The organism is Streptomyces sp. NPDC002324, assembly GCF_053593335.1.
On record NZ_JBSFCF010000039.1, the window covers coordinates 1 to 54,748 of the forward strand.

A 54,748-nucleotide genomic window follows, 5' to 3' on the forward strand; every position below is an offset into this window, starting at 1 on the left:
TGAGTTGCGTACGTGTCACACCCAGCGTCCTACCAGGTCCCACCCCCGCACGGGACCAGAACCCGAGAATGATCACGACCTCACACAGGCCCTAGTGGCCGCGATGAGTGCGCCGACCGTCCCTGGTGTCAGGCCGACGCTCCGGACCAGGAAGACCACCTGGATCGACTGGTATCCCATGAGGGCCAGGTTGGAGGCGGCTCCGAAGAGTGTGAGCGTGCGAAACCAGGGGTCGACGGCGATCAGCCGCAGGCCTTCGCGGACTTCACTGACCAGTGACTTGGGGCGATGTTCGGTTCTGGCGACGCGTGGCTCGCGATGCCGGATGCCTGCGAGGCAGAGGAGGGAGACGAGGAATGTCGCGGCGTTGGCGAACATCCCGTTCACCGCACCTGCCAACTGTGCGATCAGGCCGCCGGAGCCGAGCCCGGCAATCTGCGCGGCGGACGCGCTGCCGTGCAGTTTGGCGTTGCCCTCGGGCTGGTCATCGGGTTCGAGAATGCTGGGGAGATAGGCGCTGTAAGCGGTCTGGAAGAACACCGCTGCCGTGCCCGTCAGCAGGGCGACGGCCAGCAGGAGTTCGATACTCAACCAGCCGGACCACGCGGCGACCGGGACGCTGGCGAAGAGCAAGAGGGAGATCGTGGCGGCGGCCAGCATGATCGGTCTACGCCGCAGCCGGTCCACCCAGACGCCGGCCGGGAGACCAATGATCATCCAGGGGGCCCAGGCAGCGGCGCTCAGCAGGCCGACCTCGAACGTGCTGGCGTGCAAGGTGGAGACGGCAACCAGCGGCATCGCCACCCCGGTGACCGACGCGCCGAACTTGCCCGCGGTCTCGCCGCACCACAGCAGACGGAAATCGCGGTGGCGGTGCAGGAGGCCACCACGTATGCCATGGCTCATGCGGAGCCACGCTCCTTGCGGGGGAAAGACTGGAGCTGCACGACGACAGGGAGCGCGTCCGGGGCGGGTTCGGCGTTCGGCGCAGGGGTATGGCGGGCGATGACAGCCATCAGTTCCGCGTTGAGCGCCTCCAGCTGAATCGGGGTCATCCGCAGGTCACTCCAGTCCGAGACCGTGCCGGCGCTCCGCCACCTGTCGTCCCAGTCCTCGCTGATGTAGTTCACGACCCGGCTGAAGCACTGCTGCACCAGTTCGTGCAGGTAGACCGAGAGCGCGCCCCGGATGTCGGGATCGTCGCGGAAATCGGCAGTGTTCAGCTCGTTCGTGACGTCGACTCTTCTCCACCAGCGCTCGCGTTTCGTGCCCCGTCCGGTTTCCTCCTCGATGAAGCCGTGCTCGGCGAGGTGGCGCAAGTGCCAACTGATGGTGCCGGTGTTCTCCCCGAGGCGCTCAGCGAGCCTGGTGGAGGTGGCGGGGCCGTCCAGGCTGAGCAGTTCGAAGATGTTCATCCGCAGCGGATGAGCCAGCCCTCGCAGGCTACGTGCATCAAGGCGCCGGGCGGGCTTGGCGGGCTGTTGTGTGGGGTCGGGCTCGTCGGACATGCCTACAGCGTGGGATGCAGAGTCTTCTCTGCATAGGAGTCTATGCAGAGAAGACTCTGCAAAGATGCACCGCAGCTTGACGTGGGCTCGGTGGATCGTCTCGGGCGAGCCAGGAGCGAGGAAGCGACGGCGTCCTCGGTGACCGGGCCGCCCCGCTCGCGCAGGTTGCGCACCTCGTGGTCCCAGGCGAGTTCCCCGAAGGGCGTGGCGGTGGTCGACAGCAACCGCCAGGGGAAGGTGATCCAGCGGCCCTCGTGGTGATCGCGCAGCCAGAGAAGCCGGATGTCGTAGGTGTCATGGCGGACTCCCACCGGTTCTTCCGCTCGGTGACCCCGGACTTCACCTGGCGCAGTCCGTTCAGATCGTCGCAGTCGTAGACTCGGTGATTTACCTTGATGCCGTAGGAGTAGACGGCCTGCCAGGGTCGGCGGCAGTTCCGGACAGTCCTCCGCGCTCAGTGCGAGCGGCAGGTAGCCGGCCGTCTCCACCAGCGCCGCGTACTTCTCGTTCGGGGAGAACATCCGTCCCAGCGCCACCGGGTTTCGGAGCCTGTCATGGGCCCTGGTCTGTCAGCTCGATTTACCGACCGCGGGAGTCCATGGATGGCCTTCGACCTGCGGTGATACGTGGCGTACATGTAGTCGACGGGAGATCAAGAGAGGTCGGGAAGTCTGCCTCCCGGGCAGCGGACAGGCCGGGCGATCGGAGCCGCATTGATCGGAACGGCTTCACTCTGGGAGGATGTCGTCCATGACGAACCAACGAAAGGCCTATGGCGCGTAGACGGCCAGGCCAGGTGCGCGCCAAGTTGTCGCGCAGGCTCCGCCCGGAGCACGGTAGGAAGATCGTTTCTGGGGTCTCGGCGCGCGCACAGAGCGAGATTGCCGCGTTCGAGGATTCACACCTGTGGCCAGGAGCCATCGCCGACGCGATGGCTCGGTGGGTCGGCACCGTTCACGGCCCGGCCCGTAGGCTGACGGATCCACAGGCCCGTGGCTGCGGAGTCGAAGCGTGCTGTCCCTCTGACGCTCATCCACGACAGATGCTGGAGCAGGCGCTGTGCGGGCTGCCGTCAGGTGCATCGCGGGAGCTCCGGCTGCTGGTGCATCCGCTTGACGGGGTCTACTGCTCCCGCACGATCGTGGACTCCCATGGCGATCCGTCTCAGCCGTGGTGGATGCGGAGATGCTGAACCTCAGTCAGGGGGATGCCTCGTAAGCGCCCCTCCGCCATCCGGCCGGAGTCCGGATCATGCCTGCGGTGCGGCGCCAGGCAGGACTACTGCGAACGGTTCGACGCAGCGCTGTGCGTGGTGTGCGACGAATGGCGTGAAGACGTCTGTAGTGATCCTGACTGCGCGTATTGCCGACGACGGCCCGAACGGCCGAGCCTTGCCTGGGAACCCGCCCGCGCAGAAGCCGTCTTGCGTCGCGCGGCCCGGCTTGCCAACCGTCGATCGCTCTGGTCCCGGCCGGGGGCCCAAGTCACCTGATGGTGACCGTACCCCTCGGCCGGACGGTCTACTTTCCGACGAGTGGGTCAAGGAACTTTCCGAGGAGTTCGCCGATGCGGGTGCGCTGGGCGAGGATCGATCTCCGGGCTGCTGGGCGCGGTCAGGCCTCTTCGGCAATCGGTGCGGGCGTCCTTCGCGTGGGTCGCCGAAGGATCAGAAACACGCACTCGCCGGCCGCCGGCCAGGGGTGATTCATTACGGTAGAGGCCCACCGCACACGCAGGTCGTGTCGGTGGCGCAGCGGCGGGGCACACCGCGCGGCGGCCCACGACGCATCGGGTCCCGTTCCCGCGCGGCCTGCCGGGAAAGGAGTAGCCTCGCAGGCACGCGGAGGTCGGTTCCCGGGAGCCCATCAGCGCGAGGCTCCCTCTGTTCGACCGATGAGCCGAGGGAGCCACCCCGTGGGCCCCACGGCCGGACGGCACCCCGATCGGACCTTCACCGTCGGTCCGGTGCGCCCAGATCCCTCCGCATGAGGACGCACATCGTCTCGTGGCGGCGGACGGACCCGTCGGCTGTTTCCTCGTCCCAGGCGTCGGCCTCACGGCCGTACGCGACGTAGCCGAGGCGCTCGTACAGGGCGCGAGCCCGCACGTTGCCCTCCTCCACGGCGAGTTCGGCCGTGCGCAGACGGCGGTCCCTGATCCTCTGCTCGGCGGCACGGACCAACAGCGTTCCCAGGCCGCGGGACTGGAGTGCCGGGAGGACGGCGAGCTGCCAGAGGGTTCCGGCCCCCTCGGAGACCGTGTAGTCGACTCCGCCGATCGCCACCGGCAGGTCTACCGGCGTGCATACAGCCAGGTAGTCCACCTCGCCGGCCGCAGCACGCGCCAGCTCCCGCTCCACATGGCGCAGATGGGTGGCCGAACCCGACCAGGCGCAGGCCGGCAGGTCTCCCGGAAGCAGGTCGCGCACGCCGAGAGGTACGACGACGACGGCATCGGTGGAGCCGCATGCAGTGATCACGCCCGTGAGGATGCCCGGCAACGCGGTGTCACTGCAACGCGTTTCCCGCGCCGGCCGATCGGGTCGAGTCGCGGCCGCAGAGGAACGGCCCGGTCGAATCCGCGGCCGAAGGCGAACTGGCCCGGTCGAAACTCTTGACCTCCTCCCTCGTCAGACACTACCGTCGCGCAGAATTTCGAACAGTGTTCGCAATATCGAACATCTCGAACCGCCGCATGAGTGCCCAACGGAGGACACCTCGATGCGTTTCCGCCCCAGACGCAGCAGTCGCGCGCTGGCCGCCCTGTGCGGCTCCGTGATGACCATCAGCCTCCTGTCGGCAGGACCCGGCGCGCCCGCGGCCCAGGCCGCCGACGACCCCGACGCGGTCGCACTGGACAAGGACGCCATCCTCGCCGCCAACCAGCTCGACGAGCGGCAGTGGTACAAGGACAACATCCCGTTCCTCGACACCCCCGACAACGACATCGACGAGGTCTACTACTACCGCTGGAGCACCTTCAAGCGGGCGCTGCGCTACACGGTGCCGGGCACCGGGTACGTGTCGACCGAGTACGACGTGCCGATCGGGTACGCCGGGAACCCGTACACCGCGCTCCCGGACGCGACCGGATACCACCTGCTGGACGGGCGCTGGCTGCACAACCGCGACTACGCGGGCGACTACCTCGACTTCTGGCTGCGCGGCGCGGGCAACTCCGGCGCCCGGAACTTCAGCGAATGGATCACGAGCGCCGCGTACCAGCGCTTCCTGGTCACCGGGGACGCCGCCGAGATCAAGGCCGATCTCCCCCACCTCATCGCGCTGTACAAGCGATGGGACTCGAACTTCGACGCCGACGTCACGGTGAACGGTACGCAGTCCTCCAGCGATCTGTTCCACCAGACCCCGCTGTCCGACGCCACGGAGTACACCGAGACGTCGATGCACAGCAGCGACTGGTTCGGCGGTGGCCGGGGCTACCGGCCCACGATCAACGCGTACATGTTCAGCGCCGCCCAGGCGATCAGCAAGATCGCCACGATGAACGGCGACACGGCGACCGCGACCGAGTACGACGGCAAGGCCGCCTCGCTCAAGGCCGCCGTGCAGAACTCGCTGTGGGATCCGCAGCGCGAGTTCTTCATGCAGGTCTACAACACGGACAACACCAACGGGACCCTCAAGCAGACCAGGACGACCTGGCGTGAGGCGATGGGCTTCGCCCCCTGGGCGTTCAACCTGCCCGACGCGCAGTACTCGTCGGCGTGGAAGTACCTGACGGATGCCAAACGGTTCAAGGCGCCGTTCGGGCCCACGACGCTGGAGCGGGTGCACGACTTCGAGGCCGAGCAGGCCGCCGTCACCCACGCGAACATTCACAGTGCGACGACCGCCTCCAACGGCAAGTACGTGGGGCAGATCGACTTCGACGACAGCGCGGTCGGGTTCACCGTGGCCGCGCCGGGCAACGGCACGTACCCCGTGACGGTCCACTACGCCAACGGCACTGCCGACACCTCGACGCACAAGATCATCGTCAACGGCGACACCGCGAACCCGGTCACCGTCAGCTACGCGCCCACCGGCGGCTGGGGCAGTTTCTCGGAGTCGAAGTCCGTCACCGTGCAGGTCCCGATGAAGACCGGGGCCAACACCCTGAAGTTCACCAAGGGAACCGGCTTCGCCGAGCTCGACCGGATCGCGACGAACCCCTACTTCAACTACCAGGCCATACCCGCCGAGCAGAAGCGCGATGACGCCAACTGCTGCCACTGGAACGGTCCGAGCTGGCCGTACCAGACCAGCCAGATCCTGACCGGCCTCGCGAACCTGCTGCAGGACTACCCCGCGCAGAGCTTCGTCACCAAGGCCGACTACCAGACGATGCTGGCCCAGTTCGCCGACCTCCAGCACAAGGACGGCAAGCCCTACGTCGCCGAGGCCGCCAACGGTGACACCGGCGCATGGATCTACGACGGGTTCAACTTCAGCGAGCACTACAACCACTCCAGCTTCAACGACCTGGTGCTGAACGGCCTGTTGGGCATCAAGCCGCAGGCGAACAACACGCTGGTGCTCAAGCCGCTGGTGCCTTCCGGGTGGGACTACTTCGCGGTGGAGAGCCTGCCGTATCACGGGCACACATACTCGATCCGCTGGGACCGGGACGGCTCGCACTACGGCAAGGGCAGCGGCCTGCAGATCTTCGAGGACGGCCGGCGCATCCATCAGTCGTCCACGGTCGGCAACACCACGGTGGACGTGGCCGCTCCCGTGACTCCGGCGCAGCCCGTGCGCATGATGAACGTGGCGGCCAACCCGCTGACGGCCGAGCAGGACTGGCTGGGCCGGACCGTCACCCAGCCGTACCCGAAGGCGTTCGCCTCCTACACCAACACCGTCTCCAACGGCCCGCACTGCCACAGCGGCCAGACCTGCAAGCCGACCACCTTCGACGCCCCGCTTCGGGCCACCGACGGATGGATCCGCTACGACAAGATCCCCGACAACAGGTGGACCAACTCCGGCTCCCCCAACGCAACCGACCACCTCGGCGTCGACTTCGGCGCGCCGCGCAAGATCAACGAGGTGAAGTTCTACACGTACGACGACGGCGCGAACATCCGCGTCCCGGCGAGCTACTCCGTCCAGTACCTCAAGGACGGTGCGTGGGTGAGCGTGCCGAGCCAGACGAAGAGCCCGGCCGCGCCGGTCGCGAACAACGCCAACGAGGTGACCTTCCCGACGATCACGACCTCGCAGTTCCGGGTCGTCCTCACCCCACAGGCAGGCAAGTTCGTCGGTGTCACCGAGCTGGAGTCCTGGTACCCGGAGACTCCGTCCGTCAAGATCACCAACAAGAACAGCAACCTGGAGCTAGGTATCTCCGGCTCCTCGATCGCGGCCGGAGGCGCCGTCCAGCAGCAGACCGCCGGTAGCACCGCCAACCACTGGTGGAAGATCGTCCCCGCCGAGAACGGCTACTACAAGATCTTCAACACCAACAGCGGCCAGGTCCTCGGCATCAAGGACGCCTCCAAGACGGCCGGCGCCACCGCGCTGCAGTGGGGCGACACCCTGACCGCCGACCATCTCTGGTCGATCGTCGACGCCGGCGGCGGCTACGCCAAGATCGTCAACAAGAACAGCGGCATGGTCCTCGGCATCCAGAACATGTCCACATCGTCCGGAGCCCAGGCCCTGCAATGGGACGACACCGGCACCGCCGACCACCTGTGGAGACTCGTCGCCGAGGACGGCTCCACACCGTTCACCTCCTGACCGGACGTCCGCCGCGGCTCCTGGCCGCGGCGGACCTCCCCCAGCTGCCCGGGCAGCGCGGTCAGGGTCTGTTCGGGGTCGCCTGCGACGGTCGCGCAGCAAGTTCCTCCGTGCCCGGGCCGCGCGAGGGCCGCGTGCCCATGGCTCACCCGCCGCGACAGGAAACAGGGCCCCTCGGCAGCCGGACGTCACGAACCGATCCGGGTGCCGGCAGGCCCTGTCTGCCGTCGCGCCGAACACACTCCGCTACATATTGATCATGTGGCCTGCAAGGCCGTGGACGGCTTCCTTGACCGCTTCCCCGAGGGTGGGGTGGGCATGGACGTTGCGGGCGATCTCGTGGACGGTGAGGTCCCACTGCTGGGCCAGGGTCAGCTCGGGCAGGAGTTCGGTGACATCGGGGCCGATGAGGTGGGCGCCGAGGAGCTCGCCGTACTTGGCGTCGCTGATCAGCTTCACGAAGCCGGTCGCGTCGCCCAGACCGTGGGCCTTGGCGTTCGCGGTGAAGGGGAACTTCGCGACCTGGACGTCGAAGCCCTTCTCCCTCGCCTGTGCCTCGGTGTAGCCGAAGCTGGCGATCTGCGGCTGGCAGAACGTGGACCGCGGGATCATCACGTAGTCCAGCTCCATGGTCTCCGCGTCCGCAATCGTCTCGGCGGCAACCACGCCCATCGCCTCGGCGGCGTGCGCGAGCATCAGCTTCGCGGTGACATCCCCGATGGCGTAGATGTGCGGGACCGAGGTACGGCAACGGCCGTCGACGTCGATCGCGCCGCGCTCGGTGACGCGCACGCCGGTCTGCTCCAGGCCGTAGCCGGTGACGTTCGGCGCGAAGCCGATCGCCTGCAGGACCTTGTCCGCCTCCAGGACCTGCTGGGCGCCGTCCTTGCCCGTGACCGTGACCCGGACCTGCGGGCCGGACTCGTCGATCGACTCGACACGGGTCGAGGTGAGCACGTCGATGCCCAACCTCCGGTACTGCTTGGCCAGTTCGGCGGAGACCTCGGCGTCCTCCAGCGGGGCGATCCGGTCCAGGAACTCGACGACGGTGACCTTCACGCCGTAGTTGTGCAGCACGTAGGCGAACTCGACGCCGATGGCCCCGGCGCCCGCGATGACGATCGACCGCGGCAGGTCCTCGGCGAGGATCTGCTCCTCGTACGTCACCACGCGCGAGGTAAGGCGGGTGCCGGGCAGCAGCTTGGGGCTGGCCCCGGCGGCGATGACGCAGTGATCGAAGCCGACGGTGCGGGTGTTGCCTTCGTAGTCGGCCACCTGGAGTGTGTGCGGGTCGAGGAAGGTGCCGCGACCGCTGATCTCCGTGATCTTGTTCTTCTTCATCAGGTAGTGGACGCCCTTGACCCGGCCGTCCGCGACCTTCCGGCTGCGCCGAAAAGCCTCCCCGTAGTCGAAGGAGACCTCACCCTCGACCTTGATGCCGAAGGTCTTCGCCTCGCGCGTGAAGAGGTGCGCCAGCTCGGCGTTGCGCAGCAGCGCCTTGGTGGGGATACAGCCCACGTTCAGGCAGACACCGCCCCAGTACTTCTCCTCGACGACCGCGACGCGCTTGCCCAGTTGGGCGGCCCGGATGGCGGCAACGTATCCGCCGGGGCCCGCGCCGAGTACGACGACGTCGAAGCGCTCACTCTGCTCGTCCATGGACGGCTTCCTTTCCGCTGGCGCGGCCGCCCCCCCCACGAGGGGCCGGCTCGCTCCCGATCGAAGAACCTGTTCGTCAATACTCGACGGCGGCCGTGCCGACCGCCGCGTAACGCCTGGGTGTCGGTGGAGGACGAGGAGGTGACCTGTGGTTCACCACCACGGCAGCGATGCCCGGGACGTGGACTACAGCGCCCTGGCGGCTTCCTGTATGCCCGCGCCGTTCAGGAGGCGTGTTTCGGCGGGGCAGCCGCGCACCCGGTCTTCGCCGGGGCATCGGATGCGACCACTGACCGGGCTGGTCCCACCACCCCCACCACGTCGGCGGGCTCATGGACCTCTCCACCAGCACCGCCCTCGTCACCGGAGCCGACCGAGGCTTCGGCCGGGCTCTCGCGGCCGAGCTGCTCGGCCGGGGCGCCATCATCCACGCCGGCGCCCGCGATCCCGGGCAGGTCGACCTGCCCGCCGCGAAACCGAGCACGCTCGACGTCGCCGACCCCACCTCCGCCGCAGCCGCCGCAGCGGCCAGCGGCGACGTGACCGTGCCGGTGAACAACGCGAGGTCGTCCCCGGGGGCCGACCTGCTCGCCGCCGACCCGCACGACATCCGCCGGGAGATGGACACCCTCTGCTCCGGCACCCTTTCGGTGACCCATGCGTTCGCTGCTCGGATATCGGCGAACGGGCTTGGCACGATCCCGAACATCTCGTCCGGCCTGTGCCTGGGTCAGCTTCCCGCAGTTGGGGGCCTACTGCGCCGCCATGTCCGCCCAGTGGTCGCTCACCAGCAGCCTGCGCATGCATCTCGCCGACCGGGGCATCCGAGTGGCGGGCCTGCATGTCGGCTACACGGACACCGACATGGTCCAGGCCGTCGACGCGCCCAAGTCCCACCTGCCGACATCGCGCGCATCGCCGTGGACGGTATCGCCGCCGGTACCTACGAGATCCTCGCCGACGACACCGCCCGCCAGGCGCAGGCCGCCCTGTCCCGGAGGCGTCCGGGCGCGCTACCCGCAGCTCCCCTGAGAGGCACGCGCATCCGGAGCACTCTGAGCCGGGGCGGGTGCGGTCGATCCCGCGCTGCCGACGTCCCACCCGGGAGGGGTCCGAACTTGTGGGCACATGCGACGCCCGGCGAGCGAGGGCGCCGTCGGCGGGAGGGCACGAGAGGGCACCGGACACCGCGCAGACCCGCCTCGGCAGCGGGCAGGGCCCGGCGTCACCGGTCGCCGTCGCGGCTCACGCCTCCGAGGAAGGCATGCCCTACGAGGAAGGCACCGCGAAGAGCATGCAGCTGCTGGTGGCATGGGCGAGCAGCCGGTCCGAGCCGTCGACCAACTGCGCTTGGGCGAGGGCGGTTTGCCGCCCCTTGCTGACCACCGTGCCGATGGCCCGCACCGTGCCCGTGTCCACGGTGATCCGCCGCAGGAACTTCACCGACAGGTCGAGCGAGGTGTACGCCATGCCCTGTGGGAGGACGGACTGGACGGCGCAGCCCGCCGCCGAGTCGAGCAGGGTGGCGAAGATACCGCCGTGCACGCTGCCGATCGGGTTGTAGTGCTCCTCCCCCGGCGTCAGTGAGAACACCGCGCGGCCGGGCTCCACCTCGTCCAGGGTGAAGTCGATGGCGTGGTTGATGGGCGGCGCCGGCAGCCGCCCCGCCTGCAGCTCGCGCAGGAAGTCGATGCCGGCCATGCCACCGGCCGCCTCCGCCAGTGCCGCGGGATCTTCCCATTGATACGTACGTGTGCGTCCCACGACCGAGCACCCTTTCCTCTGACTTTTCCAAGTGAAGCTAGCTGCGGCCTCACCTGACTGTCAATGACGAAGCCAGCCGTCTACGATGACGGGATGGAGTGGCTTGAGGCGAGCACCGACAACTGCCCCGTCCAGCGCACGCTCGACGTGGTCGGCGAGAAGTGGACGTTGCTGATCCTTCGTGACGCCGTCAACGGAGTCCGGCGCTTCGACGACTTCCACCGCCACATCGGCCTGTCCGAGGCGGTCCTCAGCGATCGCCTGAGGAAGCTGATCTCGTCCGGCGTGCTCAAGACCGTCCCTTACCGCGAGCCGGGCAGTCGGTCCCGCAACGAGTACCGCCTGACCCGCAAGGGCTGGGACCTGTGGCCGGTCCTCATGGCACTGAGCCAGTGGGGCGAACTGCACGCCGTGGGCCCCGACGGGCCGGTACTGGACGTCCGCCACACCGCCTGCGACGCCCCGGTCCGCGTCGTCGTCGAGTGCAGCGCGGACCACTCCACCCTCACCCCCGGAGACGTCACCGCCCGGTTGGGACCTGGCGCCCGCCCGCGGTCGTGAGCGTCAGGCCCGCGCGGACGACAGCGACGACTGGACCTGCACTGCACCTGCACCTGCACCTGCACCTGCACCTGCACCTGTCGATCGTCATATTACGTATGACGGGCCACTCTCTCAGACTGGGACGCAGGGCAACGGCAACGGCCTCACCGAAATCACCGGAGGAAACTCGCGGCGCGCCACGCCAAGGAGCACAAGCAGGCCACCCGGCAACGGATCATCGAAAAGGCCGGCCACCGGTCTTGAGGACCTCGTGCGTGAGTATCTGTCGCCCAGGCACCGAGACCATCCCAGCACCGGGTACCCCTCCGCCGCCCTCCTCGACGAGGTGGGCCGCTGCGGGGACGAGACGAAGCAGGCCTACACCGACGGCGCGCGGGCCATCCTGGAGGAGATCTCCGCCCGCCTGACACCCGAGGACCCGCAGTCCGCTCGCGGCAGGGCGGTCGGGCTCTACACCATGCTGGTGGGAACGCCGCAACCGTCCCGCGCCCTCTCCGACCGAAAGCTCGCCGACGAGGTTCTGGAGCAGGGAATCGAGAACGCCCTCGTCCTCATGGGCTGACGAACGCGGCCCGTGCCGGTGGGGCCGCGCCGGGGCGACGGAGGCCGTGATGCCGGTTCGGCCGTCTGCCGATGCCCGGTCGGGCAGAGGATCAGCCGTCCAGTGAGAGTGCGTTCTTGGCGCGGGCGACGGACTCCTCCGCGGCGGGTCCGCCGGGGTTCTCGATCGCCAGGGCCTGGTTGAGGGTGACGAAGGGGCGCATCCGCCGCTCATAGCGGGCATACGCGATGCGGTGGTCGCCGCCCGCTCGGGCAAGGCAGTCGGCCAGCACGTACGCTCCGACGAGGGCCAGGCTGGTGCCCTGCCCCGAGAGGGGGGAGGGGCAGTAGCCCGCGTCTCCGAGGAGGGCGACCCGGCCCAGCGACCAGGAGTCCATACGGATCTGGGCCATGGCGTCGCAGTAGAAGTCGGGTGCCTTGCGGGCTGCCTCGGCCAGGCGGGGCCCTTCCCACCGCATCGACGACAGCCTGTCCACGACGAGTCGCCGTAGGGTGCCGCCGTCGCGGAGGTCGTGGGCCAGCGGGGCGGACTCGAAGCCGAAGGCGATCCTCAGTTCGGTGTTGCCGCGTACGGGCATGATGCCGAAGCCGATGTCGCCGTCCCGCAGCCACATCTGCCAGTCGTCAAGGGCGAGGAAGTTGTCCGCGCTGAACACCGAGAGGTAGCTGCCCAGATGGTGGGCGAATCGCTCCTCCGGGCCGAAGGCCAGGCGTCGCACGGTGGAGTGGAGACCGTCGGCCCCGACCACGAGATCGAAGGTGCGCGAGGGCCCGTGCGCGAAGTCGACGCGCACGCCGGTCGCGTCCTCGTCGAGCGCGGTGACGCTGTCGCCGAAGAGGTACTCCACATCGGCACGCGTGTGCTCATACACCATCCCCACCAGGTCCTCGCGCAGCACCTCGATGTCGTCGCTGTCCAGCCGACCGCTGCTGAAGGTCGCCTCGGTGGAGCGGTCGACCTCGTGGCCGTCGGGGTCGAGGATCGACATGCCGCGCATCCGGGTCCGCACGCGGCTCGCCCGCTCCAGCAGGCCCATCCGCCGCACGACTTCGAGCGCGACACCGCGGATGTCCACCGCCTGGCCGCCGGGGCGTGGGCCGGGAGCGCGTTCGACGACCGTGGGTGCGAAGCCGTGGCGGCGCAGCCAGTGGGCGAGGACGGGCCCGGCGATTCCGCCGCCGGAGACGAGTACGGTCCGCATGGGAAGCTCCTTGAGTGGTTCGTACGCTGTACGCCCACTGAACGTACGTCGTACGCACACCCCCTTCAACTGGTGAAATGGAGTGCCTGTACTAGGTCAGAGGGCTCCCATCGACGGCGCTGCTGCTAGCCTCTGCACTAGTACAGGACAGAAGGGTGGCAAGGTGTGACGAAGGCCACAGGCGCAGCCGGTGATCCGCCCTATCTGCGCATCGTCGCCGCGATCCGGCAGCGCATCGCGGACGGTGAACTCGCCCCCGGGGACCGGATTCCCTCGACACGGCAGATCGCCCGGGAGTGGGGCGTCGCGCTCGCCACCGCCACCAAGGTTCTGACCACCTTGCGTCTGGAAGGACTCGTCCGGACCCGGCCCCGGGTCGGTACGGTCGTCGCCGGACCGGCCCCCGCCGCGCCGCCCCGCAGACACCCCGCGCCCGCCTCGCCCGTCCCGGACCCGGAGAGGGAGCTGAGCCTCGACCGGATCGTCCGTACGGCCGTCGACATCGCCGATACCGAAGGGCTGTCGGCGCTCTCGATGCGCGGTGTCGCGGCACGGCTGGGCGTCGCCGCCATGTCGCCGTACCGATACGTCCCCAGCAAGGACGAACTCATCCTGCTCATGGCCGACACGGCCTTCGGCGAGGAGTCCTACCCCGCGGACGCTCCAGGAGAGTGGCGTGCCCGCGTCGAACTGAGTGCTCGGACACTCTGGACCCTCTACCGCAAGCACCCGTGGCTGGCCCAGATCGGCTCTCTCACCCGTCCTCTCCTCGTGCCCAACCTGATGGTCCACGGCGAGTGGGTGCTGCGCGCCCTCGACGGCCACGGACTCGATCCCACCAGGCTGTTCGACATCCATGTCCTGCTCTACAGCCATGTCCAGGGCCTGGCTGTGCACCTGGAGATGGAAGCGCACGCCCAGGCGGCCACGGGTCAGTCGGAGGACCAGTGGATGGACAGCCGTACCCCCGCGCTCCAGGAACTGGTGGAATCCGGCCGCTTCCCCACCTTCAGCAAGGTGGTCGGAGCCTTCGAGGACGGCTACGACCTGCGGCTCGACGCACTCTTCGAGTTCGGCCTCAAGGCGCTCCTCGACGGCCTGACTTCGCTCGTCGAGGGAGAGCAAGCGGATACGTAGACACAGGAACGCCGTTCGGGTCGGAGGTGGCGTAGCCGCCCATCGGCCGGCTGCCCCGGCCGCGCGCAACCGGTCGCGCGGAACGCCCGGTGCCGCTGTCGACGTGGCCGAGCACAGGGTCCGGCACGACAGGGAAAGTGCTCACGCGCCGCCGGACGCCTCCCCTCGCGTCCCCTGCTCGGCAGCGGGTGCCGTCCCCGCGACGGTCCATGCCGCCGTGGCCCACAGGGAGAGCGCGGACGCGAGGCCCACGACGAGCCGCACGGTCTCGTCCGGACCGTCCGTGAGCCAGACGGTCACGCCCGCTGCCCCGGAGGCGACCAACAGGGCGGCCGGCACGCGCAGTCGAGGCTGCTCGAACACCACGGCCAGTGGCAGGAAATGGAGCCCGACGACCACCGCGACCAGCGCGGGAACGAGCACCGGCGCCCCGGCCTGACGGCAGACCACGGCGATGACGATGATCAGCAGCCACTGCAGCCCGTTGATCTGGTTGAACCGCCGACGCCGGTCGGCGGGGAACGGTCCCCCGGCCGAGGCCGGAAGAAAGCGCCGCGCGGCCAGCATCAGCGCCACCGCGACGACACAGCCGACGACCATCAGAACCAGCCGCACCGGCCCCCCGAACGCACTCGCCCCCAGCAACCACCAGCCGAGCCCGAACAACGCGAGAAACCCCACCCCTGACTTGAACATGATCAAGACCCTAGGCGCAGAGCGGCCCGCCGGTCCATGGAGTCACCACACGGCGGGGGCTTCTCTGCCGAGCCACAGCCGAAGCGGTGAACGGGTCCGCTGCGGCCGAGCCGGCGGAAGACCGGGTTCCGGCGTGGAGAGCATCGCGGCGGTGCCGGTCTACTGTGTGCTCAGCGAGCGACACCCGGTCCCGAGGAACCCCATGCCCCCAAGTGCCGCCCCGGCCGAGTCGGCGGGAACCAGCCGCAGTACCTCGGCGACCATTCCGCCGAACATCCTGCGCTGCCTGATCCCGGTCGCCGACGGATACGGGGTCGATCTGCGCCCCGAACTGAACCGGGTCGGACTGGACGAGCAGATGATGCGCTCGGCGGCGCTGCGGGTCTCCTACCGGCAGGGCAGTGCCGTCATCCGGCGTGCGCTGGAGCTCACCGGTGACGCGCATCTGGGGCTGCGGGTCGGTGCCGCGCAGCATCTGACCTCCTGGGGGCTGCTGGGGTTCGCCCAGATGGCCGCCGACACGCTGCGGGAGGCCATCGAGACCGGCGTGCGTTTCCAGAACCTGTCCGGGGCGATGGTGGTCTGGTCGGCCGGAGCGGAGGAGGCGGGCTATGTGCTGCGCGCCGAACTGCCCGATCCCGCCCTCGATCCGACGGTCGCGGTCTTCCTGGCCGAGGAGGCGTTCGGCAGCGTCGTCGCCGTCACACGGCTGAGTTCGGCGGAGGAATTCGCCCCGCAGAGCGTCGAGTTCGCCTTTCCCGCCCCGGATGACACCGGACCGTTCAATGAGCTGTTCCGCTGCCCGACGCGTTTCGGCGCCGTGGGGAACCGCCTGGTGTTCCCCACGGCATGGGCCGGGCGGCCGATGCCGGGCCACGACCGGGTCACCTACGCCGCCGTCGTGGAACTCCTGGGCGAGCAGGCGGCGGCGCGGCGCGATCAGCAGGACCTGCTGGAGGTACTGGAGATCTCGATCGCGCAGAGCCTGCCCGATGTGCCCTCCTTCGTCGAACAGGCCCGACGGCACGCCTCCAGCGAGCGCACGCTGCGCCGTCGGCTGGCCGAGTGCGGCACGACGTACGAGGCGGTCGTCGACGGGGTGCGCCGCGAGCGGGTCGAGCAGTTGTTGCGCCGCCCCGAACCGACCCTGCGGGACGTCGCCCGGCAGGCCGGTTTCTCCGACGTGCGCGCACTGCGGCGCGCGGTGCACCGCTGGCACGGAGTCACCCCGGCCCGCCTGCGCGGAGCAGCGCCGGAGCGGCAGGGCGACTGAGGCCCGTTCCCACTGAGGCCTGTCCCTACTGAGGCCCGTACCCGTCGACACGTGTGGTCCGGACGGTCGAGCGGCCTTGTCTCCTCAACGTGTGCGGATCCAGACGGTCTTCTCCCTGGTCCACTGCGCGAAGGCGTCGGTGGACTTCTCCGCGCCACCGAATCCGGACTGTTTCCACCCTCCGAAGGGGGTGGTGATCTCGCCCTCGCTGTACGCGTTGACGGAGACCACCCCCGCCTCGATCCCCCGTGCGAGCCGGAACGCGGCGTCGAGGTCGCGGGTCCACACCGAGGCGGCGAGCCCGTACTCCGTGGCATTCGCGAGCCCCACCGCCTCGTTCTCCGAGCTGAAGGTCTGGACGGTGACGACAGGGCCGAACAGTTCCTGGGTGAGCACGTCGCTGCCCGCCGGGGGCCGGCTGACCACGGTGGGCGGGTAGTACGCGCCTCGCGGCGGCAGACCGTGCGGCAGGCCGCCGGTGTGGATGTGGGCTCCGGCGGAGCGGGCCGCGTCGACCGCCGCCGCGACCCGGTCGAAGGCGGCACGGCTGATGAGCGGTCCCATCCGGGTGCCCGCGTCGGCGGGGTCACCGATGGTGAGGTCCCGCGCGGCGGCGGTGAACCGGTCCAGCACCTCCTCGGCGATGCTGTGGTGGACCAGGACGCGGGAGCCGGCGGTGCAGTTCTGCCCCATCGTCAGAAACGCGGCCTCGATCATGTGGTCGATCAGTTCGTCGCCGTACTCGAGCGCGTCCGGCATGAGGATCTGGGGGCTCTTGCCGCCCATCTCCAAGGAGACCCGCTTGAAGTTGGTCTCCGCCGCGTCGGCCAGGACGCGGCGTCCGGCGGCGGTGGACCCGGTGAACGACAGTGCGCGCACCAGCGGGTTGCGGGCGAGTGCCGTACCGGTGACGGAGCCGTGGCCGGGCAGGACGGTGAGTACGCCGTCGGGCAGGCCCGCCTCGGCCGTCAGGGCGGCCATGTGCAGGGTGGAGCGCGGGGTGGCCTCGGCGGGCTTGAGCAGCAGGGAGTTGCCCGCGGTGAGCGCGGGGCCGATCTTCCAGGCGGCCATGGCCAGCGGATAGTTCCAGGGCAGGATCGCGGCGGCCACCCCCACCGGTTCCCGGCTCACCAGACCCAGGCCGGCGTGACCGGTGGGGGCGATGCGGCCGAAGACCTTGTCGGCCGCCTCGGCGAACCAGCGGATCGACTCGATCGCCGCGGGCACGTCGCCCGTACGGCACTCGGTGATCGGCTTGCCCGCGTCCTCGCAGTCCAGCCGGGCCAGGGTCTCGGCGTCGCGCTCCATGAGGTCCGCCAGACGCAGGAGGACGGCGGCCCGCTCCCGCGGGGACCGGCCGGCCCAGACGCCGCTCCCGAAGACCTTGTGCGCCCGCTCGGCCGCCAGCACGACGTCCTGCTCGCTCGCCGCCGGCACGGTCGTGATCCGTTCGCCTGTGGCGGGGTTGACGATGTCGAGACTCGACCGACTCCGGTGGAGCCGAGCGCTGCCGCCGCCACCGGTGATGTCCGTGCCGCTCATGCCTCCTCCACCAGTTCCCAGTGGCCGCCGGCGGCCCGGCGGGCCAGCCCTCTGCGGCGCAGGTCCTCCAGATAGCGGGCCATGCCCCGCTCGCCGCGCCTGCGGAACAGCGGGAAGAGTCTGGGCAGCAGGTTCGGCGCGAGCATCGCGAACCGCACCAGCCGGGACTCGCCCGGTCTGACATAGGACTCCAGACGGGGCCGGTCCAGCAGGCTCACGACCGCCCTGACGACGTCGGAGGGCTGCTGCGGCGGGTCCTGGAACTGCAGGGAGTTGCCGCCCTCGACGGCCTCCTGCCGGAGCATCCGTGTGTCGGTCGCCGACGGCAGCACCGAACCGGCCTGGATGCCCTTGCCCCGCAGGTCGAGACCGATGGCGAGCATCGCGCCGCGCAGCCCGAACTTCGAGGCCGTGTAGATCGGCGTCTCACCCAGTGGGAAGATCCCGCCGAGGGACACGGTCGTGACCACCCGGGGGTCGGCGGAGGCCCGCAGCAGCGGCACGGCGAGCCGGGTCGTGACCAGCGGGGCGGTCAGGTTGACGTCGATCTCCCGCTCGATGCTCTCGACGCTGCGTACGTCGAACCGTTCGGCGCTGGTCATGCCCACGTTGTTCACGAGGACGTCGATACGGCCATGGCTGGCCGTGACGCCGTCGAGCAGTCGCTGCAGGGCAGCGCCGTCCAGCAGGTCGCAGCCCAGCCCGGCATGCCCGCTCCCGGGCAGCTCGGCGGCGGTCCGCGTAGCCCGCACCTCGTCGATGTCGACCACGAGGAGGCGGGCCCCGCCTGCCGCGAAGCGGTGGCACAGGGCGCTGCCGATGCCGCCGGCGCCGCCCGTCACCAGGATGACCTTGTCATGGAAGTCGTACGTCATGACGCCACCGCCTCCTGTCGAGCTGAGGTCGCCCCGGGCGGTCGGCCCGCGGTGCGCCAGCCCATGTCCTCGGCCACCTTGCCGAGGTACTTCACGAAGGCGTCGCTGTGGACGTAGCCGGTGTGGCGGGGCGAGTCGACGAACCGCAGTCCGCCGGACAGGTCCGGCCGGTCGCTGCGGATCCTGCGGGCGAACCGCTCGGCGGTCGACACTCCGGCCCTCGCGTCCCGGATGTAGGAGGCGATCAACTGGGCCTGGCTGTCGAAGAGTTGGTAGGCACCGGAGTTGGTCTCCACGAAGCCGACGCCGAACAGGCCCTCGTGCTCGCGGGAGAAGGAGGACAGATAGAGGTCGGGGTGCTGCTCGTCGCCGAAGTACTTCTGCGCGACCGGGACGGTGTGGACGTATCCCGTGGCCAGCAGGATCAGGTCGAAGTCGTCGCTGGAGCCGTCGGTGAAGCGGACCGTCCGGCCCTCGGTGCGCGCGATGCCGGGCCGGGCCGTGATGTCCCCGTGCTGGAGGTGGTGGATCAGCAGCGAGTTGAGGGCCGGGTGGGTCTCGAACAGCCTGTGGTCGGGCTTTTGCAGACCGAGCCTGCGCGGGTCGCCGTTGAGCAGCCGCAGCAGGCCGCCGAACAGCTTCTGCTGGAGCCACATCGGCAGGTGGGGTCCGCCGGCGGCGATGGTGTCCACCGGCCGGCCGAAGAGGTGCTTGGGGATGAACCAGTAACCACGGCGCATGCTGATCGCCGCGTGGTCGGCCGATCGCGCCGCGTCGCAGGCGATGTCCAGCCCGGAGTTCCCCGCGCCCACCACCAGGACCCGCTTGCCCCGCAGTTCGGCGCCGCTGCGGTAGGTGACGGTGTGCCGGATCTCTCCGCTGAAGTCGCCGGGCAGATCGGGGACGTTGGGGTGCCACTGCGCTCCCGTGCACACGACGACCTGCCGGTGCGTGCTGGTCCGGCCGTCGGCCCGGGTGACCGTCCAGGTGCCGTCCGGGTTCTTCTCGACGCTGCGGACCTCGGTGCCGAACTCGATCCGGTCGGCGAGCCCGTAGGCCTCGGCGAACGACGTCAGGTAGGACAGGATCTGCCGGTGCGGCGGGTAGTCGGCGAAGTGGTCCGGCATCGGATAACCGCCGAAGCCCGACAGGGTCTTGCTGGAGATGAAGTGGGCCGACTCGTACATCGGGCTGCCCGGATTGTCGATGTCCCACAGCCCGCCGGGGCCCGTGTGACGCTCGATGTGCGTGTACGGCAGGTCCCGCTCGGCCAGCGCCCTCGCGACCGCCAGTCCCGCGGGTCCCGCACCGATCACACATGTGTCGTACTGATGCTCACTCACCGGTCCGCTCCCTTCTCCGATGCTTCTGATCCGGGAACCTATGCACCGCGCGACCCGCGGGAACTGACTCCTGCGGCCACAGAGGGGACCACAGCGGCCAGGGGCGGGCCGCTGTTGCCCGGGGGCCGCAGGGGGCGAGGGCCGCAGGGGGCGAGGGCCGCAGGGGTCGAGGGCCGTCCGGTGGAGGCGGCCCCGAACGCCGGACGCGTCGGCCGTCAGAGCCGGGCTGTATGACCGACGTCCCCCGCAGATCAAGGGATCAACACGGCGCGGGGGTCCGGAAGATGTCGGTGTGCCGTGCGTTCCACGCGCGACCCGAACGCACACCCCGCCGGGTGAGGGGTCGAGCTTGTACCCCCCATGAACCCGACCTGCCATGCCTGGCGCGGAACCGATTTCCTGGAGTCGCGCCTCGGTCACGACACCACCGACCGTCGCGCCTTTTCCCCCACCGATCGAAGATGAGGTCCCTCCATGGCACGTCGCAAAGCGCTCGGACTGATCGCCGCCACCGGCGCCGCCACGGCCGTCACCTTCCCGGCCGCACCCGCCTTCGCTGCGGAGGACGGCCGCTCCACGGGCGCCACGGGACGGGGCGGGACCGCGTCGAAGGGCGACTACACCTTCGCGCTGGACAGGAACGTCAAGCGGACCTCGGTGCGGTTCACGAACCGCTACGGCATCAAGGTCGCCGCGGACCTCTACGCACCGAGGAACGCCAGGGGCAAGCTGCCCGCCCTGGTGGTCAGCGGCCCCTTCGGCGCGGTCAAGGAACAGTCCTCGGGGCTCTACGCCAACGAGTTCGCCCGCCGCGGCTACGTCGCACTCGCCTTCGACCCCTCCTTCACCGGGGAGAGCGGCGGCACGGTACGTGACGTGGGCTCGCCCGACATCCACAGCGAGGACTACAGCGCCGCCGTCGACTTCCTCGGCCTGCGGAAGAACGTCGACCGCGGGCGGATCGGCGCGCAGGCCATCTGCGGCCTGAGCGGTATGGCGCTCACCGCGGCGGCTGCGGACAGCCGTATCAAGGCGGTGGCCACGGCCTCGATGTACGACATGTCGCGCAGCATGTCCCGCGGCCACGAGGACTACTACACGCGTGAGCAGCGCCAGAAGGTCGTGGACCACCTCAGCCCGCAGCGCTGGATCGACGCCGAGAACGCCACCTACGCGCGGCTCTCCCACGAGGTCCCCTTCGACAAGAACGGCGACGTCGCCCCCTCGAACCGCGTCCTGCCCAAGACGCTGCCGGCGGACGCCGACCCGATCACGAGGATCTTCTTCGACTACTACCGCACCGAGCGCGGCTACCACCCGCGCTCGATCAACTCCACCACCGCGTGGACCGCGACCACGCCGATGTCGTTCTTCGCCTTCCCGATGATGACGAACATCGACATGCCGGCGCCCCGCAAGGCCCTTCTGGTGGCCGGCGCCGACGCGCACTCCCGCTACTACTCCGAGGACGTCCGGGCGATGGCCCCCGACGCCGTCGACCTCGTGATCGTCCCGGGCGCGGACCACGTCGACCTGTACGACCGCAAGGACCTCATCCCCTTCGACAGGCTCGACGAGTTCTTCGCCGAGAACCTCGCCTGACCGCGAGCGCCCCCGACAGGCCGGTACCACGCCCGGCCTGTCGGGGAGCCCTCGCGGCGGAAGCGGCTTCCCCCGCCGGGTCGGAGGCGGAGAACACGGAGGCAGTGGATCATCCCCCTCCCGCTCTCCGGTAACGTCGGGGTATGAGTCATCCGCATCCCGACCTGAAAGCCGCCCCGCCCCTTCCCGAAGGAGGACTGCGGGTCACCGCCTTGGGCGGCCTGGGTGAGATCGGCCGCAACATGACGGTCTTCGAGCACCTTGGCAAACTGCTCATCGTCGACTGTGGCGTGCTGTTCCCCGAGGAGAACCAGCCCGGCGTGGACGTGATCCTGCCGGACTTCACTTCGATCCGGAACCGGCTGGACGACATCGTCGCCGTCGTCCTCACCCACGGGCACGAGGACCACATCGGTGCCGTGCCGTACCTGCTGCGCGAGCGGTCCGACATTCCCCTCGTCGGCTCCAAGCTGACGCTGGCGTTCGTGGAGGCCAAGCTCAAGGAGCACGGCATCCGCCCGCGCACGGTACGGGTACGGGAGGGCGACCGGCGTCGCTTCGGGCCCTTCGACTGCGAGTTCGTGGCGGTCAACCACTCCATCCCGGACAGTCTCGCGGTCGCGATCCGCACCGGCGCCGGGATGGTGCTGCACACCGGCGACTTCAAGATGGACCAGTTCCCGCTCGACGACCGCATCACCGATCTGCGCGCCTTCGCCCGGCTCGGCGAGGAGGGTGTGGACCTGTTCCTCACCGACTCCACCAACGCCGAAGTGCCCGGCTTCACCACCTCCGAGCGTGAGCTGAACCCGGCGATCGAGCAGGTGATGCGCACCGCGCCGCGCCGTGTCATCGTCTCCAGCTTTGCCAGTCACGTGCACCGCATCCAGCAGGTTCTGGACGCCGCCCACCAGCACGGCCGCAAGGTTGCCTTCGTGGGCCGGTCCATGGTCCGCAACATGGGCATCGCCCGTGACCTCGGCTATCTGAAGGTCCCCTCCGGTCTGGTCGTGAGCACGAAGGAGCTGGAGAAGCTCCCGGACCACAAGATCACCATGGTGTGCACCGGCTCCCAGGGCGAACCGATGGCCGCGCTGTCACGCATGGCCAACCGCGACCACATGATCCGCATCGGCAAGGGCGACACCGTCCTGCTCGCCAGCTCGCTCATCCCGGGCAACGAGAACGCCATCTACCGGGTGATCAACGGGCTCACCCGGTGGGGCGCCCACGTGGTCCACAAGGGCAACGCCAAGGTGCACGTCTCCGGGCACGCCAGTGCCGGCGAACTCGTCTACTGCTACAACATCGTCAAGCCCCGGCACGTCATGCCCGTACACGGCGAATGGCGTCATCTGCGGGCCAACGGCGATCTCGCCATCCGGACCGGCGTCGATCCCGACCGGGTCGTCATCGCCGAGGACGGCGTCGTCGTCGACCTCGTCGACGGGCGCGCGTCGATCACCGGCAAGGTGCCCGCGGGCAACGTCTACGTGGACGGCATGGAAGTGGGCGGGGCCACCGAGGCCTCCCTCAAGGACCGTCTCACGCTCGCGGAGGAAGGCGTGGTCACGGTGGTGGCGATCGTCGACGCGGACACCGGTGCTCTCGCCGAGGCGCCCGACTTCCTGGCCCGCGGCTTCGTCCACGACGACACCACCTTCGAGCCGGTCATCCCCGTGATCGAGAAGACCCTGGCCACCGCGGCCGAGGAGGGCGTCGGGGACGCCCGCCAGCTCGAACAGCTCCTCGCCCGCGCCGTGGCGAACTGGGCGTTCCGCACCCACCGCCGCAAGCCCCTCATCATCCCCGTCATCATCGACGCCTGAGCACGCACAGGATCAGGGGCCGCGACAGCCATCGCTGCGCGGCCCCTGATCTGTTGGTACGGAGCCGATGCCCCGGACGACGTCGGCCGGTCGGGCCGGGAGGTCAGGCCGGGGTGATGTTCTCGGCCTGCGGGCCCTTCTGGCCCTGGGTGACGTCGAACGTCACGCTCTGGCCCTCCTGGAGCTCACGGTAGCCCGAGGAGTTGATCGCGGAGTAGTGCGCGAAGACATCCGGGCCGCCGCCGTCCTGGGCGATGAAGCCGAAGCCCTTCTCCGCGTTGAACCACTTCACAGTTCCCGTTGCCATGTCTGATGCCTTCCGGTCGATGAACGCCTCCCACTCCATGTGGAAGACGGAGGTGATCGCCCTGGTCCCTGCGGCACAGCACAGCAAAACGCCTACGCCGAGAAGGCGCAGGCAGGAAGTAATTCCGAACCACGACAGCTGACGCTGACGCTACACGTCCACACGCCGCGTCACCATAGGAAGCGATCACGCCACACCCGGAGACCGTGCGCGCGGTGCCCTCCGCCGCGGACGGGCGCATCGTCGTCATCGAGTCGGACGTACGAGTCGTGTGGTGTCGTCGCACTTCGCCGTGGACACGTGGAGGGGCCCCGATGCCTGTGGCACCAGGGCCCCGAAGGAACCGCTACACCATCCGCCGGTCCTGATGCACCGGCGCTCTGTTTCCGCGGACCCGACCTGCTTGCTGTCGGGGGCGCGGGGATCGCGGCTGCCTGACCGAAGATGAGGTTGCGTGTCCCCCGCTGAAGCATGTCTCGCGGGCCGGAATCGATGCCGCCGGCGGCCCGGTCAGGAGCCGGCGTGCCGCCGCAGCAGGGATCGGGACGCTGTGTCCCCGCGGCGCCCACGCGCGCCGCACTCGCCTCACGCGGTGGCGTGCGCACGCGTTCACCGGCGTCGAACGAGCCGACAGTTTCATCGTCGATCCGCACAAATGGCTTTTCGCGCCCTACGACTGCTGCGCACTCCTCTACCGGAACCCGGCCTCGGCGCGCGCCGCGCACAGTCAGTCGGCGCACTATCTCGACGCCATCGACCGCGGTGCCCACAATCCGGCGGACCTGGCCCTGCACCTGAGCCGCCGTGCACGCGGACTGGTGACCATCGAGCCCGAGCTGTCCGTCGTCCTCTTCGAACGGCCCGGTTGGAGCCCGCGGGACTACGCGGACTGGTCGGCGCGGGCCGCCGAGGCGGGCACCATCCTGTGCGTGCCCACACAGTGGAACGGCACCACCGTCCTGCGTCTGGCCTTCGTCAACCCGGACACCGATGCCGACGACGTCATCCGCACGCTCGAGACACTGCGCTAGCTGTCAGCGGCTTCCGGTTGGATGAGCGCGTGACTGTTCATGACATGGCTCGCCAGTTCCCCTCCCTCGCCGGTCTGCGACGCCTGTGCCGCTCACTGGCGATGCTCGATGCGATCCTGAGCCCGGACCGGGACGGCCGTACCACTCCTTCGACGCCGGCTGGGCCGAGGGCGAGGAGATTGCCTCGATGCACGAGCCGTGGCCGGGTGTGGTCGACGACGTCCCGGAGGTCTTCAGGGCCTACGTCGAGGAGCCGGCGTTCACCGACGAGGACGACGTACCCGTCGTGACGGCCTGCCTGTGGCGGAGCGCGGCGGACGATCGGTGGCAGCACGGCACGATCGACTTCCCTGTGGGCGCCGCCGACCCCGACGGATCGGCGGGGCTGTTCGCGCTCCTGGTCGACCGTACGCCCGAGGCGTACCAGCGTTTCGCCGAGGATCACTTCGAGGTTCCCGTGGATCTGGAAGCGGTCCGCCAGGTGTATGCCCTGCGACCGCTGAGCCGGCCACTCGTGTCGGCGCTGAACCCGGCGCGCACACTCGCGGACCGTGGGCCGAGGATGTAGCGGAGATCGACTATCCGCAGCTGGGAGCGGACGCGTACCCCCTTGCTTCACCTATCGAAATTCGATAGATTCCCATCGTAACTCGATGGGAGGACAGACCATGGGAAAGCTGACCGTGGGTGCGCTGCGCGCCGTGCTCGTGGTGGTGCTCGTCGGCACCGTGTTCGTGCAGGTGTCGATGGTGTGGACGCTGGTCAGCGGGAACGACCCGGAGGACGGCTCGCTCCCGCTGACCCCGCTGCGCGTGATCACGATCCTGGGCATGGTGGCCGCCCAGGTCGTCCTGGTCTGCGTGTGGCGCCTGGTGACGATGGTGCGACGCGGGACCGTCTTCTCCGACGCCGCTTTCCGGTACGTCGACGCCGTGATCGGCGCGATCGTGGCGGCCGCGCTCATGTGGTTCGCGGTCACGGCCCTCAACGCGCCGGGCCAGCGCGACGACCCGGGCGTCACCGTCATCATGGCCGGGATCGGCGTGGCCATCCTCGGTGTCGCGCTCCTCGTGCTCCTGCTGCGGATGCTGCTCGCCCAGGCCGTCGCGCGCGACGTCGCGGCGACGCGGATGCAGGCCGAGCTGGACGAGGTGATCTGATGCCGATCACCGTCGACATCGACGTGATGCTGGCCAGGCGGAAGATGTCCGTGGGCGAACTCGCGGACCGCGTAGGGATCACGCCCGCCAACCTGGCGGTGCTCAAGAACGGCCGCGCCAAGGCCGTGCGCTTCGCGACACTCGCCGCACTGTGCGAGGTACTCGACTGCCAGCCGGGCGACCTGCTGCGCTGGGAGGCCGAGGACACCGCGAGCGGATGACGTACCCGCCGGGGGGCGGGCGTGGAAGCGCCCGCCCCCATCGCCGAGACATCAGAAGTCAGGAGTCAGGAGTCAGGAGTCAGAGAGTGCCGGGCGGGCGGCTCGGGGGCGTCGGCGTCATCGCAGCTCGGGCCTCGCTCGGGGTGAGGCCGAATCGGGAGCGGAAGAGTCGGGCGAAGTGGGCCTGGCTGGAGAACCCCCACCGGTGGGCGACGTCGGCGATCGTGGTCTCCTCCGCCCCGGGCCCGGTGAGTTCCCGGTGCGCCCCGGTCAGGCGCCGTTCCGTGATGTGCCGTGCCGGAGACCTGCCGGTCGGCTCGAAGATCCGCCCCAGGTGCCGTACCGAGATGCCCATGACCCCGGCCACCTGTGCGCTCGCCAGAGCGGGGTCGTGCAGATGCCGGTCGATGTAGTCCTGCGCCACGATGAGCTGCGAGCGGCGGCCTTCCGCCACCGGCCGCCCTCCCGTGCGCTCGTCGGCGAGTCGCCCGAGCAGGTCCAGCACCGCTCCCTCGGCGTCGGCGGGGACGTCCGGCCCGCCGGGCAGTGCGGCCACCCTGCCGAGCAGAGCGCCCAGCGCGGCCACGAGCGCGCCCTCACGCGCCGTGTGCCGCCCGAACAGCATCGGGCCGGGCAGCCCGCTTCCCGCGCACACCTCGGCGAACAGATGACGCGGCACGTCCACGAGGATCTGCCGCATGGCGGAGGAGAATCCGAACAGATAGGGCCTGCGCGTGTCGTAGAGGCACAGCTCGCCCGCCGTGACCGCGAGGCAGCCGTTCTCGTGCAGGAACACCGCCTCCCCCCTGAGCAACAGGGTCGCGAACACCGAGTCCTTGGGCGCCGACCGGACCGTCCGCGGACTGCGCTCGATGGCGTGGGCGTTGCCGGTGATCTCGGCGAGCCGCAGACCGCCCAGCTCGATGTTGGTCTGGCTGGCCAGCAGGCCCTGCTCGGAATAGGAGGTGCAGGACAGGCCCACCAGCGCCCTGCGGTTGTAGTCCTCCCAGTAGTGGATGCGTTCGGCGGGTGCGATGTGCTCGGTGGTGGCACGGGAGATCACGGAGTGCGCGGACATGTGACCTCCTGGTGTCGCCATGCTCGTCGGGGGCTCAGCGTAGGGGACCGTCACACGGCCAGGTAGCCCCGTCCCCGGGGCGACCTCGCCCGTGAGTTACGTCGCGCGGACGACCGTCGGCATGATGGCCGGCATGGATGTCGTGAGGGACCTGTGGTCCAAGGAGTTTCTGTCAGCCATGGCGGGTGTCGTCGTCGGCGGGCTCGTCACCTTCTTCGTGGCGATGTACCAGGCCCGGAAGTCCCTGGAGGCCCTGCGGATCCAGGGTGAGGAAGCCCGCAGGCTCGCCAAGGAGGACAGGGAGGCGATCCACGCCCGGGAGGCCGGGATGCTGATCATGGACCTTCTGCCGGCCCAACGCTCGGGCCTGAAGGAGCACGGAACCGAGGAGGACTGGCAGGAGGAACAGGGCCCGGTGATCGACCGCATCCGGTCGTACACCCGCATCCTCCCCGAGGGGAGACACCGCACGCTCCTCCTGGACCTCTTGACGGACCTGAAGCGCAGACGCCCCGAGGGCTGTCACGAGGTCGCGTTCAAGAACGACAAGGTGAAGGTGGCCAACGCCGCCCTGGTCGTGATCGGTTCGCACATGAACGGTGAGGACGTGACGGGCGGTGCCCAGCTGGTCGAGATACGACGTGCGTGGGACAGGGCCGCCGAGGAGGCCCACAACCGGATGATCGAGGCGATGGAGAACGAGCCTCCCCCGGACGACTGGGAGGACGACGCCGGTCCGCGTCAGAACAGCCCGTCGCCCTCCTCCTGAGCCTCGACAGCTCCCGGCGGCAAGTCGGCCCCGGCGTCCGCGCGTTCGGCCGGGCCTCCGCGTGCGGGCGCCTCAGGGAGCCGCCAGCCCGTTGTCGGGGGTCAGCCCGGCGAGCTTGTCGGGGTTGACCTGGAACCGCAGGTTCCGGATACGGCCGTCGACGAGGTCGAAGGTGAGGGCGCCGACGGTGGTCCCGTCGAGGGTGGCGAGCACACCGAGTTCGCCGTTGATGACGGTCGGCTCCATGACCAGAGCGGCCAGTTCGGGCTTGGCCAGGAATCCCACGAGCCAGCGCGCGACGCGGTCGACGCCGCCCACGGGTCGGCGTGCGGCGGTGACCTTGCCGCCGCCGTCGGACCAGGCGGTGATCTCGGGGGCGAGCAGCTCCATGACGGCGTTCAGGTCGCCGCCCGCGCACGCCTTCAGGAACTGGGTGGTCACCTGTCGGCGTCGGGCCGGGTCGGCGTCGAAGCGGGGACGGCGGTCCTGTACGTGCCGGCGGGCGCGGTGGGCGATCTGGCGGACCGCCGGTTCGGGGCGGCCGAGGGTCTCGGCGATCTCCGCGTGTGAGTAGCCGAAGACCTCGCGGAGCAGGAAGACCGCGCGTTCGACGGGACTGAGGGTTTCCAGGACGACCATCATCGCGGTGGAGATGGTGTCGGCCAGTTCGCTCTCCACGGCGATGTCGGGAGAGGTCAGCAGGGGCTCGGGGAGCCAGGGGCCGACGTAGGTCTCGCGGGTGGCCCGTGCGGAGGTGAGACGGTTCAACGAGAGGTTGGTGACCGTGCGCACCAGGTACGCCTTGGGGTGGCGGACCGCGTCACGGTCCGCGCTGTTCCAGCTCAGCCAGGTGTCCTGGAGGACATCCTCGGCGTCCGTCACACTGCCCAGCATGCGGTAGGCGGTGGCGAACAGCAGTCGGCGGTGCTCGGTGTACGGGTCCCTCTCGGCCCTGGCGTCGATCACCGGTGCATGCTGTCAGCGCCCAGATCCGGTCGCAAGGCCACGACCACGACGCCGGCGGCCGGGCCCGTCATACCGCGGGGTCGCGGGTGGCGCGACCGCCCCTGGAGACGACGGTGGTGACGTTCATGCGCTTGCTCAGCCGGTACGTCGTGAGCGGGCTGCCGCTGACCATCTCCTTGTAGGCGACGGCGCCCCGGCCTGTGAGGTGGATGCGGCGGGGAGTTTCGTCGGCCCTGGTGAACTGGATGACCGCGTCCCGGCGGCCGAGGCTGACCGGCTGGTGGAAGTAGCCGAAGCGGAACGGCTTGACGGCCCGGCCGCGCACCAGCCGTGCGATGGTGTCGGCGGTGTACTGGGCGGTGGGCAGACCGCTCTGGCAGGTGCCGTGGAGCTGTCCCCAGGCCAGGCGTACGGCGGCCGCGTCGCCGATGGCGTGGATCTCCGGGTGGGACACCGACCGCAGGGTGGCGTCGACCAGGACGAGGCCGCGGTCGTCCGTGGCGATCCCGGCGTCGGCGGCGAGCGCCGGCACCTTGACGCCGGTGGTCCACAGACAGGCGTCGGAGCGGACGAGTCGGCCGTCGTCCAGCCCGACGGCGTCGGGGAGCACCTTGGTGACACGGGCGCCGGTCTCCAGGGTGACGCCGAGCCGGTCCAAGGCGCGGTACAGGTAGGCGCGGGCCTTGGCGCCCATCATGCTGCCGGGCTCGTCGAGGCTGATCAGCGTGACGCGCAGGCCGGGGTGGCTCTCGGCGATCTCGGTGGCGGCCTCGATGCCGGTCAGGCCGCCGCCGCAGACGGTGACCGTGCCGCCGGAGGCGGCGACCTCGGTGAGGCGTGCGGCGAACCGGCCGGCGATCTCCGGGTTGTCGAGGGTGAACGCGTGGGCGTCGACGCCCGGGACCGTGCCGGTGTCGGTGGAGCTGCCCAGCGCGTAGACGAGCGTGTCGTATCCGAGGGTCTCGGCGCCGTCGAGGGTGATCCGCCGGGCCTCGGGGGCGATGGCCGTGACCGTGCCCTGGACGAACGAGACGTCGGTCCCGGTGAGCAGGTCGGGGATCCGGTGCTCGGCCAAATCCTGCCCGGCGGCGATCTGGTGCATCCGCAGCCGCTCGACGAACCGGCTCGACGCGTTGACCAGGGTGATCTTCACCCCGGCCCGGCGGGTGCGGCGGGCCAGCCGGATCGCGCTGAACATGCCCGTGTAGCCGGCGCCGAGGACGACGATGTGATGGCCCTTGCTCATCTCGGTCTCCCAAGGTCGGGCACCGGCTTCGGTGCCGGTGACGCCCATGGGACAGGCGACCCGCGCCGGACGTGACGGGTCACCAATGTGAGCCACATCACACTAGATGATCCGACCGTCGGTGCCCACACACGGCGAGGCCCACCGGCCCACGAACTCACCACTCACCGCTCACCGAGGGCCCGGCCGGAGGCTGGCAGCCGAGGTCGGGGCGCAGGCCCAGGGCGCCCTCGAAGCCGAGGAAGGTGCCAGTGCGGCCGCAGCCCGCCTGGATGCCGTCGACCATCACCAACTCGCCCACATAGTCGGCCAGTTCACGGATGCGGGCCAGCCAGGCGTCCGAGGCCGCGTGGAGGCCGCCCTCCCCCCGTCTCCAGCGGGATCGCGGCGGGCGGGGGATGTCGGAGCCGGGGGCGAGCGCTTGCTCCAGGGCTGCAAGACCCCGACGTGCAGGCGGCGGCCGTCCTGGTCCACCGCGACGCCCCGTCCGACGCCGCGGGCGCCCGCATCGACGCCCGCGTCGTCCTGACGGGAGGCGACCCTCACGCGGTACGCGAGCGGGCCGCGGGCATCCCGTCGAGTACATGTTCCCCGTCACGGTCACCGCGCTGGACACACTCCCGCTCACCGCCCACGGCAAGCTCGGCGCGGCGAAGCTCCGCGCCTTCCGTCCTGCGAGCCCGCGAGAAATGGCGGACCCGGCCCGGCGGACAACACCGACGACGACCTCACCACCAGCCTGACCGCCATCTGGAGCGAGATACCGGGCGTGCCGTCGGCCGTGACGACGACTTCTTCGAACTCGGCGGCAACACCCTCTTCGCGGTCCGCATCGGCGCCGCCCTGCGCTCGCGCGGCCTGCCGTCCCTACGGCTGCGGGAGCTGTACCGGCACCCGACGATCCGCGGCACGGTCGAAAGCCTCACGTCCCCGCCCCTGTGACCCGGCCCCACGCACGCTATCGGGGCGTCCGGAGCCGCGCTCGCGTCGAGCCGTGTTTGGGCGCCCCCCTGAGGGCTACTTGCCGTAGTGACACCGAGGTCCGAGCGGTCAGGGAGTGATGAACGGTGGCACGAGACCAGAAGGCCAAGGCGAAGAAGGAAGAGGTCAAGGGCAAGGCCAAGGAAGCGACGGGCCGCGCCCTGGGCAACGAGAAGATGGAGGCCGAAGGCCGCGGCGGCCAGGCGAAGGGCGACGCCCGCCAGGCCAAGGAGAAGACGAAGGACATCTTCCGGCACTGACGGACGGCACCCCCTGGACGGACCCCCGCCGACCCGCGGGGGTCCGTCGGCTGCTCCCTGCCCGCCCCGTGCCTCGGTAGGCGCAGGCAGAACGGCAACGCCGTAGCGGCTGTGTCAGGTGGCGGTGGGCCAGGTCCGCAGCAGAGCGGCGATCTTCCCGGCCGTACAGGCGGGGTCGAGGAGCAGATCCTTCAGGGCGACGGCATCCTCGCGGGTCGGCTTGACGGTCGTCCCGGCCGCTTCGAGGTACATGACACCGGTGGCGGCGGCGACAGCCATGTTGGAACGCTCCAGCCAGCGGCACCGGCCGAGGGTGTGCACCAGGGCGGCGGCCTTGGCGTAGCGGCCGTCGTAGACCGGCTGCTCGAACAGCTCGGCCCGGTGGCGGGCCACCGCCGAGATCGGGACGCCGTAGTCGTCAGGCGCCGGATCGTTCGCCCCGGCAGCCTCGGCGACCTGCAGAATCCAGGGAACGTCGATATGCAGGTCCATCAGGCGGCGCGTGCTCCCCGAGGCGTCTGCTGCGCTTCCTCGGCGTCGTCGAAGACCGCCTGGTGTTCGGCCAGGAAGCGGGCGGCCGCCTCCACTCCACGGGCCCGCAGACCACTGGCGTCCTCCTGCACCAGCCGGGCGAGATAGTCCCCGATGCTCAACCCCAGGTCGGCGGCACGCCTCTTCGCGAGATCCGCCACATCCTCATCCACCCGCGCGCCCAGCTGCTTCTTCGCCATATCGGCATGGTAACAGCTGTTACCGTGATGCGGCCGGGAAGGCGGTGATCAGGGCGGCGGACACGCGGCACCCGGCCTACCGGACACGCTCGGTCCGGGCGACCGGCCCTCCCGGCGGCAACTCCCCCACCCCGACTGCCACTTCGTACGCTCACTTCGGGGTTGTGCCGGGCGGGAAAGCGCGTGGCATGCTGTGGCTGATCGTGATGGGGGTGGATGCGATGACCGATACGTCGCTGACGCACAAGCAGGCGCTCGCCGCGGTGATCCAGGCGCTGGGGGGCACGTGGGACACGCAGCGCGCCGCGTTGGCTCTGCGGGTCGCCGGGCATGAACCGAAGGACCGGGAGGCCGCGGAGAAGGCGGCCCGCACCCATCTCCGCGCCTTGGCCGAGGACGGAGTCATCGTGCGACCGGACCCGGGAGAGGCCGTGTATCGCCTCCCGTGACCGTCGCGGTGCGAGCCCCGCCGTCCGCTCCCGTCCCGGACACGTTCTGCCGCCTGGTCCCGCCCCGTACACGGCCCCCACCCTCGACTGCGTCACGCGCTCCGGCGAGGATCCTGACGGCCGGTGCGAACGGCGGGGCCCACCCGGATCGGACGACCCTCAGCACCGCCCTCGCAGTGACCACCTTCCAGTACGTCAGCGGACGTTGGGCACGACAGCGGGGACCGCGACGGGTCGGAGCGCCATCAGCGGCCCTTCCTGTGCGGCGGTCATGGCGAACGGGAACCTGTCGAGTTCCAGGCAGAGATCGACATCGTCCGGGTGCCACCCGCTCCGCAGGCCACCGGCGAGGTCCGCCGCGGCACGGGACGTCCTCGCGCGGGAGAGGTAGGGAGCCGCCTCGACATCACCTCCGGCCACACGTCGACCGATGTACTCGGCGCAGGCCAGGTCCTCGTCGGCCCGGCCACCGTCACCGGTGACCACGAAGGTCACCGGGCCCGCGTCCCTGGCCTGCAGAAATCGTGCGGTCGGGCCGGCCACGACGAAGCTCGCGCACAGGACCAGCGGCGCGTTCGCGACGGCCAGCGCGCCCACGGTTCCAGCGGTCGTCTTCTGTACCAGTGTGCGGCCTGTGAAGTCGCGTGACCTGAGCAGGCCGGGCGAGTTGACCGCGTCGAAGCCCTCTGCCGGCGGCCCGTCCTTCAAGGCCAGCCAGCCCGGGTGGGCTTCCTTCAGCGCGAGCGCCTCGCTCTCCGTCGAGGCCAGGACGATCTTCTCCACACCACGCGAGAAGGCCCAGGCCGCCACGGTGAAAGCGCGCATGACGTCGATGACGACCGCGACGCGGGGAACGCCGGTCAACTCCGGGATGCCGACGAAGTGATGATCCATCGCACCATTCTGCCGCCTTCGGATCGCCCGACGGCGCGCTCGGCCGGTGCGCGGCCATTCCGCCCGACGGACCGCGTTCTTCCCGCCGCGCGGAGGTCGGTCGGGCCACGGACTCTAACGCCACGGATCGGTGATCTCCCTCAGCAGAAGCAGGGCCTCCCGCAGCTGCTTCATCCGCCGCCCGCCCAGGTGCTCCTCCCACTCCTTCTCCACCTCGGCGACCACCGCGTCGGCGACTTCCTTGGCCGCCCGGGCCTTGGCCGCGCCACACACCAGGCGGGCCCGCTTGTCGGTCGGATCGGCGACGCGGGTGACGTAGCCCGCCTTCTCCAACTGGTCGACGAGGAAGCCCGCGGTCTGTTTCGTGATCTGGGCCTGCTCGGCCAGCTCGGTGAGGCGGGTGCCGTGAGGGCCGATGCGCTGCATGACCCGGGCCTGGGCCGGCGTGAAGTCGTCGAACCCGGCCTCTGCCAGAGCGGCGAAGACCCGGTTCTCCAGGGCTCGGTACGGCAGGAACAGGAGTACGCCCGTGGTGGGCTCGTCGCCCGTCACCATCGTCGGCTCACCTCCGACAGCATCGTCGACACCCACCCGCTCCTTCTTGACATTGGTCAGACTCACTGACTACTTTAGTCAGAGAAGCTTACCACTTGAGTGGGTGATGACCGTGGGTGCGGCACTGGAGACCGACGAGCTCTGGCGGATCGTCGACGAGGAACGGGCGAGCCTGGCCGACCTTCTGGAGAGCCTGAGCCCCGAGGAGTGGGAGACGCGCACCCGGTGCGGGGACTGGCGAGTGCGGGACGTGGCCGCACATCTGACCATCGCGGCGCTTCTCGTACGGACAGGTCGTACGGGAGATACTCCGGGCCCGCGGGAACTGGAACCGCCTCATCCACGACTCGGCCGTACGCGAGGCGGCGCTGCCCGTGACCGAGATCGTCGGGAATCTCCGCTCGATCGTCGGCTCCCGCCGCCTGGCACCCACCACCTCTCCTCGCGAGCCGCTCATCGACCTCCTCGTCCACGGCCAGGACATCGCACTGACACTCGACCGAACGCGGGAGATGCCCCCGGTCGCCGCCCGTGACGCCGCCGACCGTGTGTGGACCATGCGCATGCCGCCCCGCCCCTGGCCCCTGCCCAAGGCCCGGCTCGTCGCCACCGACATCGAGTGGACGCGCGGTGACGGCCAGGAGGTCCGCGGTCCGATCGCGGCCCTGCTCCTGCTGCTCACCGGCCGCCCGGAGGCGGCCGGGGTGTGGGCCGAGCGCGCTGGAGTGTCATGGATGGGGAGCCCGACCCCGTGAACACCTCGTCCATCGTCCCTTGTCGGACCAGGCATGCCGGGTGGCGGTGACGGGGCGCTGGTGCGTGACCGGTTGCCGGGGCGGCTCGGTGACTCAGGCAGTCCTCTGGACGGAAGCGATCCTCCTCGGAGCGGAACGGTGTGCGGGTTCACCCGCGGCAGCGGTCCTATGACGCCACAACCACAGGGACGTCACGGAGAACAGCCCGCTGAAGACCACCAGCAGGACCACCGCCACCCACATGGGCCGACTGCCGGAATGCTCCCACCCCTCCCAAGCCGCCAATGCCGCCCACAGACATACGGCCGCCGCGTAGAAGGCGCGGATCCGGCGCAGCTGTCGCACGGCCCGCACGGGCAGGAGGTGATCATTCGTCGGTGCCATGCCGCCCGTGTACCCCCATCCCTCGCCGATTCACCGGCCCTGCACCACAAGAAATTCCGGCGCCTCTTCTCCTGACCATGCGCGCCTCTTCCGCATGCCGAAGGGGGACGCGAAAGGCCCACGACATCCGCGGGGGCAGACGGCGGGGTGGGAGCGAGACGCCGTCGCGCCTGGCTCCCACCCCGGTCGACGATCCGTCAGCGTCTGCGGCCGGACCAGCCACTCCCGATTCCCGCGACGTGCAGGGCCAGGAGCATCAGGCCGATCAGCATGACGTTCGTGGAGGAGAAGACGTCGTTCGTCGTGATCTCGGCGGCGTTGATCAGGAAGGCGAAGAAGAACAGTACTGCCGCGGCGATACCCAGCATGGAGCGGTTCCTTTCGTATGGGTGAGGTCCGTGTGCCCCCGTATCGACGCGACAGACATCGGACTGTCCACGGCACTTCGCCGCCATCTCCCGTCCATGTCCTCTGCGTTGGCCGGTGTCACGCGCCGGCTCAGGCCGATGCGGTGAGGCGTCGCAGTGCGGCGTGGGCGGGTGGGCCCCAGGTCACCTTGCCGCCGGGACGGCCTTGGAGACCGGCGTGTCCGATATGGATGCCGCCGAGGGCGCGCAGGACCGCCCAGCCGCGAGCGCGGCGCAGGGTCGCGGGGTCCGGGTTCGGCAGGTAGGTCTTGTGGAAGAGGTCGACGGCGCCGTCCGGCAGCAGGCTCCAGGCGGCGGAGAGGTCGCAGGCCGGGTCGCCGGCGAAGAGATCGCCGAAGTCGATCACACCACAGAAGGTTCCGTTCCTGGTCACGATGTTGGCCGGGTGCAGGTCGCCGTGGAGCCAGAGTCTCGGGCCCGTCCACTCGGGTGCGGCCGCGGCGTCCTCCCAGACCGCGCGGACGGCGTCCGGGTCGCGGATGAGCCCCAGCTCGGTGGCCGAGGTGAGCCCTTGGATGAGGCGGTCGGCGGTGTCGGCGAGCGGGCCACCGCGGTCCCGGCCGGTGGGCGCTCCGTCGTGGGCGGGGCGGTGGAGGGCGGTGAGGAAGTGGGCCAGGGTGACGGCCGCCTCCTCGGTGCGCGTGGCGGGGGCGTGGTCGGCGGGTTCGCCGGGCACCCAGGTGGTGACGAGCCAGGGCCGGGGAAACCGTTCGGAGGGCTCACCGAGGCGCTGTGGCACGGGGATGGGCAGAGGCAGATGCGGGGCGAGGGCGGGCAGCCACGCGTGCTCCTTGTACAGGAGCGCATCCGCGGACTCCGTCGCCCAGGGCAGTCGGACCGCGAGGTCGTCGCCGAGCCGCCACACCTGGTTGTCCCAGCCACGCGCTCCGAGCTTCAGGGGCAGATCCGCCAGATCGGGGTACTGCTCGCGCAGCAGATCCCGGATCAGGTCCTCGGTGATGTCCAACTCCGTGACTGTCATGTGGGCCAACGGTAGCCGGGGTTGGGGTCTGTCCACCGGCCGAGGAAGCCGCCCGCCGCCGCACCCTCGTCGTCTTCAGGCGGTCGAGCGTCGTCCACGGTGGTACGTGGCCGTCTGGCGGAGGCCACCCTGGTGGTCCGAGGTGCGCCCGGCGCACGGTATGGCCCGGGCACGGTACCTGTCTGTACAGGATCGCGGGGCGGCGAACGTGACCTGCCGCCCCGCGACCTGGTGCCCTGCTCGTTGCGACCCGCCCGCCGTCAGTCGCGCTTCGGCATGGGCGCGTCCTGTGCTTCGCGCATGCGCTCAGGCGTCCAGTGGTCCCGGACCTTCTCCGGGTCCTGCCGTACCTCGTTGACCGTGCTTCCCGGCTCCGGCTGCGACTCGGAGTCCGAGGCGCTGGCCGCGGTGCGCCAGGCCGCCACCGCCACGACGACGGCGAGGAGGCCGGCGGCTACCGCCCAGCGGCTCAGGCTACTGCGACGCATGGAAGGGTCTCCTTGTCCTGTGCCCGATCTCCGGTCTCCCACGACCGGTGGCCGGTGTTCGGGTCCGTCAGGTGACGTTGCCCTGGGCGTCGTACATCGCCTTGACCGCGTCGTCGAAGTAGGCGGCCTCGTTCCAGCCGGTCGAAGTGACGGTACTCATCACCCCGTTGACCGATCCGAGACCGTTGGAGTCGTTGAACTCCCGAAGCCACGGGCCGCCGCTGGAGCCGCCGCCGAAGTTGCACTGCAGCTCGATGCCGCCGTCACCGGCCGCCCGTGTGGTGCCCGTGCACGCCCACTGGAGTTCCCCGCTGTCGAAGTTCCCGGGGTAGCCCATGATGGTGATGGGCTGCGTGCGCGAGAAGTTCCAGCTCATCCCGTGTCCGCCGGTGACGTTGACGATCTTGTTGCCGTTGAGCGGCCAGGTGGTCACCATGGCGACGTCACGCCGGAGATCGCTGCTGTCGATCCAGGCGTTGAACGTACGTATCTGCTTGGCGGCGAAAGTGCCGAACGGACGGGCTCCGGAGCGGTAGCGCGGCACATAGACCCAGTTTGTCATCCATGTGCCGCCACTGCCGCCGTGGACGCAGTGCCCGGCCGTGACGACCATCTGTTTGGATCCGCTGTTGAGCGCACTCGCCGAACACGCGTAGGTGCCGCCGTTGCTGGGGTTGGTGAAGAACACCTTGCCCACCGCGGCGGATTCATTGATACGCACGGATGCGGTGTGCGTGCGCGCGGGGGCGGACGGAATCGTTCCGGGCGTGCCGGTGGGCCCGGCCGGCTTGGCGAGGTCCTTACGCGACGAGGTGGCCACGTTGTCGAGCGAGACGGCCTTAGCCATCCGTTCCGGTGTCCAGTAGCGCGCCAGTGCCGCGGCGTCCTTCGCCGAGTCGACGGGGGCCCCGTTCGACAGCCGCGCGGTCCGGTCGACGCTGGTCGTGTCGTTCCCGGCGGCGGTGAGGGCACCTGCGCCGCTCTCGGCTCCGGCCCGGCCCGGGGCGGGCGCCGCCTCGGCCGTTCCGGCACCGATCAGGGCGAGTACGGTGGCCGCGGCCAGCGGAAGTATGGAGTGTCTGAGACTGCGCACGAACTTCTCCCTCGATAGTCGTTGGAGTGCGTATTTCTGACGGCATGACCGATCAGGGTGCGGAGCACAGCGAACCTAGGCGGGGCGAGAACGCGCGAAACAGCCTCAGATCAGCCGCTCTGTTCTGCGCTTTCCGGGTCCTTCCTTTTCGGCCGGTCCGAATCACCGCTTGTTTCGCGGGACTGTCCGTCGTGCGCGCCGGCCCGGCACCTGTCGTGGCCATCTCCCCGCGGGCAGCAGTGGGGGCCGGCTTCACTCCGAGTCCGGCCGATATCAGTGGGTGAGACGGCCGCCGTGCCCGCGGCTGTCGCGAACCGGCCGCGCACGGGGGTACGCCTGGACAGCCGCGCCGGGCATATCTGGCGGGTCCATGCCATCGACAGGAGGAGCGGGAGCGCCGGCGGTCGCGTGTGTTCAGTCGGCGGTACGCCGGAACCAGCCCCGAGAGGGAGGCCGTCCGGTCAGCCCCTCCTGGCACTCCGGCATCGTTTCGCTGTTTCTGCTGATCAGGTGTCTGCTTCTACGCGCAGTGAGTTGATGCGATGTCGCAACTTGGGATGGCTGGAGTCTCGATAGTCGTGGATCGGGCGCCGCTGAGCCTCAGAGGGCCCACCGCGGCTTGATGCCGACGGTGACCGCAGATGTGGCATTCATGGCCGCCCACGGCCTCCGCCTGTGCCCGCCTGCCTCCGTGCGGACAGGTTCTCGCGGAGGCAGGCAGCCGCCCGCAAAGCCCCCGAGACGCCAACAGCCCGACGCCCTACGCCCCCAGGACCACCTCAGGTCAGGTCAGGTCCAGGTCGGCGTGCACCAGATTGTGGTCCGAGGACTCGGAGAGCTCCACCCGTTGCCCCAGCGGGGAGATGCCCCGCAGGAAGATGTAGTCGAACTTGCTCTGCCAGTCGGTGGTGAGCCCGCAGGCCCCCGTGGACGGGGGTCTGCAGGCGGAGTCCGCGTCCGTGGCCACTTCCCACATCGGGGCGATTTCGGCGGAGTCCGGCACCGCGTTGAAGTCGCCGAGAACGATCGCGCGGTCGTACCGGGCGACGTCCGCGGCGAGCACCTCGATCTGGTCCGCCCGGACCGCCTCCTGGCGCCGCTGGGCGAGGTGCGTGTTGAAGACCCGCACCGGCCGGCCGCCCACTGTCGCGGTGACCGCCGTGTATCCCCGGTCCTCCGACCCGCCGTCCGGGTACTCCACGCCGACCCGGTCCGTCAGCGGCGCCGCCGAGAGAATGGCCTGCCCGAAGCCTCCCGGACTCCACGGCACTCCCCCGCACCGGCTCCAACTCCGCAGAACCGAGCCGTACTCGACGTGATAGACCAGCCCGTGGAAAGTCTCCAGATACTCCCGGATCCTCTCCACGTCACGCACGCACGCCTCCTGCAGGCCGATGACCTGGGGCGCCACCGCGGCGATCTCGGCGGCCCGGTCGACGTTGCTCTCGTCGCAGGGGTTGCAGATGTTCCACGTCATGACACGGTTCGGGTCGACATCCTTGACGGCGTCCACGGGCAGTGACCTGGCGAACAGGGCATCGCCCGGTGCGCTGGGGCCCACGAGCGCCACGCAGGCCACCACCACGGCAGCCGCGAACAGCCGCGTGCCCCTTCCGAACACCGTCGCCTCCTCGATGTGGGTCCCGTGGCATCCGACGTCTCCACGTTCACGCACGAGGGTAGGGGACGAAGCTGTCAACACTCATGCTCGTGGGCGCGGGCTCGACAGCCCGTTCAGGCGGCGCGGCGACTCCTGGAGCGGCGGATGAGGCCTCGACGTCGCGCGTGGCGGATCCGCAACCGTCCGAACCCCATCGCCCCGGAGATCCGGATCGTCGGCCCAACGGCGTCGGCGCGCCGCGGAGTTCTGTAGCGCGAGTCCTTCCAGCCGGTGCGCAGACCCTCGATGTCGACGACCGCGTCGCGAGGTACCGTGATCCGGGCCCCGCCGGTACCGAGTCGCAGCTCGATGTCGATCACCGCGTGCTCGATGACGGCCCTCGACAGATCCAGTCGCACCTTCGCGCATGCGGACTCGACCTTCAGGAACCGCGGTACCCGCCATCCGCCCCCTCGCCGGATCCGTCCACTCGCGGCGGCAATCGTGGACGATACCGCCCCCTTCGCTTCCGGGAGGGAGGCCAGGACCGAGACGAGTTCGCCCCGCGTCGCCACCGTCAGTACCCGGTGCAGCCGTTCGTCCAGATCGTCGTGCGCGATGTGCCCCTCGGCGTACGCCTCCTGCACGCGCCGCACGGCGGTGTCGCGGTCCTCGTCGCTGACCGGTGGCGTCCGGTCCTCCGGCAGAGCGGTCACCGTCGCACTCTACTGCCGCCCGTCGCCCTGCCGACGACGCGAACGCGCCAAGGTCTCCAGTGGGCGCGCGCCACGGGCCCCGGCAGTATCCAGGGGGCGTCCGCCGCTGCGCCCGGTTGCGGAGGACGGTCCCGGGCAGGCGTTGTTCAGGTGGTGGGTCGGGAGTGCACGCTCACGGCGTAGCCACAGCCGTCCTCGTAGGGGTCGCCGCTCCACGTCGCGTGACGCTGCCGCAGGGTGAGTCCGGCCTCGGCGCACCAGTGGTCGAACTCCCGCACTGTCAGGGGCGGTTCGGCCAGCGGCAGGTGTGCCGCATCCAGTCCCATGCCCGTGACCAGTAGCCCACCGGGGCGCAGCGCGGCGGCCAACTGGCGGACGACGGCCGGTTCGGTGCCGGGGGCCAGGAGGGGGATGACGTTTCCGGCGGCGAGCACCAGGTCGAAGTCCGGCTTCAGGCCGAGGAGGCCGAGGTGGGCCAGGTCGCCGAGGAGCCACTCCTGAGCGGGGGCGTTGCGGCGGGCGACGGCGAGCATCGAGGGGTCCACGTCCACTCCGACGCACTCGTGGCCCAGCTCGGCGAGCCGGATCGCGATCCGGCCGGTGCCGCAGCCGGCGTCGAGTACCCGGGCCGGAGCCTCCAGCAGTTCGGCGCAGAAGGTCGCCTCACCGTGGACGTCGTGGCCCGACTCGGTGAGCCGAGCGAAGCGCCGGGCGTACTCCTCACCGGCTTGTCCGCCGGTCAGTTCCGCCCAACGGTCGCGTTCCCCGGTCATGTGCAGCGCGCCTTCCGGTCGGCTCGGAGTCGGCCTCACCCGACGGAGCGGAGATGAGGACAGTGCCCTCGCAGCTTATGCCGCCGCCTGGGCGTCCGCGGGAAGCGGACGCGGAACGTGGCTCCCGCAGGGGCGGAACAGAAGCCGGTCAACCCGGCAACCACGCTCCACTCCGTCGGAGAGGACGAACTGGCGGCCGAAGCGGCCACGGTCGACGTCGTCCCAGGAACGCGTCTCCCCGGTCGGAGCGCGTGCCCCGACCGGGGAGGCGAGGGCAGCGCTGGACCTCTCCGGGACGGTTTCGCGACAGGGGCGCGCGGCCGGGCGGGACCCCGGGTGATCTCCGCCGGGCCGCGGTGGCGATACTGGTATGCGCACATGTGCCCCTGCTCTCCGATGGACTCATGCCGACTTCCTCAGCTCGTCCCACGACTCCTTCCACGGTGTGGCCGGCTCGCGGCCGCCACGTCGGGCCCGACGCGGAGGACGTACTCCGCCGCACCCTGCGCCGGCTCAAGGACAGCCAGGTCATCGACGACTTCCTGGAGGTGCCCGACGCCGACGGCGACTCCCCGGAGCGGGTCTTCGAGACTCGGTGGCGGGTGGCCGACGAGGTGACCGTACGCGCCCGGCTCAGCCTCGCGGCCGATCTGGGCTCCGGGCGGGAGTGGACCCTGCTCGCGGAGGCGGAACAGCCGTGGGACCCGGCGTGGCCGTCCCCCGTCACCCGTTTCTGGCCGGAGTACGGCGACTGGGACCACGACGCCGCCACAGGTCTGTCGCTGAGCAGGATCAACGCCCTGCCCGAGGACGACAAGGACGTACGGCGTGTGCTCAGGGACTCCGGGCGCAGCGGTTGGGGCGTGCATGTCGTCGTGCACGAGGCCATGACCACGGACGAGCGCGGCCGGCTGCCCCTGGCACGATGGCTGCCGCCGAGCCTGCGTCACCGGATCGTCGAGCACCGGGCCGCGCCGCATCAGCTGCGGGTCGTGAACTGGGCGCTGCGGGAGTTCGACGTGGAGGTGCCGCGCGGTGGTGCGGCGGTGCTGCCCGGGGCCCCGGCCCCGTCCGGGTACGACGCGGAGGACTTCACCGTACGGACGGTGTTCCTGGACGGTTCCGAGCCGGTCGACCTCGTGGCGGCGGTGACGCGGTTCGACACCCTGCTCCGGCCGTTGCCGGACGGTGCCGATGACGCCCTCACCGCGCTGCGCAAGGACTGGCACCTTCTCACGCTGGAGGAGGAGCTCGTGCGGGAACGGCAGCGGGTCGCCGCGTACGCCGAGGCGCTGAAGGCCATGACGGAGTCCCGGGACCTGTACCGGGAGGCGACCGAGCGTGCCCACGAGGCGCTCGCCGCCTATCGCGAGGCCGCCGAGGCCGCTCCCGCCGCGCTGCCGCCGTCCGGGGCGCCGGCGACGTCCGCGTTCCGGCAACTGACGCGCACACTGGAGCGTTTCAAGGGCGGCGCCTGGACCCTGCGCCCCGCCGCCCGGCCCCAGGACCGGGAGAACCAGGGCCAGAAGAACGGGGAGAACGAGGGCCGGGGAATCACGGACACCCCGCCGGCCGGCCCCGAGCACTGACCGGTCGGCGCCGTTGGACCGACCTGGGGCACCGGGCCGGCCCACGCCTCACCCTCGGTGTCCCGTACGCCCGCGCACCCTTGCGGGGCAGGGCGGTTCACTCGGTCGTGGGATGTCAGGCTCCCCGTCGCGGCCCCTCGCGACGGGGCCGGGGATGCTCACCGGGCCGCGAGCACGGCCTCCAACTGCCCGAGCGGGTCCTCGCCCACGAGGCGCAGGACGACCGTGTCCGCGCTGGCCGCCGCGAGTTCGCGGATGCCGTCGGCGGCCCGCGCGGCGTCGCCGGAGACGGTGAAGACCTCCTCCTGGGGGCGACCCAGCCAGGCTCCGTGGCCCTCTGTGTGGGGGTGGAGGGTGCGGGCCACCTCGTCGGGGTCGTCACCGACGCACGCGAAGGCAAAGACGGTCAGGGTGTGGTCCCCGGCGGCGCCCTTGGAGGTCAGCTCGCGGATCTGTTCGAGATCGCGCGGACCATGGCCCTCGGCGATCAGAGTGCCGTCGGCGACCCGGCCGGACAGTTCGAGGGAACGGGGGCGCACCACACCCGCGACGACCGGCGGCACCTCGGTCGGCGGATGCACCAACTTGACTCCGTCAAGCCGTACTTCACGTCCCGTCAGCTCGACCCGCTCACCGCGCAGCAGGGCGCGCACGGAGGTGATCGTCTCCTCCAGGAGGGCCAGCGGGGAGCGGGGAGCGGCGCCGACCTGGACCATCCACTCCCGCACGCCGTGCCCGATGCCGGCGACCAGCCGCCCGGGGAACACCCGGGCCAGCGTGGCGAGTTCCATCGCCAGCAGGGCCGGGCTGCGCAGCGGGGCCGGGGCGATGCCGATGCCCACCCGCAGGCGCTCCGTCGCGCCCAGGGCGACGGCCGCCGCCGACACGCCCCCGTTCCAGCCGAGGTCCTCCACCACCCACAGGTCGTCCACACCGAGCGCCTCGGCCCGCCGCGCGAACTCGGGCAGTTCCTCCGGGGCCCACTCGCGGTCGTGCATCACACCGATCCGTACGTTCGTCATACGAGGGAACCTACGCGGCGGACGACGAGTGGATCAACGGCGTACACCGCCTGACCGCGTCGGCCGAGTGCCCGGGAACCGGCTCCCGGGGCACGGTTGTCGTCAAGGGCGGGCGACCGTCGATCGGCGGCCTCGCGCAGCGCCTTGTCGATCTCGCCGAGGGCGCTGGTCAGCCGGGTGTACCACCCCCGTCGGCCTCGGACAGGTCCTGGCCGCCGGCCGGCGAGCGGCGCTGAACCGGGCACGGCTCGTCGACACCTTCGAGCACGTGGCGCTACGTGGCGTTTACCAACAGCCCGAGCGGGGCATCGTCAGCTACTTCCCCACCGTCGAACCGGCCGCACTCACCGGCATCGACAGGGCTTCCGCCCGTATCCTCGCCGACGGCATGACCGGCCCCGACCCCGTCTTCCTGAGCACCCCCAAGGCCGACCGCGGGGCGTTCACCGCACGGCACCCCGAGATCACCGCCGACGCCGAAGGAGCCCGCATCCTGCGCAGCGTCCTGATGGAGCCGGAGTCCGAGCACCACGTCGAGGACCTGCACAAGCGCGTCGAGCACCTCGCCCGGTCCGCCCACTGACTCCAGCCCGCCGACCACACGGTTCCGGGCGCCATGGACGCATCGACCTGTCTACGGCCGCTGCAGGCCCGCCCGTTCCAGCGCCCTGACCATGGCGGGGCGTTCCGGTGCCCGCCGGTCGGGTCCGGTGGCGAGGGAGAACAGGAGGTCCCGCGTCAGCCGGTAACTCTCGGCATGGTCCAGCAGGGTCGCGGCGTCGTGGGCCGGCATGGCGCCGTGGTCCTCGTCGGCGATCACCTGGAGGACGTCCGTCCTGTCGACGAAGCGGCTCACACCGCAGTCGAGTCCGTCGTCCTTCAGGGTGGGCGGGTACGGGGCCCGGGCCCAGGTGCCGTTCTCGTACCAGTAGACGCAGCCGAGTTCGCAGCCCTCCAGCAGGTCCCGCAGTCGCTCGTGCGGGAGCCATGCGGGGGCACCGGCGAGCATGTCGACCGGCGGCTCGTGCCACTTGACCTGACTCGACTCGTCCTCTCCGAAGAGGACGTACCGGCCCGCGCCCCGCTGTGCGAAGCCCCACCATGTGCAGCCGGCGTCGTCCAGATGAAGTCCTTCGTCGTCCACCCAGGTTCCCGTGCGGTGGTGCCCCGCACGCTCGTCCGCCGTGGTGGCCTCCAGCACGGCGACGAGCGCCCAACGCGCCCACAGAACCTCCGCCGACGGCAGGTCCCCGGGCAGCCCCGGCCGGTTGACGGTCATGTCCCACACTCCGGGGTTCGACGTCGATCACGATCACGGCAAGGCTCTCACGGGCCGAACGGTCGACAGCCCCTCCCCTCGGCCCGGGCGACCGCGTTGTCGGTGCCCCCTCGTAGGGTGTCCACAAGATCCCTTCGTACGCCGGAGAACCCGTGACCGCATCGGCTCGCCTCGTCGCCACGCACGCCGCCCCCCTCTCCTCGTCCGAGGCCGACGCTCCGTACGCGGAGCACCGGCCGGGGAAGCGGCTGCTGGTGCAGCGCGGCGACACCGAACTGGTGGTACGGGTCCTGGAGCGGCCGGCGGACGCGTCGGGCGAGTCCGCGCCGATCCGCTTCCCGGCGCCCTGGCCACGCCGCTTCGGCACGTGCGCGGTGGCACCGACCCTGGACCTGGCCGTCTTCGCCGGGGTCCACTCGGTACGGGCGGTGGACCGAACCGGCGCGGTGCGGTGGGAGATTCGGCACCGCTGCTGGGCCGGCACGGGCCGCGAGCCGCACGAGACGCACGGATCGTACGACGAGTACGCCGACGACAGGGACCATCGCCACGCGAGCAGCGGATCGGCCGGTTTCTCGTCCGACGGAACCGTGGTGTGGGCGCATGTCCCAGGACCCGTCGCCGAGGAGGGCCAGGAACGAGAAGCCGCCGAGCCTGCCAAGGAGGAATGGCTCGTCGTCGACGCCGCCCAGGGGCGTGTGCTCGCACGGGCGGACGCGCGGGCGGCGGCTGCCGGATCGGTCCACGTACCCCACCCGGATCCGAGCCAGATGGGCCTGTCCATCGGGGAGGGCCAGGAGGGCGCCCCGCTGCGGTGGGGACGCTGGGACGGCCGGACGCTCTCCGTCTCCTACTTCGACGACGAGGACCGGATACTCATGGCGGTGAGCCCGTCCGGCGACCGTCTCCTGACGGTCTCCCACGATCAGGACACCCTCGCCGTGCACGCCGTGACCGACGGCGCGGTGGAGGCCGAGCTGAGCGCCGACACCGTTCCGGCGCAGCCCGAGGCGGACACGGACGACGAGGACGAGGACGCGACCGAGGCGTTCTGGGACTACGAGGGAGGCTTCCTCGACGAAAGGACCGGTATCGCCGGCACGGTCGAGAGCGACGAGGAGTACGGGGAGGGCCGACACTGGCTCATCGACCTGCCCCTGATGCGCCTGGGCGACCGCATCACCTACCCCGAACCGGTGTCCGGCCCACCGAGGGGGCTCGGCGACGGCACCTGGTACACGGTCTCCGAGGCGGGCGACACCTTGCGCGTCTGGATTCTGTGACGACCGGGGTACGGGGCCGGGCCCGCCCGCGACCCGCGTGCTATCCGCGCTCCGCCAACCGCCGCCACTGACGTCCGCCGTCGCGGGAGGTCCACACTCCTTCGCCCTTCACCAGGTCGTACGTCGCCGTCGTCGCGTCCGCGATGCCGTAGAGCGTCGTGCCGTGGACGGCGATCGACGTGAAGGGCACCGGTGTCCTCAGCTCGTGGAAGGTGCTGTCGCCGCGGCCGTCGGCGAGCCAGTAGCGGCCGCCTTCCTCGCCGACGAGCAGCCGGCCGTCCGTGAGCACCTCCAGGACCAGCGACTCCTCGCCCCGGTCCAGGTCCTTCCAGGGAATGCCGCCGTCGAGGACCGTGCGCCAGTGCGCGCCGTCGTCCGTCGTCACCAACAGGCCGCGCACACCCTCGTCCAGTGCGAGGGCCAGCGCCGCGGTGCCGCTCGCCGCGGCGAGTCCGGTCCCCGCGTAGGGCTGCGGGACGGCCTCGGAGCCCAGGGTGCGGCCGCCGCGCTGCCGTACGACCCGGTGGGGGTCGTCGGTGAGGGACTGCTCCAGGCTCCAGATCGTGCCCTGTTCGTCGACGGCGAAGTCGATGGCCTCGTCCGGCGCTCCGGCCGGGGGCGCCATCGTGCGCGTGGCGGGGCGGTAGACGAGGGTCGGTTCCGGTTCGGCGAGCAGGATGTCGCCGGGGCGGGTGCGCAGCGGGGTGTCGGTGACGACGACCTCGTACCGCTCGCCGCGTACGTCGAGGCCGTACGCTCCCTCGCTCCCCTCCCCCGAAGGCACCTTCACGAAGCCCCCGGGCACTCCCTCGAACGCGGTCCGCACCGCCTCCGCGTTCGTGTGCTCCGCGTGCTCGGCGACCGTACGGCCCGCCGGGTCGACGATGCGCCAGGCGGTGGCGGCCGGCCCCTCGTCGTCCTCGACGTTGCCGGCGTCGTACGTCAGCAGCAGTGAGCCGTCACCCGAGCGGGCGACACCGGACGGTGCGCCGGCCGCCTCGACGACGTCGGCGGGACGCGGACGGGGGTCCTCGATGACGCGCTGGTACCGCGCCTCCCGGCCGCCGCTGCCCCGCTCCCCGTCGGCCCCGCTCGCGGCGGAGCCCCCGGCGCCCGCGGGTCCACAGGCGCCGAGCGCCACCGCCGTACCCACCGCGGCCACCAACTCGGCCGCCCGCCACCCGCGTTCCCTGAGCCGCATCATGGCCGCATCCTCCCACGTGGCCCCGCCGCGGCAGCCGGACGGTGAAGTTCCCGATCTTGGGCACACGATCAGTTGATCTTCTTACCGGTCTCATGAGGGGGCATGCCGTGACCACATCCGCGCGACGTACACCGCCTGCGCACCGCCGACGAGGGTTCGACCTTCGCGCCACCGCCCTGTTCTTCGTCCTTCTCGCCGTGGTCGTATGCGCGTCGGGCTTCGCGGTCCACACGGTGGCCGGGGCTGTCGAGCGGCGCCCCGCCTGGGTGTTCGTCCTGGTCGTCGTGGGTGTCGCGGGTTCCGTGGGGCTGCGTCGCCGGTGGCACGTGGCGAGAGCGGCACGCCGAGCGGCGGCGGCGCTCGACGAGGCGGCGCGGGAGGCGGCCGCCCGTCTGGAAGCCGAGGCCGAGGCTGAGGCTGAAGTTCTGGCGATTCCCCGTCCGCGTCCGGCCGCCGAGGCCACCGTCGACGTCGACTACGACGCCCTGACGCCGGAGGGGTTCGAGGAGGCGATCGCCGCCCTCTGCGCACGCGACGGCTGCACGGCGGTCGACGTCGTGGGAGGGGCCGGGGACCTGGGCGCCGATGTCGTCGCCGTGGCTCCCGACGGGTGCCGGGTCGTCATCCAGTGCAAGCAGTACGGCGACTCCCACCGCGTCGGCTCCCAGGATCTGCAGCGCTTCGGCGGCACCTGCTTCACCGTCCACGAGGCTGATGTCGCCGTGCTGGTCACCACCAGCGACTTCACCGCGCCGGCACTGGAGTACGCCGAGCGGTGCGGGATCGTGTGCGTGGACCGGGAGGCCCTGCGGGCCTGGACGGACGGCACCGGCCCCCGGCCCTGGGAGGCCCCTCTCGCGGAGTGGACGGCCGGATGAGGACGGCACGCTCAGTCGAGACAGAACTCGTTGCCCTCGATGTCCTGCATCACGATGCAGGAATCGCTGCCGTCGTACAGGAGCCGCACGCGTACCGCGCCGAGCGCGAGCAGGCGGGTGCATTCTGCCTCCAGCGTGGCCAGCCGCTCCTCGCCCACGAGTCCGGTGCCGACCCGCACGTCGAGATGCACCCGGTTCTTGGCGGTTTTGCCCTCGGGGACGCGCTGAAAGTACAGGCGCGGGCCGACACCCGAGGGATCACCGCAGGCGAACCACGAACCCCGGTCCTCCGGGGACTGGGAGGCGTTGAAGTCGTCCCAGGTGTCGAAGCCCTTCGGCGGTGACGGTACGGCGTACCCCAGGACCTCGCACCAGAAGCGGGCGAGGCGCTCGGGTTCCGCGCAGTCGAAGGTGACTTGGAACTTCCTGATCGTTGGCATCGGCGCACCCTACCCCGCTCGTCGCGGGCCGGGCGGGGCCCGTCAGCGGTGGAGGTAGAAGCGGACGGTGGTGCTGTCCGGGGCGGTGTGCAGGCGTACGAGGTCGGAGACGTAGTGGACCAGCATCAGGCCCCGCCCGCCCAACTGGTCACGGGCCGGCGGCCGGCGGCCGGCCAGCTGGTCGGTCAGCCGGCCACGGTCGTGGACCTCGCAGACGATCTGCTCGCCGTCCGCCCAGATCCGCAGGGTTCCCGTGCCGCCGCCGTGCACCACGCTGTTGGTGGTCAGTTCCGCGACCGCGAGCATCAGATCCTGCCGCCGGTCCTCGCCAAGGCCCAACTGCTTGGCTTCCTGGACCGCGAAGGCGCGTGCCTCGGGGAGGGCTTTCGCGTCGAACGACAGCGACGCGGCTCCGGGCGGGCAGGCGAGGGGCTGGTTGTAGCGGGCGACGACGCGGTCGGGATCGTAGGCGTCGCTGGGCAGTTCGACGCCGGTGTCGATGACGACGGGATGCGTGGCGTAGGCGTCGGTGAGCACCTCGGGCTCCAGCGCGTCCGCGTCGTAGGGACACAGGATCGTCACCTCGCGGCCCTGGAAGGCCGCGTTGATGAGCGCCTCGTGCTGGACGCACGCCGGGTACTCCACGGCCGAACGGCCGGCCCAGATCGGCTCGCCGATGATCCGCACCCGGCCCGCCGGGTGGGCGTCGGCGAAGGCCCGCAGGACACCGGGGATGATCCGCCCCGGGTTGCGGCCCACCCGGGTCATGTCGAGGAACGTGACCTTGTCGGCGCTCGCTCCCATCCCGGCCTTGATCAGTTCGAGGTGGGGGCCGGGAACGGCGACGGCGACGGCCTCTCCGGCGGCCAGGCCCTCGGTCAGGAACGGCACCGTGCCCGCCGTGTACTGCTCCTCGCCCCGGTAGAACAGCGCGGGGTGCACGAAAGGTTCGACGGGGAGGACCGTGCTCATCGTCCTGCCACCTCGATCCCCGTATGGCCGGGCCAGAAGATGTGCAGGATGCGCTCCAGCTCCGGCGGCGGACGGTCCACGACGATGCGACCGCTGCCCAGTCGCTGCGCGGTGACCGCCAGCGCCGCGGTGCCGCCCACATCGATGGACATCAGATCGGACAGTTCCACGAAGGAGACCTCCGTATGGAGGCGCGCCAGGTCCTCCAGTCCTTGTTCCCAGAACGAGCGGGTGATCACGTTGATTTCTCCTGCAGCACGAATACCAGGACGACCGGGCAGAGAGCGGATCTCCAGCACCGCGCCGCCACGCGGCGACCCCGGCACCGTCCTGTGCGCACCATGAGAGACGTCCACGCCCTCTCCCCCTGCATCTGACTGCCCCAGCGGGCTACGGACACGTCATCGTATAACTCTCGTCGGCGCTCGGATCCGTTCGTGAATACGCACGCATGACTGCGGGCAGACGGGGTAGGCGGCACGCCGGCGGCCGAGTCCACGGACTGAGGCCGGCTGACCAGCGAGGGAGGAAAGCAAGGATGACGGCGACAACGAGTCTTGGGACGAGCGTCGGCCACACCACCGTTCAGCTGCCGGAGATCTCCGATCCGCTGAAGGTGGCACCCAGGGACGCGCGATCGCTGTCGAAGCTGTTCTTCGAGCAGCTGGCCGTCCTCGAAGAGGGCACCCACGCATACCAGTACGCCCGCAACACACTGATCGAGATGAACATCTCCCTCGTCCGCTACGCGGCCGGCCGGTTCCGCAGCCGGGGCGCGGACGAGATGGAGGACATCGTCCAGGTCGGCATGATCGGCCTGATCAAGGCGATCGACCGGTTCGAACTCTCGCGCGAGGTGGAGTTCACCACCTTCGCCGTCCCCTACATCGTCGGAGAGATCAGGCGGTTCTTCCGCGACACCTCCTGGGCCGTGCACGTGCCCCGTCGCCTGAAGGAGGCCCGCGTCGAACTCGCCCGCGCCACCGACGAACTCAGCAGTCGCCTCGGCCGCGGTCCGACGGTCAAGGAACTGGCCGAGCTGATGAACCTCTCCGAGCAGGAGGTCATCGAGGCACGTCTGGCCGCCAACGGCTACAACTCCTCCTCCCTCGACGCCGCCATCGGTGGTGACGAGACCGGGGAGGCGGCGCTCGCGGACTTCATCGGCAGCGAGGACGCCGGCATGGAGCTGGTCGAGGACTTCCACGCCCTCGCCCCGCTCCTCGCCGAACTGGACGAACGCGACCGGCGGATCATCCACATGCGGTTCGTCGAAGAACTCACCCAGGTCCAGATCGCCGAACATCTCGGCTGCTCGCAGATGCACGTCTCCCGTCTGCTCTCGCGCACCCTGGCCCGCCTGCGCCGGGGCATGCTGAGCACGAACTGAACCCAGCGGCATCCCGGCGGCCGGCCGTCCGTTCCGGGCGGTCGTCACCGGGGTTCAGCGGTCGTCGCCCGTCCGGCCGGTACCGGCCGGACGGAAGCACGCCGACACCGTCTTGCCGTGCCGCTGACACTTCATCTCCAGCTCGTCGGCGAGCATCCGTACGATGCCCACGCCGCGGCCGGAGACCTCCCCGGCCTGCGGATCGCGCTGGCGCGGCAGGGTGGGGTCCTCGTCATGGACGCTCACCTGAAGGCAGTCGCCGTCCCAGGTGAGGATCAGATGCGCGTCACTGTGCGCGTGGACATGTGCGTTGGTGAGCAGTTCGGACACGGCCAGAACGATGGCGTCCACCGTCTGCGGCTCGGCGGCGGTCCATGGAAGTGACTCCAACTGCCTCCGTGTCCACCGCCGGCCGGCCCGCACACCCCCGGACACGGGAAACGAATGTGCCCAGCCCTTCGCCTTGATCGTCACCGGCTTCCCCGTTCTGTCCTCGGAACCGATCTCGTACCCCTCGTGTGCCCGCCGACGGCGTTCACAGACGTCCCGTGGGCCGATGAGATCCCGTCGTCCGGTACCGAGCCGTCACGGCTCCGTCAGGGTCCTAGGTCACCTGGACGCCCACGAGGCAGGTGTCGTCGTCCGTGTCGGACTTGCTGTGGGTGAGCAGACGGTCCAGCTGCTGGTCGAGCGTCGGCGGGACCGTGCGCGCGGCCGTCAGCAGCTGGGCCAGTGATTCCTCCACGGACCGGTCACGGCGTTCGATCAAGCCGTCCGTGTACATCAACAGGGTGTCGTCGACGGCCAGCTGGGTCTCGTTCTCCTCGTACGTCGCCTCGGGCAGCGCACCCAGCAGCAGCCCCTTGACCAGGGGCAGCGGGGTCGCCTCACCGGCGCGCACCAGAACGGGCGGCAGATGGCCCGCCCGGGCCCAGCGCAGGGTGTGGCGGTCGGGGTCGTACAGGCCGCAGACCGCGGTGGCGGTGACGGCGCCGGTCAGATGGTGGGCCACCATGTTGAGCCAGGACAGCAACTGGCCCGGTCCCGCGCCGGTCACGGCCAGCCCGCGCAACGCGTTGCGCAGGACGACCATGCTGGTGGCGGCCTCTATGCCGTGCCCGGCGACGTCTCCCACACACAGCAGGACCAGCCCGGACGGCAGGACGACCGCGTCGTACCAGTCACCACCGACCAGGTTCTGGGTCTCGGCGGGCCGGTAGCGCACGGCCACACGCAGCCCGGGGGCCTCCAGCGGGGCCTGCGCGGGCGGCATGATCGCGTGCTGGAGCTGGAGGGTGAGCCGGTCGCGTTCGCTCGCCTGCTGCTCGGAGTGGGCGAGCTGGTCGCGGGTGGCGGCGAGGGCGACCTCCGTCCAGTGGTGGGCGGAGATGTCCTGGTAGGCGCCGCGGACGACGGACAGCCGGCCGTCGGAGTCGAGGACCGGCTCGGCCACGACGCGGATGTGCCGGGTGACACCGTCGGGGCGCTGGAGCCGGAAGGCCGCGGAGGCGGGGCGACGGTGGTGGAGCAGCGTGCGCAGGAACCTGCCGATGGCGACGGCGTCGTCGGGGTGGGCGTGGGCGGGCAGGTCCTCCAGTGGGACCGGGCCGCTGACGGAGGGCTTGCCGTAGAGGCTGTAGAGCTGGCCGTTCCAGGTGATCTCGCCGGTGAGGAGGTTCTCCTCGAAGCCACCGATGCGGCCGAGGCGCTGGGCGTGCTGCAACAGGCTCGCCAGCCGGGCGGTCTCGTCCTCGATGCGCCAGATGAGCAGCACGCTGCCGCCGTGCCGGCTGATGTTGACGTCGGCCACCGCCGACAGCGGGACCTCGTCCACCAGGGACGTGAGTCGCATGCGGCGGGCCCGGAAGGGCTCACCGGTGGCGTAGACCCGCTCCACCTGCCCGAACAGCTCGCGCTCTCCGGCGGCCATCGGATACGTCTCCAGGAGCAGGGCTCCGTTGACGGCCCCGCGCGGCCGGCCGGCCGGGTCGAGGAAGCGGCCGTTGACGTGCTGGATGCGGAAGTCGACGAGTTCTCCGGTGGCGTCCAGGTACGGGACGAGCACCAGCGCGGGGTCGTGCAGGCCGTCGGCCAGGTTGATCAGTTCGGCGACGTCGGGCAGGGTCGCGGCCCGCGAGCCCTCGTCGGTGCGGTCCGGGACGTAGGTCTCCAGGGCGTGCGCGCACAGCTCGGCCAGTGCCTCGACCTGGCGGACGATCTGCGGGGGCTGGGCCTGCAGTGGTGTGGGCCAGACGATCTCCAGCACGCCGTGGATGCGGCCGCCGGTGCCCGCGGGTACGGCGACGCGGCCGCCGTCGGGGTGGTGGTGCCGGCCGATGGAGGGCAGGCCGGTCTCGGACAGACAGCCGATCCATTGGCCCCTTCGCTCGCCGAGCCCATGGCGTGCCACTGTGGCGACCCCCGGAGGCACGTACCGCCAGCGGGCCGCCTCCGCGGCGGGGAAGCCCGCGCTGCCGGCCAGGGTGAGGGAGCCGTCGGCGCCCAGCGCCCAGATGGCCACCGCTTCGGCGCCGAGCGGTGTCAGAGCGTGTTCCAGCAGGGAGTCGGCCACGGCCTGGGCGTCGTGGGCGGCCAGCGCGCCGCTCTCGGCGGTCCGCAGCCGTACGGCCGGGGAGTCGCCCCGCGGCGCCTCGGGCGCCTCGTGGCGGCCCTCCGTGATCGCGAGGAAGGTGGTGGTGACCTCGGAGAGCCGGTCGCGCGCGGCCTGGTTGATGACGTCGACGGCGAATTCGAGGGGGGTCACGCCCGCCTGCTCGGTCAGCTCGGTGAGCTGGCGTGCCGCCTGCGACGGCCCGCACCCCAGCCGCTCGACGAGGATGCCCTTGGCCAGCTCGATCAGGGCACGCCCGTCCGCCTCGGCCTGCGCCTCCTGCACCTCGCGGCGCAACCGCTCCACGGTCGCGGCGAGCCGGCCCACGGGGGTCGACACCCCCTTGCCGTCCCCTTCACCTCCGTCGGCCTTCTCCTCGTCCGCCTCCTGGCGGCCCGGCACGGCGGGAAGGTCGTCACGGGGCACGGACAGCAAGCCGAAAAGGTCGTCGGACGGCAAGCCGGTGCCGGCCGTCGGGTCGTCGACGGGCGACTGGTCCGTCGGCGCGCCGGCGTCCTGCGGCTCGGCCGGCTGGTGGGGATTGCTCACGTTCGACCTGTTCCTCGGCTCGGGTGTCCGGGGACACCGCACGGTCGGCTGGTACGCGGGGCGGCGGGTGTCCCCGTCATACGGACAGCCAGCGCCGGACGCGGCCGATGAGGTCGTTGGTGTCGACCGGCTTGGTGACGTAGTCGTTCGCGCCCGAGGCGAGACTCTTCTCCTGATCGCCGGGCATGGCCTTCGCGGTGACGGCGATGATGGGCAGTTCGGCGTACTGGGGCATCGATCGGATCTCCGCGGTGGCCGAGTACCCGTCCATCTCGGGCATCATCACGTCCATCAGCACCAGCGAGATGTCGGGGTGGGCGAGCAGCATCTCGATGCCCCTGCGGCCGTTGTCGGCGTGCAGGACC

57 protein-coding genes and 4 pseudogenes (1 of these 61 cut by a window edge) are annotated in these 54,748 nt (G+C 70.5%); 25 read left to right on the forward strand and 36 right to left on the reverse strand.

The annotated features are described in order from the left end of the window. Positions 1–87 precede the first annotated feature (87 nt). From ACWCRJ_RS35485 to ACWCRJ_RS35500, 4 genes and pseudogenes are all read right to left on the reverse strand, one after another. A pseudogene (locus tag ACWCRJ_RS35485) lies at positions 88–906 on the reverse strand (MFS transporter); the annotation flags it as partial. Beyond that, positions 903–1,508, reverse strand: coding sequence for an ArsR/SmtB family transcription factor (locus ACWCRJ_RS35490; protein WP_450943135.1), 606 nt, complete (start codon positions 1,506–1,508; stop codon positions 903–905). The gene ACWCRJ_RS35490 and the pseudogene ACWCRJ_RS35485, both read right to left, overlap by 4 nt. Before the next feature lie 2 nt (positions 1,509–1,510). Beyond that, the gene (locus ACWCRJ_RS35495) at positions 1,511–1,819 is read right to left on the reverse strand and encodes a hypothetical protein (protein WP_450943136.1); all 309 of its coding nucleotides are present in this window, start codon (positions 1,817–1,819) and stop codon (positions 1,511–1,513) included. A 1,640-nt stretch (positions 1,820–3,459) separates the two neighbouring features. Then, positions 3,460–3,999 carry a GNAT family N-acetyltransferase gene (locus ACWCRJ_RS35500; protein WP_450943211.1) on the reverse strand — a complete coding sequence of 180 codons (540 nt, stop codon included), beginning with the start codon at positions 3,997–3,999 and terminating at the stop codon, positions 3,460–3,462. 229 nt (positions 4,000–4,228) lie between these two features. On the opposite strand from ACWCRJ_RS35500, the gene ACWCRJ_RS35505 reads away from it, so the two are divergent. Further along, a complete protein-coding gene (locus tag ACWCRJ_RS35505) occupies positions 4,229–7,252 on the forward strand; it encodes an MGH1-like glycoside hydrolase domain-containing protein (protein WP_450943137.1) in 3,024 nt (1,007 codons plus the stop codon). A gap of 246 nt (positions 7,253–7,498) precedes the next feature. On the opposite strand, the gene lpdA is transcribed toward ACWCRJ_RS35505, so the two are convergent. Then, positions 7,499–8,911 (reverse strand): dihydrolipoyl dehydrogenase, encoded by a 1,413-nt coding sequence (gene lpdA, locus ACWCRJ_RS35510; protein WP_450943138.1) that lies wholly within the window; start codon positions 8,909–8,911, stop codon positions 7,499–7,501. Positions 8,912–9,243: 332 nt separating this feature from the next. Between lpdA and ACWCRJ_RS35515 the strand changes: the two are divergent. Beyond that, a pseudogene (locus tag ACWCRJ_RS35515) lies at positions 9,244–9,579 on the forward strand (SDR family NAD(P)-dependent oxidoreductase); the annotation flags it as partial. 97 nt (positions 9,580–9,676) lie between these two features. Next, positions 9,677–9,943 (forward strand): hypothetical protein, encoded by a 267-nt coding sequence (locus ACWCRJ_RS35520; protein WP_450943139.1) that lies wholly within the window; start codon positions 9,677–9,679, stop codon positions 9,941–9,943. A gap of 237 nt (positions 9,944–10,180) precedes the next feature. On the opposite strand, the gene ACWCRJ_RS35525 is transcribed toward ACWCRJ_RS35520, so the two are convergent. Further along, entirely contained in the window at positions 10,181–10,675 is a 495-nt protein-coding gene (locus ACWCRJ_RS35525; protein WP_450943140.1) for a PaaI family thioesterase, read from the reverse strand. Positions 10,676–10,768: 93 nt separating this feature from the next. Here ACWCRJ_RS35525 and ACWCRJ_RS35530 point away from each other — a divergent pair, with 93 nt between their 5' ends. Together ACWCRJ_RS35530 and ACWCRJ_RS35535 are read left to right on the forward strand one after the other, a co-directional pair. Beyond that, positions 10,769–11,236, forward strand: a complete 468-nt coding sequence (locus tag ACWCRJ_RS35530; protein WP_450943141.1) for a winged helix-turn-helix transcriptional regulator — start codon at positions 10,769–10,771, stop codon at positions 11,234–11,236. Between the two features lie 253 nt (positions 11,237–11,489). Continuing rightward, positions 11,490–11,801 carry a hypothetical protein gene (locus ACWCRJ_RS35535; RefSeq protein WP_450943142.1) on the forward strand — a complete coding sequence of 104 codons (312 nt, stop codon included), beginning with the start codon at positions 11,490–11,492 and terminating at the stop codon, positions 11,799–11,801. Between the two features lie 91 nt (positions 11,802–11,892). Here the strand turns inward: ACWCRJ_RS35535 and ACWCRJ_RS35540 are convergent, their stop codons facing one another. Next, complete coding sequence (locus ACWCRJ_RS35540; protein WP_450943143.1) at positions 11,893–13,002, reverse strand: FAD-dependent monooxygenase; 1,110 nt, start codon at positions 13,000–13,002, stop codon at positions 11,893–11,895. Positions 13,003–13,167: 165 nt separating this feature from the next. Here ACWCRJ_RS35540 and ACWCRJ_RS35545 point away from each other — a divergent pair, with 165 nt between their 5' ends. Further along, positions 13,168–14,139, forward strand: coding sequence for a TetR/AcrR family transcriptional regulator C-terminal domain-containing protein (locus ACWCRJ_RS35545; RefSeq protein WP_450943144.1), 972 nt, complete (start codon positions 13,168–13,170; stop codon positions 14,137–14,139). Between the two features lie 141 nt (positions 14,140–14,280). Here the strand turns inward: ACWCRJ_RS35545 and ACWCRJ_RS35550 are convergent, their stop codons facing one another. Then, positions 14,281–14,835 (reverse strand): hypothetical protein, encoded by a 555-nt coding sequence (locus tag ACWCRJ_RS35550; protein ID WP_450943145.1) that lies wholly within the window; start codon positions 14,833–14,835, stop codon positions 14,281–14,283. A 202-nt stretch (positions 14,836–15,037) separates the two neighbouring features. Between ACWCRJ_RS35550 and ACWCRJ_RS35555 the strand changes: the two genes are divergently transcribed. Continuing rightward, a complete protein-coding gene (locus tag ACWCRJ_RS35555; RefSeq protein WP_450943146.1) occupies positions 15,038–16,108 on the forward strand; it encodes an AraC family transcriptional regulator in 1,071 nt (356 codons plus the stop codon). An 84-nt stretch (positions 16,109–16,192) separates the two neighbouring features. Here ACWCRJ_RS35555 and ACWCRJ_RS35560 read toward each other — a convergent pair whose 3' ends face one another. From ACWCRJ_RS35560 to ACWCRJ_RS35570, 3 genes are read right to left on the reverse strand one after another with little or no spacing between them, the layout of a single operon-like run. After that, positions 16,193–17,650, reverse strand: a complete 1,458-nt coding sequence (locus ACWCRJ_RS35560; protein ID WP_450943147.1) for an aldehyde dehydrogenase family protein — start codon at positions 17,648–17,650, stop codon at positions 16,193–16,195. Beyond that, positions 17,647–18,525, reverse strand: a complete 879-nt coding sequence (locus tag ACWCRJ_RS35565) for an SDR family NAD(P)-dependent oxidoreductase (protein ID WP_450943148.1) — start codon at positions 18,523–18,525, stop codon at positions 17,647–17,649. The genes ACWCRJ_RS35560 and ACWCRJ_RS35565 overlap by 4 nt, the downstream gene beginning before the upstream one ends. Further along, a complete protein-coding gene (locus ACWCRJ_RS35570) occupies positions 18,522–19,868 on the reverse strand; it encodes a flavin-containing monooxygenase (RefSeq protein ID WP_450943149.1) in 1,347 nt (448 codons plus the stop codon). The genes ACWCRJ_RS35565 and ACWCRJ_RS35570 overlap by 4 nt, the downstream gene beginning before the upstream one ends. A gap of 474 nt (positions 19,869–20,342) precedes the next feature. Between ACWCRJ_RS35570 and ACWCRJ_RS35575 the strand changes: the two genes are divergently transcribed. Together ACWCRJ_RS35575 and ACWCRJ_RS35580 are read left to right on the forward strand one after the other, a co-directional pair. Then, entirely contained in the window at positions 20,343–21,470 is a 1,128-nt protein-coding gene (locus tag ACWCRJ_RS35575; RefSeq protein ID WP_450943150.1) for an alpha/beta hydrolase, read from the forward strand. A 143-nt stretch (positions 21,471–21,613) separates the two neighbouring features. Next, the gene (locus ACWCRJ_RS35580; protein ID WP_450943151.1) at positions 21,614–23,299 is read left to right on the forward strand and encodes a ribonuclease J; all 1,686 of its coding nucleotides are present in this window, start codon (positions 21,614–21,616) and stop codon (positions 23,297–23,299) included. 103 nt (positions 23,300–23,402) lie between these two features. Here ACWCRJ_RS35580 and ACWCRJ_RS35585 read toward each other — a convergent pair whose 3' ends face one another. Then, positions 23,403–23,606, reverse strand: a complete 204-nt coding sequence (locus ACWCRJ_RS35585; protein WP_028796778.1) for a cold-shock protein — start codon at positions 23,604–23,606, stop codon at positions 23,403–23,405. Positions 23,607–24,154: 548 nt separating this feature from the next. Between ACWCRJ_RS35585 and ACWCRJ_RS35590 the strand changes: the two are divergent. From ACWCRJ_RS35590 to ACWCRJ_RS35610, 5 genes and pseudogenes are all read left to right on the forward strand, one after another. Continuing rightward, a pseudogene (locus tag ACWCRJ_RS35590) lies at positions 24,155–24,406 on the forward strand (pyridoxal-dependent decarboxylase); the annotation flags it as partial. Positions 24,407–24,424: 18 nt separating this feature from the next. Next, on the forward strand, positions 24,425–24,637 hold the full coding sequence (locus tag ACWCRJ_RS35595) for a hypothetical protein (protein WP_450943152.1): 213 nt from the start codon (positions 24,425–24,427) through the stop codon (positions 24,635–24,637). A 187-nt stretch (positions 24,638–24,824) separates the two neighbouring features. Continuing rightward, positions 24,825–25,205 carry a hypothetical protein gene (locus tag ACWCRJ_RS35600; RefSeq protein ID WP_450943153.1) on the forward strand — a complete coding sequence of 127 codons (381 nt, stop codon included), beginning with the start codon at positions 24,825–24,827 and terminating at the stop codon, positions 25,203–25,205. A 100-nt stretch (positions 25,206–25,305) separates the two neighbouring features. Beyond that, entirely contained in the window at positions 25,306–25,797 is a 492-nt protein-coding gene (locus ACWCRJ_RS35605) for a DUF2975 domain-containing protein (RefSeq protein WP_450943154.1), read from the forward strand. Further along, a complete protein-coding gene (locus tag ACWCRJ_RS35610; RefSeq protein WP_046915733.1) occupies positions 25,797–26,018 on the forward strand; it encodes a helix-turn-helix domain-containing protein in 222 nt (73 codons plus the stop codon). Before ACWCRJ_RS35605 ends, ACWCRJ_RS35610 begins: the two co-directional genes overlap by 1 nt. 79 nt (positions 26,019–26,097) lie before the next feature. Here the strand turns inward: ACWCRJ_RS35610 and ACWCRJ_RS35615 are convergent, their stop codons facing one another. Next, on the reverse strand, positions 26,098–27,096 hold the full coding sequence (locus tag ACWCRJ_RS35615; protein ID WP_450943155.1) for a helix-turn-helix domain-containing protein: 999 nt from the start codon (positions 27,094–27,096) through the stop codon (positions 26,098–26,100). Positions 27,097–27,229: 133 nt separating this feature from the next. Here ACWCRJ_RS35615 and ACWCRJ_RS35620 point away from each other — a divergent pair, with 133 nt between their 5' ends. Continuing rightward, positions 27,230–27,865, forward strand: a complete 636-nt coding sequence (locus ACWCRJ_RS35620) for a hypothetical protein (protein ID WP_450943156.1) — start codon at positions 27,230–27,232, stop codon at positions 27,863–27,865. A 72-nt stretch (positions 27,866–27,937) separates the two neighbouring features. On the opposite strand, the gene ACWCRJ_RS35625 is transcribed toward ACWCRJ_RS35620, so the two are convergent. The 3 genes from ACWCRJ_RS35625 to ACWCRJ_RS35635 all read right to left on the reverse strand — a co-directional run bounded on the left by ACWCRJ_RS35625 (position 27,938) and on the right by ACWCRJ_RS35635 (position 30,507). Beyond that, entirely contained in the window at positions 27,938–28,831 is an 894-nt protein-coding gene (locus ACWCRJ_RS35625; RefSeq protein WP_450943157.1) for an RNA polymerase sigma-70 factor, read from the reverse strand. 67 nt (positions 28,832–28,898) lie between these two features. Further along, a complete protein-coding gene (locus ACWCRJ_RS35630; protein ID WP_450943158.1) occupies positions 28,899–30,077 on the reverse strand; it encodes an NAD(P)/FAD-dependent oxidoreductase in 1,179 nt (392 codons plus the stop codon). Positions 30,078–30,234: 157 nt separating this feature from the next. Next, positions 30,235–30,507: an aminotransferase class III-fold pyridoxal phosphate-dependent enzyme gene (locus ACWCRJ_RS35635; protein WP_450943212.1), complete on the reverse strand. Its 273-nt coding sequence runs from the start codon at positions 30,505–30,507 to the stop codon at positions 30,235–30,237. A 17-nt stretch (positions 30,508–30,524) separates the two neighbouring features. Here ACWCRJ_RS35635 and ACWCRJ_RS35640 point away from each other — a divergent pair, with 17 nt between their 5' ends. After that, the gene (locus ACWCRJ_RS35640; protein ID WP_450943159.1) at positions 30,525–31,019 is read left to right on the forward strand and encodes a phosphopantetheine-binding protein; all 495 of its coding nucleotides are present in this window, start codon (positions 30,525–30,527) and stop codon (positions 31,017–31,019) included. 125 nt (positions 31,020–31,144) lie between these two features. Continuing rightward, positions 31,145–31,318: a CsbD family protein gene (locus ACWCRJ_RS35645; RefSeq protein ID WP_450943160.1), complete on the forward strand. Its 174-nt coding sequence runs from the start codon at positions 31,145–31,147 to the stop codon at positions 31,316–31,318. A gap of 114 nt (positions 31,319–31,432) precedes the next feature. On the opposite strand, the gene ACWCRJ_RS35650 is transcribed toward ACWCRJ_RS35645, so the two are convergent. Continuing rightward, positions 31,433–31,810, reverse strand: a complete 378-nt coding sequence (locus ACWCRJ_RS35650) for a hypothetical protein (protein ID WP_005473972.1) — start codon at positions 31,808–31,810, stop codon at positions 31,433–31,435. Next, positions 31,810–32,049 (reverse strand): hypothetical protein, encoded by a 240-nt coding sequence (locus ACWCRJ_RS35655; RefSeq protein ID WP_450943161.1) that lies wholly within the window; start codon positions 32,047–32,049, stop codon positions 31,810–31,812. The genes ACWCRJ_RS35650 and ACWCRJ_RS35655 overlap by 1 nt, the downstream gene beginning before the upstream one ends. Before the next feature lie 188 nt (positions 32,050–32,237). Between ACWCRJ_RS35655 and ACWCRJ_RS35660 the strand changes: the two genes are divergently transcribed. Continuing rightward, positions 32,238–32,498, forward strand: a complete 261-nt coding sequence (locus ACWCRJ_RS35660) for a hypothetical protein (protein ID WP_450943162.1) — start codon at positions 32,238–32,240, stop codon at positions 32,496–32,498. A 195-nt stretch (positions 32,499–32,693) separates the two neighbouring features. Here the strand turns inward: ACWCRJ_RS35660 and ACWCRJ_RS35665 are convergent, their stop codons facing one another. Beyond that, on the reverse strand, positions 32,694–33,392 hold the full coding sequence (locus ACWCRJ_RS35665; protein ID WP_450943163.1) for a 2-phosphosulfolactate phosphatase: 699 nt from the start codon (positions 33,390–33,392) through the stop codon (positions 32,694–32,696). Between the two features lie 114 nt (positions 33,393–33,506). Then, the gene (locus tag ACWCRJ_RS35670; protein ID WP_450943213.1) at positions 33,507–33,947 is read right to left on the reverse strand and encodes a MarR family winged helix-turn-helix transcriptional regulator; all 441 of its coding nucleotides are present in this window, start codon (positions 33,945–33,947) and stop codon (positions 33,507–33,509) included. Between the two features lie 106 nt (positions 33,948–34,053). Between ACWCRJ_RS35670 and ACWCRJ_RS35675 the strand changes: the two are divergent. Together ACWCRJ_RS35675 and ACWCRJ_RS35680 are read left to right on the forward strand one after the other, a co-directional pair. Next, positions 34,054–34,269 (forward strand): annotated as a pseudogene (locus ACWCRJ_RS35675) (maleylpyruvate isomerase N-terminal domain-containing protein); the annotation flags it as partial. Positions 34,270–34,321: 52 nt separating this feature from the next. Beyond that, complete coding sequence (locus ACWCRJ_RS35680; protein ID WP_450943214.1) at positions 34,322–34,702, forward strand: hypothetical protein; 381 nt, start codon at positions 34,322–34,324, stop codon at positions 34,700–34,702. A 581-nt stretch (positions 34,703–35,283) separates the two neighbouring features. Here ACWCRJ_RS35680 and ACWCRJ_RS35685 read toward each other — a convergent pair. From ACWCRJ_RS35685 to ACWCRJ_RS35715, 7 genes are all read right to left on the reverse strand, one after another. Continuing rightward, positions 35,284–35,454 (reverse strand): hypothetical protein, encoded by a 171-nt coding sequence (locus ACWCRJ_RS35685; protein ID WP_450943164.1) that lies wholly within the window; start codon positions 35,452–35,454, stop codon positions 35,284–35,286. A 130-nt stretch (positions 35,455–35,584) separates the two neighbouring features. After that, positions 35,585–36,496 (reverse strand): aminoglycoside phosphotransferase family protein, encoded by a 912-nt coding sequence (locus ACWCRJ_RS35690; RefSeq protein ID WP_450943165.1) that lies wholly within the window; start codon positions 36,494–36,496, stop codon positions 35,585–35,587. 260 nt (positions 36,497–36,756) lie between these two features. After that, entirely contained in the window at positions 36,757–36,984 is a 228-nt protein-coding gene (locus ACWCRJ_RS35695; RefSeq protein ID WP_450943166.1) for a hypothetical protein, read from the reverse strand. A gap of 67 nt (positions 36,985–37,051) precedes the next feature. Further along, on the reverse strand, positions 37,052–38,077 hold the full coding sequence (locus ACWCRJ_RS35700) for a trypsin-like serine peptidase (RefSeq protein ID WP_450943167.1): 1,026 nt from the start codon (positions 38,075–38,077) through the stop codon (positions 37,052–37,054). Positions 38,078–38,861: 784 nt separating this feature from the next. Then, positions 38,862–39,752 carry an endonuclease/exonuclease/phosphatase family protein gene (locus tag ACWCRJ_RS35705; RefSeq protein WP_450943168.1) on the reverse strand — a complete coding sequence of 297 codons (891 nt, stop codon included), beginning with the start codon at positions 39,750–39,752 and terminating at the stop codon, positions 38,862–38,864. Between the two features lie 59 nt (positions 39,753–39,811). Next, entirely contained in the window at positions 39,812–40,393 is a 582-nt protein-coding gene (locus tag ACWCRJ_RS35710; protein ID WP_450943169.1) for a DUF1707 SHOCT-like domain-containing protein, read from the reverse strand. Positions 40,394–40,539: 146 nt separating this feature from the next. Then, entirely contained in the window at positions 40,540–41,166 is a 627-nt protein-coding gene (locus ACWCRJ_RS35715) for a class I SAM-dependent methyltransferase (protein ID WP_450943170.1), read from the reverse strand. A 404-nt stretch (positions 41,167–41,570) separates the two neighbouring features. Here ACWCRJ_RS35715 and ACWCRJ_RS35720 point away from each other — a divergent pair, with 404 nt between their 5' ends. Beyond that, positions 41,571–42,755: a hypothetical protein gene (locus tag ACWCRJ_RS35720; protein WP_450943171.1), complete on the forward strand. Its 1,185-nt coding sequence runs from the start codon at positions 41,571–41,573 to the stop codon at positions 42,753–42,755. A 158-nt stretch (positions 42,756–42,913) separates the two neighbouring features. Here the strand turns inward: ACWCRJ_RS35720 and ACWCRJ_RS35725 are convergent, their stop codons facing one another. Continuing rightward, positions 42,914–43,777: an LLM class flavin-dependent oxidoreductase gene (locus tag ACWCRJ_RS35725; RefSeq protein ID WP_450943172.1), complete on the reverse strand. Its 864-nt coding sequence runs from the start codon at positions 43,775–43,777 to the stop codon at positions 42,914–42,916. Between the two features lie 268 nt (positions 43,778–44,045). On the opposite strand from ACWCRJ_RS35725, the gene ACWCRJ_RS35730 reads away from it, so the two are divergent. After that, positions 44,046–44,360, forward strand: a complete 315-nt coding sequence (locus ACWCRJ_RS35730; RefSeq protein WP_450943173.1) for a hypothetical protein — start codon at positions 44,046–44,048, stop codon at positions 44,358–44,360. A gap of 51 nt (positions 44,361–44,411) precedes the next feature. Here ACWCRJ_RS35730 and ACWCRJ_RS35735 read toward each other — a convergent pair whose 3' ends face one another. Continuing rightward, a complete protein-coding gene (locus ACWCRJ_RS35735) occupies positions 44,412–45,056 on the reverse strand; it encodes a hypothetical protein (protein ID WP_450943174.1) in 645 nt (214 codons plus the stop codon). Between the two features lie 152 nt (positions 45,057–45,208). On the opposite strand from ACWCRJ_RS35735, the gene ACWCRJ_RS35740 reads away from it, so the two are divergent. Next, a complete protein-coding gene (locus tag ACWCRJ_RS35740) occupies positions 45,209–46,339 on the forward strand; it encodes a hypothetical protein (protein ID WP_450943175.1) in 1,131 nt (376 codons plus the stop codon). A 40-nt stretch (positions 46,340–46,379) separates the two neighbouring features. Here the strand turns inward: ACWCRJ_RS35740 and ACWCRJ_RS35745 are convergent, their stop codons facing one another. Continuing rightward, on the reverse strand, positions 46,380–47,543 hold the full coding sequence (locus tag ACWCRJ_RS35745) for a hypothetical protein (RefSeq protein ID WP_450943176.1): 1,164 nt from the start codon (positions 47,541–47,543) through the stop codon (positions 46,380–46,382). Between the two features lie 107 nt (positions 47,544–47,650). Between ACWCRJ_RS35745 and ACWCRJ_RS35750 the strand changes: the two genes are divergently transcribed. Next, positions 47,651–48,421, forward strand: a complete 771-nt coding sequence (locus ACWCRJ_RS35750) for a restriction endonuclease (RefSeq protein WP_450943177.1) — start codon at positions 47,651–47,653, stop codon at positions 48,419–48,421. Positions 48,422–48,432: 11 nt separating this feature from the next. Here ACWCRJ_RS35750 and ACWCRJ_RS35755 read toward each other — a convergent pair whose 3' ends face one another. The 3 genes from ACWCRJ_RS35755 to ACWCRJ_RS35765 are packed head-to-tail and all read right to left on the reverse strand — an operon-like array spanning position 48,433 to position 50,189. Continuing rightward, a complete protein-coding gene (locus ACWCRJ_RS35755) occupies positions 48,433–48,861 on the reverse strand; it encodes a VOC family protein (protein ID WP_450943178.1) in 429 nt (142 codons plus the stop codon). Positions 48,862–48,903: 42 nt separating this feature from the next. Continuing rightward, positions 48,904–49,833: an anti-sigma factor RsbA family regulatory protein gene (locus tag ACWCRJ_RS35760; protein WP_450943179.1), complete on the reverse strand. Its 930-nt coding sequence runs from the start codon at positions 49,831–49,833 to the stop codon at positions 48,904–48,906. Continuing rightward, positions 49,830–50,189 carry a hypothetical protein gene (locus ACWCRJ_RS35765; RefSeq protein WP_450943180.1) on the reverse strand — a complete coding sequence of 120 codons (360 nt, stop codon included), beginning with the start codon at positions 50,187–50,189 and terminating at the stop codon, positions 49,830–49,832. The genes ACWCRJ_RS35760 and ACWCRJ_RS35765 overlap by 4 nt, the downstream gene beginning before the upstream one ends. 182 nt (positions 50,190–50,371) lie before the next feature. On the opposite strand from ACWCRJ_RS35765, the gene ACWCRJ_RS35770 reads away from it, so the two are divergent. Further along, on the forward strand, positions 50,372–51,223 hold the full coding sequence (locus ACWCRJ_RS35770) for an RNA polymerase sigma factor SigF (protein WP_450943181.1): 852 nt from the start codon (positions 50,372–50,374) through the stop codon (positions 51,221–51,223). 54 nt (positions 51,224–51,277) lie between these two features. Here the strand turns inward: ACWCRJ_RS35770 and ACWCRJ_RS35775 are convergent, their stop codons facing one another. From ACWCRJ_RS35775 to ACWCRJ_RS35785, 3 genes are all read right to left on the reverse strand, one after another. Then, entirely contained in the window at positions 51,278–51,697 is a 420-nt protein-coding gene (locus tag ACWCRJ_RS35775; protein ID WP_450943182.1) for an ATP-binding protein, read from the reverse strand. A gap of 130 nt (positions 51,698–51,827) precedes the next feature. Beyond that, positions 51,828–54,383 carry a SpoIIE family protein phosphatase gene (locus ACWCRJ_RS35780; RefSeq protein ID WP_450943183.1) on the reverse strand — a complete coding sequence of 852 codons (2,556 nt, stop codon included), beginning with the start codon at positions 54,381–54,383 and terminating at the stop codon, positions 51,828–51,830. Between the two features lie 76 nt (positions 54,384–54,459). Next, a protein-coding gene (locus ACWCRJ_RS35785) for a HAMP domain-containing protein (RefSeq protein ID WP_450943184.1) crosses the window boundary here: on the reverse strand, positions 54,460–54,748 show its end. 3,977 nt of this gene lie beyond the right edge of the window; 289 of the gene's 4,266 nt are visible here — the last part of the coding sequence; its start codon lies off the right edge, out of view — the gene reads right to left on this strand; the stop codon is at positions 54,460–54,462.

Coding starts and splice junctions, on each gene's coding strand:
- ACWCRJ_RS35540 (WP_450943143.1), bottom strand. CDS start 13,002: ATGCGGACCGTACTCGTCTCCGGCGGCGGAATCGCCGGGCCCGTCCTC.
- ACWCRJ_RS35615 (WP_450943155.1), bottom strand. CDS start 27,096: ATGTCCGCGCACTCCGTGATCTCCCGTGCCACCACCGAGCACATCGCA.
- ACWCRJ_RS35685 (WP_450943164.1), bottom strand. CDS start 35,454: ATGCTGGGTATCGCCGCGGCAGTACTGTTCTTCTTCGCCTTCCTGATC.
- ACWCRJ_RS35665 (WP_450943163.1), bottom strand. CDS start 33,392: ATGGATCATCACTTCGTCGGCATCCCGGAGTTGACCGGCGTTCCCCGC.
- ACWCRJ_RS35560 (WP_450943147.1), bottom strand. CDS start 17,650: ATGAGCGGCACGGACATCACCGGTGGCGGCGGCAGCGCTCGGCTCCAC.
- ACWCRJ_RS35695 (WP_450943166.1), bottom strand. CDS start 36,984: ATGCGTCGCAGTAGCCTGAGCCGCTGGGCGGTAGCCGCCGGCCTCCTC.
- ACWCRJ_RS35670 (WP_450943213.1), bottom strand. CDS start 33,947: ATGGTGACGGGCGACGAGCCCACCACGGGCGTACTCCTGTTCCTGCCG.
- ACWCRJ_RS35550 (WP_450943145.1), bottom strand. CDS start 14,835: ATGTTCAAGTCAGGGGTGGGGTTTCTCGCGTTGTTCGGGCTCGGCTGG.
- ACWCRJ_RS35720 (WP_450943171.1), top strand. CDS start 41,571: ATGCCGACTTCCTCAGCTCGTCCCACGACTCCTTCCACGGTGTGGCCG.
- ACWCRJ_RS35650 (WP_005473972.1), bottom strand. CDS start 31,810: ATGGACCTGCATATCGACGTTCCCTGGATTCTGCAGGTCGCCGAGGCT.
- ACWCRJ_RS35575 (WP_450943150.1), top strand. CDS start 20,343: ATGGCACGTCGCAAAGCGCTCGGACTGATCGCCGCCACCGGCGCCGCC.
- ACWCRJ_RS35490 (WP_450943135.1), bottom strand. CDS start 1,508: ATGTCCGACGAGCCCGACCCCACACAACAGCCCGCCAAGCCCGCCCGG.
- ACWCRJ_RS35655 (WP_450943161.1), bottom strand. CDS start 32,049: ATGGCGAAGAAGCAGCTGGGCGCGCGGGTGGATGAGGATGTGGCGGAT.
- ACWCRJ_RS35605 (WP_450943154.1), top strand. CDS start 25,306: ATGGGAAAGCTGACCGTGGGTGCGCTGCGCGCCGTGCTCGTGGTGGTG.
- ACWCRJ_RS35690 (WP_450943165.1), bottom strand. CDS start 36,496: ATGACAGTCACGGAGTTGGACATCACCGAGGACCTGATCCGGGATCTG.
- ACWCRJ_RS35735 (WP_450943174.1), bottom strand. CDS start 45,056: ATGACCGTCAACCGGCCGGGGCTGCCCGGGGACCTGCCGTCGGCGGAG.
- ACWCRJ_RS35715 (WP_450943170.1), bottom strand. CDS start 41,166: ATGACCGGGGAACGCGACCGTTGGGCGGAACTGACCGGCGGACAAGCC.
- ACWCRJ_RS35565 (WP_450943148.1), bottom strand. CDS start 18,525: ATGACGTACGACTTCCATGACAAGGTCATCCTGGTGACGGGCGGCGCC.
- ACWCRJ_RS35580 (WP_450943151.1), top strand. CDS start 21,614: ATGAGTCATCCGCATCCCGACCTGAAAGCCGCCCCGCCCCTTCCCGAA.
- ACWCRJ_RS35660 (WP_450943162.1), top strand. CDS start 32,238: ATGCTGTGGCTGATCGTGATGGGGGTGGATGCGATGACCGATACGTCG.
- ACWCRJ_RS35630 (WP_450943158.1), bottom strand. CDS start 30,077: ATGAGCAAGGGCCATCACATCGTCGTCCTCGGCGCCGGCTACACGGGC.
- ACWCRJ_RS35620 (WP_450943156.1), top strand. CDS start 27,230: ATGGATGTCGTGAGGGACCTGTGGTCCAAGGAGTTTCTGTCAGCCATG.
- ACWCRJ_RS35530 (WP_450943141.1), top strand. CDS start 10,769: ATGGAGTGGCTTGAGGCGAGCACCGACAACTGCCCCGTCCAGCGCACG.
- ACWCRJ_RS35520 (WP_450943139.1), top strand. CDS start 9,677: ATGTCCGCCCAGTGGTCGCTCACCAGCAGCCTGCGCATGCATCTCGCC.
- ACWCRJ_RS35725 (WP_450943172.1), bottom strand. CDS start 43,777: ATGACGAACGTACGGATCGGTGTGATGCACGACCGCGAGTGGGCCCCG.
- ACWCRJ_RS35505 (WP_450943137.1), top strand. CDS start 4,229: ATGCGTTTCCGCCCCAGACGCAGCAGTCGCGCGCTGGCCGCCCTGTGC.
- ACWCRJ_RS35770 (WP_450943181.1), top strand. CDS start 50,372: ATGACGGCGACAACGAGTCTTGGGACGAGCGTCGGCCACACCACCGTT.
- ACWCRJ_RS35610 (WP_046915733.1), top strand. CDS start 25,797: ATGCCGATCACCGTCGACATCGACGTGATGCTGGCCAGGCGGAAGATG.
- ACWCRJ_RS35600 (WP_450943153.1), top strand. CDS start 24,825: ATGCACGAGCCGTGGCCGGGTGTGGTCGACGACGTCCCGGAGGTCTTC.
- ACWCRJ_RS35745 (WP_450943176.1), bottom strand. CDS start 47,543: ATGATGCGGCTCAGGGAACGCGGGTGGCGGGCGGCCGAGTTGGTGGCC.
- lpdA (WP_450943138.1), bottom strand. CDS start 8,911: ATGGACGAGCAGAGTGAGCGCTTCGACGTCGTCGTACTCGGCGCGGGC.
- ACWCRJ_RS35755 (WP_450943178.1), bottom strand. CDS start 48,861: ATGCCAACGATCAGGAAGTTCCAAGTCACCTTCGACTGCGCGGAACCC.
- ACWCRJ_RS35555 (WP_450943146.1), top strand. CDS start 15,038: ATGCCCCCAAGTGCCGCCCCGGCCGAGTCGGCGGGAACCAGCCGCAGT.
- ACWCRJ_RS35585 (WP_028796778.1), bottom strand. CDS start 23,606: ATGGCAACGGGAACTGTGAAGTGGTTCAACGCGGAGAAGGGCTTCGGC.
- ACWCRJ_RS35760 (WP_450943179.1), bottom strand. CDS start 49,833: ATGAGCACGGTCCTCCCCGTCGAACCTTTCGTGCACCCCGCGCTGTTC.